Origin of the sequence: Yoonia sp. 67-2 (genome assembly GCF_035117555.1) — a bacterium.
In the GTDB taxonomy this organism is placed as follows: domain Bacteria; phylum Pseudomonadota; class Alphaproteobacteria; order Rhodobacterales; family Rhodobacteraceae; genus Yoonia.
Map to the genome: position 1 here is coordinate 1 of NZ_JAYKPK010000011.1, position 57,671 is coordinate 57,671.

At 59.6% G+C, this 57,671-nt stretch carries 53 protein-coding genes (1 of these 53 running past the window's edge); 15 read left to right on the forward strand and 38 right to left on the reverse strand.

Features of this window, described 5'->3' with window-relative positions; all coding sequences use genetic code 11:
- Nucleotides 1–150 precede the first annotated feature (150 nt).
- Complete coding sequence (locus VOY09_RS15760) at nt 151–1,005, reverse strand: hypothetical protein (RefSeq protein WP_322895240.1); 855 nt, start codon at nt 1,003–1,005, stop codon at nt 151–153.
- A gap of 445 nt (nt 1,006–1,450) precedes the next feature.
- On the opposite strand from VOY09_RS15760, the gene VOY09_RS15765 reads away from it, so the two are divergent.
- From VOY09_RS15765 to VOY09_RS15775, 3 genes are all read left to right on the forward strand, one after another.
- Nucleotides 1,451–2,011, forward strand: a complete 561-nt coding sequence (locus VOY09_RS15765; RefSeq protein WP_322895241.1) for a recombinase family protein — start codon at nt 1,451–1,453, stop codon at nt 2,009–2,011.
- A gap of 360 nt (nt 2,012–2,371) precedes the next feature.
- Nucleotides 2,372–3,142: a hypothetical protein gene (locus VOY09_RS15770; protein ID WP_322895242.1), complete on the forward strand. Its 771-nt coding sequence runs from the start codon at nt 2,372–2,374 to the stop codon at nt 3,140–3,142.
- A gap of 447 nt (nt 3,143–3,589) precedes the next feature.
- Entirely contained in the window at nt 3,590–5,254 is a 1,665-nt protein-coding gene (locus VOY09_RS15775; protein WP_322895243.1) for a BCCT family transporter, read from the forward strand.
- A gap of 7 nt (nt 5,255–5,261) precedes the next feature.
- Here the strand turns inward: VOY09_RS15775 and VOY09_RS15780 are convergent, their stop codons facing one another.
- Nucleotides 5,262–5,879, reverse strand: coding sequence for a hypothetical protein (locus VOY09_RS15780; protein ID WP_322895244.1), 618 nt, complete (start codon nt 5,877–5,879; stop codon nt 5,262–5,264).
- A 297-nt stretch (nt 5,880–6,176) separates the two neighbouring features.
- On the opposite strand from VOY09_RS15780, the gene VOY09_RS15785 reads away from it, so the two are divergent.
- Nucleotides 6,177–6,875 (forward strand): GntR family transcriptional regulator, encoded by a 699-nt coding sequence (locus tag VOY09_RS15785; RefSeq protein WP_322895245.1) that lies wholly within the window; start codon nt 6,177–6,179, stop codon nt 6,873–6,875.
- Nucleotides 6,876–6,887: 12 nt separating this feature from the next.
- On the opposite strand, the gene VOY09_RS15790 is transcribed toward VOY09_RS15785, so the two are convergent.
- Genes VOY09_RS15790 through VOY09_RS15815 form a run of 6 tightly spaced genes read right to left on the reverse strand, consistent with a single transcriptional unit; the run spans nt 6,888 to nt 13,673 of the window.
- On the reverse strand, nt 6,888–7,982 hold the full coding sequence (locus tag VOY09_RS15790; protein WP_322895246.1) for a glycoside hydrolase family 88/105 protein: 1,095 nt from the start codon (nt 7,980–7,982) through the stop codon (nt 6,888–6,890).
- Nucleotides 7,976–9,451: a glycoside hydrolase family 28 protein gene (locus VOY09_RS15795; protein WP_322895247.1), complete on the reverse strand. Its 1,476-nt coding sequence runs from the start codon at nt 9,449–9,451 to the stop codon at nt 7,976–7,978. The genes VOY09_RS15790 and VOY09_RS15795 overlap by 7 nt, the downstream gene beginning before the upstream one ends.
- Nucleotides 9,452–9,507: 56 nt before the next feature.
- Complete coding sequence (locus VOY09_RS15800; protein ID WP_322895248.1) at nt 9,508–10,764, reverse strand: ABC transporter substrate-binding protein; 1,257 nt, start codon at nt 10,762–10,764, stop codon at nt 9,508–9,510.
- Between the two features lie 15 nt (nt 10,765–10,779).
- Complete coding sequence (locus tag VOY09_RS15805; RefSeq protein ID WP_322895249.1) at nt 10,780–11,880, reverse strand: sn-glycerol-3-phosphate ABC transporter ATP-binding protein UgpC; 1,101 nt, start codon at nt 11,878–11,880, stop codon at nt 10,780–10,782.
- A 4-nt stretch (nt 11,881–11,884) separates the two neighbouring features.
- Nucleotides 11,885–12,739, reverse strand: coding sequence for a carbohydrate ABC transporter permease (locus tag VOY09_RS15810; protein ID WP_416236767.1), 855 nt, complete (start codon nt 12,737–12,739; stop codon nt 11,885–11,887).
- A 58-nt stretch (nt 12,740–12,797) separates the two neighbouring features.
- Nucleotides 12,798–13,673 carry a sugar ABC transporter permease gene (locus VOY09_RS15815; protein ID WP_322895251.1) on the reverse strand — a complete coding sequence of 292 codons (876 nt, stop codon included), beginning with the start codon at nt 13,671–13,673 and terminating at the stop codon, nt 12,798–12,800.
- A gap of 258 nt (nt 13,674–13,931) precedes the next feature.
- Between VOY09_RS15815 and VOY09_RS15820 the strand changes: the two genes are divergently transcribed.
- Both VOY09_RS15820 and VOY09_RS15825 read left to right on the forward strand, forming a co-directional pair.
- Nucleotides 13,932–14,903, forward strand: a complete 972-nt coding sequence (locus tag VOY09_RS15820; protein WP_322895252.1) for an AraC family transcriptional regulator — start codon at nt 13,932–13,934, stop codon at nt 14,901–14,903.
- A gap of 26 nt (nt 14,904–14,929) precedes the next feature.
- Complete coding sequence (locus tag VOY09_RS15825) at nt 14,930–15,865, forward strand: sugar kinase (protein ID WP_322895253.1); 936 nt, start codon at nt 14,930–14,932, stop codon at nt 15,863–15,865.
- Between the two features lie 25 nt (nt 15,866–15,890).
- Here VOY09_RS15825 and VOY09_RS15830 read toward each other — a convergent pair whose 3' ends face one another.
- Genes VOY09_RS15830 through uxaC form a run of 4 tightly spaced genes read right to left on the reverse strand, consistent with a single transcriptional unit; the run spans nt 15,891 to nt 20,264 of the window.
- Entirely contained in the window at nt 15,891–17,318 is a 1,428-nt protein-coding gene (locus tag VOY09_RS15830; protein WP_322895254.1) for a mannitol dehydrogenase family protein, read from the reverse strand.
- Nucleotides 17,296–18,021, reverse strand: a complete 726-nt coding sequence (gene kduD, locus VOY09_RS15835) for a 2-dehydro-3-deoxy-D-gluconate 5-dehydrogenase KduD (protein WP_322895255.1) — start codon at nt 18,019–18,021, stop codon at nt 17,296–17,298. Before kduD ends, VOY09_RS15830 begins: the two co-directional genes overlap by 23 nt.
- Entirely contained in the window at nt 18,018–18,842 is an 825-nt protein-coding gene (gene kduI / locus VOY09_RS15840) for a 5-dehydro-4-deoxy-D-glucuronate isomerase (RefSeq protein ID WP_322895256.1), read from the reverse strand. Before kduI ends, kduD begins: the two co-directional genes overlap by 4 nt.
- Nucleotides 18,843–18,857: 15 nt before the next feature.
- Entirely contained in the window at nt 18,858–20,264 is a 1,407-nt protein-coding gene (uxaC, locus tag VOY09_RS15845; protein ID WP_322895257.1) for a glucuronate isomerase, read from the reverse strand.
- 147 nt (nt 20,265–20,411) lie between these two features.
- Between uxaC and VOY09_RS15850 the strand changes: the two genes are divergently transcribed.
- The gene (locus VOY09_RS15850) at nt 20,412–20,648 is read left to right on the forward strand and encodes a hypothetical protein (protein ID WP_416236765.1); all 237 of its coding nucleotides are present in this window, start codon (nt 20,412–20,414) and stop codon (nt 20,646–20,648) included.
- Nucleotides 20,649–20,671: 23 nt separating this feature from the next.
- Here the strand turns inward: VOY09_RS15850 and VOY09_RS15855 are convergent, their stop codons facing one another.
- The 11 genes from VOY09_RS15855 to VOY09_RS15905 all read right to left on the reverse strand — a co-directional run bounded on the left by VOY09_RS15855 (nt 20,672) and on the right by VOY09_RS15905 (nt 32,278).
- Nucleotides 20,672–22,843: a polysaccharide biosynthesis tyrosine autokinase gene (locus VOY09_RS15855; protein ID WP_322895258.1), complete on the reverse strand. Its 2,172-nt coding sequence runs from the start codon at nt 22,841–22,843 to the stop codon at nt 20,672–20,674.
- A gap of 53 nt (nt 22,844–22,896) precedes the next feature.
- The gene (locus VOY09_RS15860; RefSeq protein ID WP_322895259.1) at nt 22,897–23,376 is read right to left on the reverse strand and encodes a low molecular weight protein-tyrosine-phosphatase; all 480 of its coding nucleotides are present in this window, start codon (nt 23,374–23,376) and stop codon (nt 22,897–22,899) included.
- A gap of 10 nt (nt 23,377–23,386) precedes the next feature.
- Nucleotides 23,387–24,454, reverse strand: coding sequence for a polysaccharide biosynthesis/export family protein (locus VOY09_RS15865; RefSeq protein WP_322895260.1), 1,068 nt, complete (start codon nt 24,452–24,454; stop codon nt 23,387–23,389).
- Between the two features lie 170 nt (nt 24,455–24,624).
- Complete coding sequence (locus VOY09_RS15870) at nt 24,625–25,716, reverse strand: glycosyltransferase (RefSeq protein ID WP_322895261.1); 1,092 nt, start codon at nt 25,714–25,716, stop codon at nt 24,625–24,627.
- A 343-nt stretch (nt 25,717–26,059) separates the two neighbouring features.
- Complete coding sequence (locus tag VOY09_RS15875) at nt 26,060–26,365, reverse strand: hypothetical protein (protein WP_322895262.1); 306 nt, start codon at nt 26,363–26,365, stop codon at nt 26,060–26,062.
- Nucleotides 26,366–26,454: 89 nt separating this feature from the next.
- Entirely contained in the window at nt 26,455–27,147 is a 693-nt protein-coding gene (locus VOY09_RS15880) for a YjbF family lipoprotein (protein ID WP_322895263.1), read from the reverse strand.
- Nucleotides 27,144–29,261 carry a YjbH domain-containing protein gene (locus tag VOY09_RS15885; protein ID WP_322895264.1) on the reverse strand — a complete coding sequence of 706 codons (2,118 nt, stop codon included), beginning with the start codon at nt 29,259–29,261 and terminating at the stop codon, nt 27,144–27,146. Before VOY09_RS15885 ends, VOY09_RS15880 begins: the two co-directional genes overlap by 4 nt.
- 170 nt (nt 29,262–29,431) lie before the next feature.
- Complete coding sequence (purU, locus tag VOY09_RS15890) at nt 29,432–30,316, reverse strand: formyltetrahydrofolate deformylase (protein ID WP_322895265.1); 885 nt, start codon at nt 30,314–30,316, stop codon at nt 29,432–29,434.
- Between the two features lie 206 nt (nt 30,317–30,522).
- A complete protein-coding gene (locus tag VOY09_RS15895) occupies nt 30,523–30,702 on the reverse strand; it encodes a Trm112 family protein (RefSeq protein WP_322895266.1) in 180 nt (59 codons plus the stop codon).
- Complete coding sequence (locus tag VOY09_RS15900) at nt 30,699–31,340, reverse strand: LON peptidase substrate-binding domain-containing protein (RefSeq protein WP_322895267.1); 642 nt, start codon at nt 31,338–31,340, stop codon at nt 30,699–30,701. Before VOY09_RS15900 ends, VOY09_RS15895 begins: the two co-directional genes overlap by 4 nt.
- Nucleotides 31,341–31,366: 26 nt before the next feature.
- Entirely contained in the window at nt 31,367–32,278 is a 912-nt protein-coding gene (locus VOY09_RS15905) for a co-chaperone YbbN (protein ID WP_322895268.1), read from the reverse strand.
- A gap of 107 nt (nt 32,279–32,385) precedes the next feature.
- Between VOY09_RS15905 and VOY09_RS15910 the strand changes: the two genes are divergently transcribed.
- On the forward strand, nt 32,386–32,820 hold the full coding sequence (locus VOY09_RS15910; RefSeq protein ID WP_322895269.1) for an NUDIX hydrolase: 435 nt from the start codon (nt 32,386–32,388) through the stop codon (nt 32,818–32,820).
- Here the strand turns inward: VOY09_RS15910 and VOY09_RS15915 are convergent.
- Together VOY09_RS15915 and rbfA are read right to left on the reverse strand one after the other, a co-directional pair.
- Nucleotides 32,787–33,503, reverse strand: coding sequence for a phosphodiester glycosidase family protein (locus VOY09_RS15915; RefSeq protein ID WP_322895270.1), 717 nt, complete (start codon nt 33,501–33,503; stop codon nt 32,787–32,789). The two genes, VOY09_RS15910 and VOY09_RS15915, sit on opposite strands and share 34 nt — an antisense overlap.
- Nucleotides 33,500–33,895 (reverse strand): 30S ribosome-binding factor RbfA, encoded by a 396-nt coding sequence (gene rbfA / locus VOY09_RS15920; protein WP_322895271.1) that lies wholly within the window; start codon nt 33,893–33,895, stop codon nt 33,500–33,502. The genes VOY09_RS15915 and rbfA overlap by 4 nt, the downstream gene beginning before the upstream one ends.
- Before the next feature lie 94 nt (nt 33,896–33,989).
- On the opposite strand from rbfA, the gene dapB reads away from it, so the two are divergent.
- Complete coding sequence (dapB, locus tag VOY09_RS15925) at nt 33,990–34,799, forward strand: 4-hydroxy-tetrahydrodipicolinate reductase (RefSeq protein WP_322895272.1); 810 nt, start codon at nt 33,990–33,992, stop codon at nt 34,797–34,799.
- A gap of 132 nt (nt 34,800–34,931) precedes the next feature.
- Entirely contained in the window at nt 34,932–35,288 is a 357-nt protein-coding gene (locus VOY09_RS15930) for a dihydrodipicolinate reductase (RefSeq protein WP_322895273.1), read from the forward strand.
- Here the strand turns inward: VOY09_RS15930 and VOY09_RS15935 are convergent, their stop codons facing one another.
- The 4 genes from VOY09_RS15935 to VOY09_RS15950 all read right to left on the reverse strand — a co-directional run bounded on the left by VOY09_RS15935 (nt 35,289) and on the right by VOY09_RS15950 (nt 42,918).
- Nucleotides 35,289–35,906 (reverse strand): hemerythrin domain-containing protein, encoded by a 618-nt coding sequence (locus tag VOY09_RS15935; protein ID WP_322895274.1) that lies wholly within the window; start codon nt 35,904–35,906, stop codon nt 35,289–35,291. It abuts the gene before it with no gap.
- A 74-nt stretch (nt 35,907–35,980) separates the two neighbouring features.
- Nucleotides 35,981–40,237 carry a translocation/assembly module TamB domain-containing protein gene (locus tag VOY09_RS15940; RefSeq protein ID WP_322895275.1) on the reverse strand — a complete coding sequence of 1,419 codons (4,257 nt, stop codon included), beginning with the start codon at nt 40,235–40,237 and terminating at the stop codon, nt 35,981–35,983.
- Nucleotides 40,234–41,991 (reverse strand): autotransporter assembly complex family protein, encoded by a 1,758-nt coding sequence (locus tag VOY09_RS15945; protein ID WP_322895276.1) that lies wholly within the window; start codon nt 41,989–41,991, stop codon nt 40,234–40,236. Before VOY09_RS15945 ends, VOY09_RS15940 begins: the two co-directional genes overlap by 4 nt.
- A gap of 207 nt (nt 41,992–42,198) precedes the next feature.
- Nucleotides 42,199–42,918 carry a YafY family protein gene (locus VOY09_RS15950; protein WP_322895277.1) on the reverse strand — a complete coding sequence of 240 codons (720 nt, stop codon included), beginning with the start codon at nt 42,916–42,918 and terminating at the stop codon, nt 42,199–42,201.
- Nucleotides 42,919–42,985: 67 nt separating this feature from the next.
- Here VOY09_RS15950 and VOY09_RS15955 point away from each other — a divergent pair, with 67 nt between their 5' ends.
- From VOY09_RS15955 to VOY09_RS15965, 3 genes are all read left to right on the forward strand, one after another.
- On the forward strand, nt 42,986–43,582 hold the full coding sequence (locus VOY09_RS15955) for a glutathione S-transferase family protein (protein ID WP_322895278.1): 597 nt from the start codon (nt 42,986–42,988) through the stop codon (nt 43,580–43,582).
- 73 nt (nt 43,583–43,655) lie between these two features.
- Nucleotides 43,656–44,729 (forward strand): trifunctional transcriptional activator/DNA repair protein Ada/methylated-DNA--[protein]-cysteine S-methyltransferase, encoded by a 1,074-nt coding sequence (locus VOY09_RS15960; RefSeq protein ID WP_322895279.1) that lies wholly within the window; start codon nt 43,656–43,658, stop codon nt 44,727–44,729.
- A complete protein-coding gene (locus tag VOY09_RS15965) occupies nt 44,726–45,487 on the forward strand; it encodes an isocitrate lyase/phosphoenolpyruvate mutase family protein (RefSeq protein WP_322895280.1) in 762 nt (253 codons plus the stop codon). The genes VOY09_RS15960 and VOY09_RS15965 overlap by 4 nt, the downstream gene beginning before the upstream one ends.
- A gap of 3 nt (nt 45,488–45,490) precedes the next feature.
- On the opposite strand, the gene truA is transcribed toward VOY09_RS15965, so the two are convergent.
- Complete coding sequence (gene truA, locus VOY09_RS15970) at nt 45,491–46,264, reverse strand: tRNA pseudouridine(38-40) synthase TruA (RefSeq protein WP_322895281.1); 774 nt, start codon at nt 46,262–46,264, stop codon at nt 45,491–45,493.
- Nucleotides 46,265–46,359: 95 nt separating this feature from the next.
- Between truA and VOY09_RS15975 the strand changes: the two genes are divergently transcribed.
- Together VOY09_RS15975 and VOY09_RS15980 are read left to right on the forward strand one after the other, a co-directional pair.
- The gene (locus tag VOY09_RS15975; RefSeq protein ID WP_322895282.1) at nt 46,360–47,769 is read left to right on the forward strand and encodes a YcjX family protein; all 1,410 of its coding nucleotides are present in this window, start codon (nt 46,360–46,362) and stop codon (nt 47,767–47,769) included.
- Nucleotides 47,766–48,743, forward strand: coding sequence for a TIGR01620 family protein (locus VOY09_RS15980; protein ID WP_322895283.1), 978 nt, complete (start codon nt 47,766–47,768; stop codon nt 48,741–48,743). The genes VOY09_RS15975 and VOY09_RS15980 overlap by 4 nt, the downstream gene beginning before the upstream one ends.
- On the opposite strand, the gene VOY09_RS15985 is transcribed toward VOY09_RS15980, so the two are convergent.
- From VOY09_RS15985 to VOY09_RS16020, 8 genes are all read right to left on the reverse strand, one after another.
- Entirely contained in the window at nt 48,740–49,717 is a 978-nt protein-coding gene (locus VOY09_RS15985; RefSeq protein WP_322895284.1) for a DUF2125 domain-containing protein, read from the reverse strand. The two genes, VOY09_RS15980 and VOY09_RS15985, sit on opposite strands and share 4 nt — an antisense overlap.
- A 275-nt stretch (nt 49,718–49,992) precedes the next feature.
- Nucleotides 49,993–51,501 carry a tripartite tricarboxylate transporter permease gene (locus VOY09_RS15990; RefSeq protein WP_322895285.1) on the reverse strand — a complete coding sequence of 503 codons (1,509 nt, stop codon included), beginning with the start codon at nt 51,499–51,501 and terminating at the stop codon, nt 49,993–49,995.
- A gap of 4 nt (nt 51,502–51,505) precedes the next feature.
- Nucleotides 51,506–52,057, reverse strand: a complete 552-nt coding sequence (locus VOY09_RS15995) for a tripartite tricarboxylate transporter TctB family protein (RefSeq protein ID WP_322895286.1) — start codon at nt 52,055–52,057, stop codon at nt 51,506–51,508.
- Nucleotides 52,057–53,010 carry a Bug family tripartite tricarboxylate transporter substrate binding protein gene (locus VOY09_RS16000; protein WP_322895287.1) on the reverse strand — a complete coding sequence of 318 codons (954 nt, stop codon included), beginning with the start codon at nt 53,008–53,010 and terminating at the stop codon, nt 52,057–52,059. The genes VOY09_RS15995 and VOY09_RS16000 overlap by 1 nt, the downstream gene beginning before the upstream one ends.
- Before the next feature lie 178 nt (nt 53,011–53,188).
- Nucleotides 53,189–55,654, reverse strand: coding sequence for an extracellular solute-binding protein (locus VOY09_RS16005; protein WP_322895288.1), 2,466 nt, complete (start codon nt 55,652–55,654; stop codon nt 53,189–53,191).
- On the reverse strand, nt 55,641–56,339 hold the full coding sequence (locus tag VOY09_RS16010) for a response regulator transcription factor (RefSeq protein ID WP_322895289.1): 699 nt from the start codon (nt 56,337–56,339) through the stop codon (nt 55,641–55,643). Before VOY09_RS16010 ends, VOY09_RS16005 begins: the two co-directional genes overlap by 14 nt.
- Nucleotides 56,340–56,472: 133 nt before the next feature.
- Nucleotides 56,473–57,156: a DUF1236 domain-containing protein gene (locus VOY09_RS16015; protein WP_322895290.1), complete on the reverse strand. Its 684-nt coding sequence runs from the start codon at nt 57,154–57,156 to the stop codon at nt 56,473–56,475.
- 153 nt (nt 57,157–57,309) lie between these two features.
- Nucleotides 57,310–57,671 carry the 3' portion of an iron ABC transporter permease gene (locus VOY09_RS16020; protein WP_322895291.1) on the reverse strand. The gene runs 688 nt beyond the window's last position, so only the last 362 of its 1,050 coding nucleotides appear in the window; its start codon lies off the right edge, out of view; its stop codon occupies nt 57,310–57,312.

Sequence of the window (57,671 nt, forward strand, 5' to 3'; positions counted from 1 at the left end):
AGCTGGTCTCCATTGCAGATACCAGTTTGAATCATGCCTGCGGCCCGATGTGAATCCCTTTTGTCAACACGGCCTAGAGCATTGCGGAAAAAGTACAAAAAACACGTATCTCGAACTTTAATCGTTTATAGATAATGTTGAAGCTTTCATTTAATTACCAGATCGAGCCCGTCGCTCATTTAGCTGGTCCCATGAACAGTTTTCTGTTGTTTCCAAGTGTCTCACATTGCTTCCGTCAGAAACAACCCAAGATTGAAGAGTAATAGTTTTTGAGAGGAAAGGTGCGCGAGTCTCTTCATCATCAACTTGTATTACTTGGAAATAGGGTTCAAGATCGTCGGAATCGTCAAGGTAGGCACCAACGGTTTCGGCACCCTCGGCATACAAAAGTAACTTAAATTCCAATAAGAACTCACCACCGATTCCGCGTATTGCCTCTGCCAATTGTGGAGTCTCAACAGTATCCTTGAAGAAAGTGATAGTATCAGTCTGCCCCGGTGCAACGGTTGAGACACGGTTCCGCAACCTTGCTTCAAGCGACTCAACATTAACCTCTCCATCTTCAACAACATCTACGAAAAGCCCCGTGATGCAAGAAGCCATTCTTGCCACATTTAACCCTGAGAGCACTAGAGGTAGTCTGCCATTATTCTCCAAATCAAATCTCACAATTAATGTGTCAGTATTGTATCCCTCGAAGCCATCTTGGCCGCCAACTGCGGTTTCATACGTTCCCGTTTCAAGTGTACCCAGATCAAATTCAGGTCGCATTGTTTCTAAAAGTTGAAGGAAGGTAATTGCAGAGTCATTTGATATTAACTCCTCGTTAATGCCAAGCTGTCTTCGAAGAAACTCAGACTGCTCTTCAATTTGAGCTAGTTGCTTCTCTGAATTGGCGCTTTGTTCCTTAATTTCCCACAGCGTTAATATCCCAACAACAGATGCGACGGCCGCCACAAGTGAAGCAAAAACGACCGCAACCACCTCGACCGACCTAAGTGTCATCTTCTATTATTCCCTTCCAAAGCGTCGCTACCACGCTGCATGGCTCACAAGCCCTTTAATTCGCGAATTATATGATCCATTTGCCTTACCGCGCAAGCGAACAAGCCGGACTTTCTACCATATTCAGCGGGGAGGTATACACAGTGGTTCAACAGCATCCGCCGGAAGCCCTTGTTTCATCCGTCCTGCCAAAGCGGTGAAGTGAACAAAAAAAACAACAACTATAACCCCCCTTTTTTGAAGTCACTTCCGCAGACCCCCCGGCCCTGTTTTTTGGCCTTCGAAAAGCCCAGCGCCTTAGGCCATCCTTAGCCTGCCAATAGACCTTGCCCGTGTGGCAGTGTCTGAGCATGGCGCATTAGCCTGCCTATGGAGTGGTGTTTGGCCTTTTGGCAGACCACTGCCGCAACGTCTTAAACATCATTGGCACACAGGAGGGCATGATATGCTGATAGGTTATGCGAGAACATCGACACTCGAACAAGTGGCAGGCTTTGAGGCTCAGAGAGAGTCACTGAAGGCCATCGGCTGCATCAAGCTGTACGAGGAGCAGACAAGCTCCGTTGGGCGCAGGGATGCCCTTACAGAGGCGCTGGAGTACTGCCGGGAGGGAGACATCTTGGTGGTCACAAAGCTGGACCGATTGGCTAGGTCCGTGAGGAACCTTGGGGAGATCGTGGAGGCGCTGGACGCCAAGTCGGTTGGCCTCAAGGTGCTGGACCTTGGGTTGGACACCACTACCGCCACAGGAAAGCTGATGCTGAACGTACTCGGGTCAGTTGCCCAGTTCGAACGGGAGATGATGCTGGAGCGACAACGGGAAGGTATCGCCAAGGCCAAGGGCGACGGGAAGTACAAGGGGAGAAAGCCTACAGCTAAGGCGAAGGCTGATCAGGTCATGCAGATGATCAGGGAGGGCAGAAAGAAGCGGCACATTGCGGCAGAGTTGAACATCTCCGAAAGGTCGGTGTTTCGTATTGTCACTCAGCGATTATCAACAGCATAAGCTGCGCAATAAAAGTAGTGCTAACGGCTCACTTCTGGTAATATTATTACGGAATCAGCAGGCCCTCACTCTGAGCATGCGACACGGTTCAGCGCGTTTAGCGACGTGGAAGCTACTGTTTTTGACTTCGCTAACGCCGCTTCGCACTGACCTAGATGAGCGTCACAGACCAAACGACAATATGGAAACCACTGTCGCGGCATCTGTACATGCCAAGCAGCAAGAGTGTCATAATTGTGTCACGCGACACAATTTAAAGACGCCCAGCGCCTTGGCACGCCCAACAATGAACAACAAACGGTAGCACCATATAGGTCTAGGTCAGTTTTGTGATCTCATTAACAGTAAATGGAAATTCAAGTGGCACTCAATATCATTCGCAAGATCAGTTTTAAGAACGTAGCCGTCATTTCATCATTAGCTTTCCTTCTTATGGCCTGCGAGCCAGCAACCTCAGTCAAAGTAATGGATACCCCTTCGGTTGACCAAACGTTGTTCGATGGGCGGACGATCAACGTTTCCAGAAGGTCCAACACTACGGCGACCTTGAGCTCGCTGACGACCTCCGAGCCAAACTCGACGGAGATCAACATTTTCTTCGCTGCAAACAATACAAGAAGTGCACCGTTCAATCTCGCCACCACTTCTTTCGCAGTCAGTGTCGACGGGGCTCCGGCAAAAGTATTTACATATGAAGAACTCAAGGCAGCCGAAGTCAGAAAGCGGAATATCGCTCTGGTAGCAACTGCCTTAGGCGGCGCGGCAGAAGCGTATAGCGCCTCTGCGCCTCAGACTACGACTGGCACCTACCGGTATGGCGGAACCATGGGAACGTATAGTGGTACCACCTACAACCCTGCAGCAGCATCGCTGGCGTCAGCGGCAGTGACTGCAAATACCAATGCTCAGATGAGCAACATTTCCTCCAACTCGCAGCAGGCACTGGGGCAGCTTCAGGAGACATATTTGAAGCCGACTACCATGAACCGTGGAATGGAATATGGTGGGGTTGTCCGCATTCAAGTCCCTCGGCTTGCGACCGAGACAAGCCAGAACATCGTTGTAACAGTTCAACTGGGATCAGATGTGCATAGATTTGATATGGTGAGAACCTGGGACCCTACCCAGTAGCCAACTTGCAGCCATCAACGACCGCCTCCTAGCTCATCGGCGGCTTCAACACCATGAAGAAGCCGGTGCGCAGCGGTTGATCTGCAAGAGGTTACACAAAAGCCGCATTCAAGTTACTCACCCAAAGTTACGCACTTGTAACTAACTGTTTTCAAGCTATAAAATGAAGAGACAGAAACAGCCTGAAGCATCCCCAGTCCGCCATTAGGCTTCTCAGCCCATTTTCCCCTTCCAATTCAGACGCTCGGGTCGCCATCGCTGGCGCTGGTGTCAAGCAGATGCCTTTCTGACACCTGTTTAAACAGCGTCGGTTGAACTCCGGCACGTCGATCCGCTATGCAGGGGATCGAAAAGGTCACCCTCAGGACCACAATCAGGGAACGGTTTGGTGATCGCTGCGTTAGCCGGTAAGGTTGCGTAGATGTAAACTGGTACGAGGACAACGATATGGAAAACCTGGCGAAACGGTTGGGCCTGCGGGTCGATCCGACAATTTTCTTTTTTTCGGCAGGCCTCAGTCTGGTTTTTGTTGTCCTTCTGGTGATCGCTCCGGGACCGATCGGCGGGGCTTTTGCGTCTGGCCGGGCTTGGATTGTCACCAACCTTGGCTGGTTCTTCATTTTGGGCGTGAACGTCTGGTTGGGGTTTCTGCTTTACGCCGCGATGTCGCGTCATGGGCACATCCGGCTCGGCCCAAGAGATTCGCGCCCCGAATATACCAACCTGTCATGGTTCGCGATGCTGTTTGCCGGTGGGATCGGGACGGTCCTGATGTTCTGGGGCGTGGCTGAACCGATCAGCCATTACCAATCGCCCCCCCTGCCTGGCGTCGCGCCGTTTTCATTCGAAGCGGCGCAGGATGCGATTTCGATCTCGCTCTATCATCTCGCGTTGCATACGTGGACGATCTTTGCATTGCCGGGCCTGGCCTTTGCCTATTTCATCAACCGCTATGATCTGCCGGTGCGTGTCAGTTCGGTATTCTATCCGCTGCTGCGTGACCGGATTTATGGCCCGATTGGCAAGGCAATCGACATCGCAGCAATTCTTGGCACTTTGTTCGGGGTTGCCGTGTCGCTTGGGTTGGGGTCGTCGCAGGTCGCGGCGGGCCTGTCAGAGCTGTTCGGCTGGAGCAATGACACCGGGCTGAGACTGGCCATCCTTGGAGCGCTGACAATCGTTGCTGTGCTGTCGATTGTTGCCGGTCTCGATAAAGGCGTGAAGGTCCTGTCAAATATTAATATCGGCATGGCCGTTGGCTTGATGGTCTTCGTTCTGGTCACAGGTTCGACGCTGTTCCTGCTGCGCGGCATCGTCGAGACATTTGGTCTTTATCTGTCGAACCTGCCCCGGCTGGCATTCTGGAATGACATGCTGCATGGCGGTGACATGGGCACCGGCAGCTGGGGCTGGCAGGGTGACTGGACCGTCTTTTACTGGGCATGGACTGTCACCTGGTCGCCCTTCATCGGCCTGTTTGTCGCCCGCATTTCCCGCGGTCGCACGGTACGTGAGTTTGTTTTTGGCGTCCTTCTGGCCCCATCCTTGTTCACGGTGATCTGGTTTGCCATCTTCGGGTGGCAGGCGATGGCCATGGACGGGCTGGGCGAAAGCGCCCGTACCGCGATGGGAACATCGGCCGGTGCGATCAGCGCAGCGGTGTCAGAATCTGTGCCGCTTGCCATGTTTGCGTTTTTCGCGGAACTGCCTTGGGCACCTGTCATGCAGGGTATCGCGGTTCTGGTCGTCGCGATCTTTTTTGCCACGTCATCGGATTCGGCATCGCTGGTGGTCGATATGTTGTGTTCCGGCACGGCAGAACCGGGGCCGGTGCGCCAGCGCGTGTTCTGGGGCATGGCCGAGGGTCTGATCGCCGCGACCTTGATCCTGCTGGCGGGCGAGGCTGGTCTTGTCGCGTTGCAACAGGTGATCACCGTGGTCGGTCTGCCGATTTTCCTGCTGGTGTTCATGATGATCCCCGCCCTGATCCGTGGCTTTGCGGCAGAGGATATTGACCATATCACCATCGGCAAGCGACCGGTTCTCAGCGATTTTGGTGACCAGACCGAGGATGCGCCGATTGCAGCACCCGCTACGCCGACTGATCGGTAAGGGGCGGTCAGGCCTGAATCTCATCCCGCAGAATCTCGCTGAACCTTTGTCGCGTCTGGCGAGGTTTCATCTGATGGGTGAGCAGCTTTTGCGGTGAAAATGTCATACAGTCAGCCCTGTTTTCGGCATTGAACGTCTTGGTCGCGCCGATGATCCGGTCGGCCTGACCGGAAATTGCGATCACTGTTACCGTGATGCTGTCAATCTGATCTGTCGACCATTCTTCGTCCAAGCTGATCACCGCGCGACTGACCAGATCAGACAAGGAGCCGATATCGACAGTCTCGCCGGGATGCAGCGTGCCGCGGTTCGTCCGGGCCAAAGGATCCTGAACGTCGTTTTCGGAAATTTCATTGCGGTCGGTCACAATCGTGCGGGATATCCGGCTGTCCTTTTGAAGGTCTGCCACTAGCCCCTGCACATAGATCGGGTTGGAGCTGAGATTTGTCACAAGGCAACGAGACCGCGACCCTTTTGCAGCACCGATATCGATATGAATGATGCTGCGCGACTGACGCCTGTGCGATACAAGAAAGACCTGCAGATAGGCCGTCCAGATCAGGACCATGACTGCATTCAGGATCGCGTTCACTATTTCAGTATGCTGTGTAAAAAGTTCTATCATCGTTTCGACGGACCCGTAGTTTTTGCCGCGCGCATCTTGCCGCTGGCTTTTCGGTAAACCACAACATTTCGGTGCTATCGTCTGTGAATGCTGGGCCTGTCCCTTAGAACACCTCCAGCGTGGGACCGTTCCGCAGTGATCGGTGCCGATCTCTGCCGCGGCACATCCATTCGTCGACGCAGATAATGTCACACCGAAAAACCCGGCGGCCAACCTTCCGTACCTTGACTTGACGGATGCGCCCCTGACACACTAGTATCCCAGATATAGATTTAGTGTGATAAAGGCCTTGGCACGATGAGCGATTTGCTGTCACTTCCGGCACTTCAAGCACAGGCACCGCGCAATGTGGCTGATCAGATTTTTGACCTGCTGCATGAACGCATTATCAACCTGTCGCTCGAACCCGGTGCCAAATTATCCGAAGCGGAAGTCGCAACGCAGCTGGGCGTGTCGCGCCAACCTGTGCGTGACGCATTCTATCGCTTGTCGCAACTGGGTTTCATCGTGATCCGTCCACAGCGGGCCACGCAGGTCACGCATATTTCCCGCGAAGCAACCTTACAGGCCTATTTCGTCCGCCGTGCCTTGGAAGAAGCGACGATGCGCCGCGCGGCGCTAGATCTGACGACAGGTCAGCTTGCTGCGCTGGCGGGGCTGATTGAGGCCCAGGCCGCAGCGATCAAGGCAGAGGACAAGGCCCTGCTGCATAAGCTTGATGATCAGTTTCACCACGATATCTGCGATTATGCCGGGCTTGGTTTTGTCTGGACGCTAATCCGCGACAACAAAGGGCATATGGACCGCGCCCGTTATCTGAGCTTGTCGTTCAACGCGCCGCGCGTGGTTGAGGATCACACCGAAATCCTAGCTGCCTTGCGCGCCCGCGATCCTGAAAAGGCCGCAAGCGCTGCCGGGCAGCATCTGGGCCGGATCACAACAATCATCGCAAAGATCGAGAGCGAGCGGCCAGAGGTATTTGGCCCCAGCCGATAAGGGCGGCACCATCTATGCCGGGGTCAGTTGCGCGCGCTGCCCCTGTAACATCCGCGCGCGCGCCATCATCAGCGGCCCGGTGCCTTTGGCATCATCGCTGACGCGGGCTTCGGTCAGATAGTAGGCCGGGCTGCCGTCGCGGTAGACGCCTTCGAACCCACCCAGACCCGCGACATGGCAGATATCGGTCAGGCGCGTCTGGCCTTTGTCAGACTTCAGCCGGGATTGCAGGAAATCAAAGGCCCGGAATTCGGCCCGCGTCATCGCGGCTGATCCCAGCCTCAACCGGGCAGCACTGGCAAAAGCATAGGCAAACATCGCCGTGGCGGATGTTTCGGTGTAATTGCCCGGCAAGTCGGGCATGTTGATCACCTGCCACCAGCCGCCGTCGCCTGCCTGCAATGCGACCAGATGCGCCAGCAAGCTCTGCGTCGGTTGCAGCAAGTCCGCCTGTGCAAAAGCGTCGAGACCGACCAGTTCCGCGCAATCGACCAAAGCCATCGCCTGCCAACCCATCGCGCGCGCCCAGACGCTGGGCGATTGGCCGGTGGCGCTGTCGGCCCAGTCCTGCACGTTTTCGGCATCGAACCCATGCGCATAAAGCCCGTCAGGGCGGTTCGTCACGTCAAGCGCCATCCGCATCTGCGCCAATGCGTCCTGCACAAGGGACGGATCGTTGACATGCTGGGCATATTCAATCTGAAACGGCAGCGCCATATAGAGCCCGTCGAGCCAGACCTGATGCGGATAGCGCAGCTTGTGCCAGTAATTGCCAGTTTTGGTGCGCGGATGCGTGTCCAACTGTCGCGCCAGAAATGCCGCCGCGCGCATCCAGCGGGGGTCACCTGTCCAGCGGTCCAGCGCAAACAAGGCGCGGCCCGATAGGATATTGTCGATATTGTATTCGTCGATCCGGTAGCCTTGCAACGCGCCATCCGGGGCCACCTGCGCGCCCGCCAGACGTTCCAGATGCGCGCGCCAGCGATCCTCGCCCGTTGCATCATGCAAAAGAGCAAGGCCACGGTAGATGCAGCCATCTTCATAGCACCATGCGCCGCCTTTATAGGGCTGATAGCGGGTCACGAAAGCGTCGAAATATTCTAGCATGGGGCAAGGTCCTTCTGCGGCAGCTGGGCTTGGGGCAGATCAGCGGGGGTGGCGATGTCGCAATGCGCGACCAGCACGCCAGCGCCCGCGACAGGCAGCAAACCATCCGCCATCAGCGGGATATCGGGGGTCGCATCAGCGGCAAAGCTGACCGTCGCATGACCAATCCGCAGGCCGGAAACCGGGCTTTCCGGCAGGCCGAGACAGGCGGCAAAGGCCACACGCACATCGCGCGCAACGATCCGGTCCAGCGTGATGTTGCGGATCAGCGGGGTTAGTTCCGTGACCGGCGCAGCGTTGCGCGATTGCACGGCGTCGGAATGGCCATCATGGTCGCAGAAATAATGCATGTTGATCGCGAGCACCGTATCGACGCCGTCGAAATCGGTGTCGCTCAGATGGATATCTTCGACGATGCCACCGCGCCCACGCCGCGTCTTGATCCGCAAGCCGCGATCAGTGCCTTTCATCTGGCATTGGCTGATGCGAACATTGCTGACGCCGCCGGACATTTCCGACCCGATCACCACGCCGCCATGGCCATATTCCATCAGGCAATGGCGGATGCGGATATCGCGGGTGGGCGACAGATGCGATCCGTCGCCATCGTCACTGCGCTTGCCCGCCTTGATCGCGATGCAATCATCGCCGGTGGAAAAGCGCACGCCTTCGATCACCACGCCTTCACAGCTTTCAGGATTCAGCGCGTCGGTATTGGGGCTGTCGGGCGGGTTTTCGATATTCAGCCCGATAAAGGCCAGATTGCGGGACTGGCAAGGATGCAGGGTCCAACTGGGTGAATTGGTCAGGGTCGGGCCCATCACGGTCACATCCGCGCAGCCGATAAGATGCAGCAGCCGCGCGCGGCGCGCCCCATTGCGGGTGCCTTTCGGCCATGTCCACCAATCACCGCGCGCGCCGCCGCCATCGACCAGTCCGGGGCCGGTGATGGTGATGTCGGTTGAGTCAATCGCGGTCAGGATCGCGCGGTAGCAATTGTCGGGCAGCCCTTCCCAACTGCCGCCTTGATCGGCAGGCAAGATTGGAAAGGCGTCGCGGTCGGCAGGGGCCAGCAGACGTGCACCTGCGGCCAGATAAATATGCCGGTGCGACGGGATCAGCAGCGGCGTGACGATCCATTCGCCCGCAGGCACGATCAGCGTGCCGCCATCGGGCAGCGCGTCGAGATCGTATTGCGCCCGCGCGGGGTCAGCCAGCACATGCGCGCCAGCACAAGGGGGCGTGGTAAAGGAAATCTCACCCAGCCCCGCGATCTCCAGCCGCAGCGCGGTATCGGGCGGCAGATCATCCAGCACCAGCACGGCGCGGTCGGTGGTGCCGTGGCGGGTCAGGTCCGGGCCGGTCAGGTGCCAGTCCAGCGCGCCGGGCAGGAAATAGCGTGCCTCAGGCACAAGCAGCCGCAGGGCAGCGGCACGGGGTGTGGCTGACAAAAGCTCTATCTGGGTCATGGAATCCGGGTTTCGGTCAGGGCCGGGGCGCATATTCACGCCCCGGCGGTTGAAGGTCAGGAACGGAACTGCCGCAAGGCGCGGTTGATGCTGCTGATGATATCAGCCGCTGCATCCTCGGCGCTGATCTGGCCGTAAGCGACACCTTCGAGGTTGTCGGCAAAGGCGTCACGCACGCGCGGATGTTCGTTGAACGGCGACACAACCGGGCCGCTGCCGTTCAGCACCAGCGCATTGGCCGCCGCGACGTTTTCGTTGATCAGATCACCGTCCTGCAACAGGTCAAAGGCGACTTTGCTGGCAGGCACACCGCGTGAATCGCCCAGAATCTCAATCGCCTCTGGATCATTCAGCAGGCAATTGATGATTTCTGCCGCCGCTTGCGGGTGTTCGGAATGCTGCGAGATCGAGAACAGCATCGACGGTTTGCGATAGGTGCCTTCGGTCACTGACCCTGCGATGGTTAGCATTGGCACCGGCACCAGTTCCTGATCAGCCCCCAGCGGATCGGCATATTTGGCATAGGCGGAATCCCATTCAAACGTGCCTGCGATCCGGCCATCGGACCATGGGCGCATTTCGAACAATTCGATGTTGCCCTCGCCTGCGACCTGACGCCAGCTGCGGATCGCCCCGCTTTCAACCAGATTTTCGTAGAAACGGATGCCTTCCAGCAATTCTTCTTCGGTCCAGGCGACGGTCATGGTTTCATTGTCGATCAGGTCCTTGCCGGTCGCCTGTGTCACTGCACCCGAGACGAGGAAGATCGCGTTCAGGCCAGCAGCTTCGAACGGATAATGATCTTCGCCCAATTGTTCGCGGAACACCGGGGCGGCGGCGATCACATCATCCCAGGTTTGCGGGATCGGCAGGCCGACTTTGTCAAAGGTGGTCTTGTTGAAGAAAAAGACGCGGCCTGTCGTGGATACGGGAATACCGTTCAGCACGCCGTTCATTTCGCCACCGGCAAGCTGTGCCTCGGAAAACTGGCTGAGGTCGATGATATCCGAATATTCACGCAGATCGGCAAAGCCTTCACCTTCGCGCGAAAACAGCGGCAGCCACGGCCAGTTGATCTGCATGATATCGGCCTCGGTCCGGCCCGCGATCTGGGTGGTGATGCGTTCCTGATGGCCCGACCAGCCGGTGAATTCGGCCGCGACCTCATGACCCAGTTTCGGGCCGCAGTAATTCAGCGCCTCTTGCGTCTGGGCGTGGCGGGCATCGCCGCCCCACCATGACATGCGCAGGGTTTCCGCCTGCGCGCCTGTGGCCAGAACCCCGGCCAGAATGGTTGTGGATAGCAGTTTCATTGGGTCTCCCCTCCCTTAGTGAAGTTGCGACAGCGAGATATTCCCGCCGCTTTGGTCGAAAACATGCGCCTTGCCGGGTTCCAGATTCAGCGTCACCGCCGTCCCCCTTTCCAGATCGACGTAATCGGCGGCAGGCAGCACCGCGACCAGCCGCGCATCGGCGACGGACAGGTGCAGAACCACCTCATGCCCCATGAATTCGGCACCCGTGACATGGGCTTTCAGCCCATGATCGGTGCCCACGCGCAGATGCTGGGGGCGGATGCCCAGCGTGACATGCCCTGCGGGGTCTTGCAGACGGGCCATCAGTTCATCGGGCAGGGCAAGCGCCTGATCCCCGATGTGGAACTGATTGCCGGACAAACGCCCGTCGATCAGGTTCATTTCCGGGCTACCGATAAAGCCCGCGACAAAGGCATTGGCAGGCCGGTCATAAAGCGTCTTGGGGTCGGCGACCTGCATGATATGGCCGTCCTTCATCACGCAAATCCGGTCGCCCATCGTCATCGCTTCGGTCTGGTCGTGGGTGACGTAGATGACGGTCGATGACATGCCTTCCTTCTTCAGCCGTTTATGCAGATCGGTGATCCGCACCCGCATGGATGCCCGCAATTTGGCATCCAGATTGGACAAGGGTTCGTCGAACAGGAACACTTCGGGTTCCTTGATCAACGCGCGGCCCAAGGCGACACGCTGCGCCTGACCACCCGACAATTGCTTGGGCAAGCGGTCCAGGAGTTCCTCGATCTCCAAGATGCGGGCGACATCGTTGGTCTTGCGCTCGATCTCGGCCTTGGAGGCGCCTTGCAGGCGCAGGCCGAATGACAGGTTTTTGCGCACCTTCATATGCGGATAAAGCGCATAATTCTGGAACACCATCGCGATGCCGCGTGCGCCGGGTTGCAGGCGGTTCACCACCCGGTCGCCGATCACGACATCCCCGCCAGAGATGCTTTCCAGCCCGGCAATCATCCGCAGGGTCGTGGATTTCGCGCAACCAGACGGGCCGACAAGGACCATGAATTCGCCGTCGTTGACGTCAAGGTTGATGCCATGCACGGCCTTGAACGTATTGGCATAGGTCTTTTCAAGGTTTCTGATTTGAAGGCGGGCCATAGGATTATCCTTTCACTCCCCCCACCGAGATACCCTCGATGAAGTAGCGTTGTGCGATGAAGAAAACGACCAAAGCGGGCAGCAGGGCGAGCACCGACATGGCAAGAATGCGGTTCCAGTCAAAGGCTTCTGTTGTGTCGATGGAGAGTTTCAGCGCCAGACTGACGGGGAAGCTTTCCACCGATGACAGATAGATCAGCGGCCCCAGAAAATCGTTCATCGTCCACATGAACTGGAACAGAGCAACCGAAATCAGCGCCGGGATCAGCATCGGCACGACGATATAGATCAGCGTCTGAAAGCTGTTGGCACCGTCTACGCGCGCGGCCTCCTCCATGTCGCGCGGGATGGCGCGCAGGAACTGGATCAGCATGAACACAAAGAACGCATCGCCCGCAAAGGCCGATGGCACCCAAAGCGGCAGATAGGTGTCAAGCCAGCCCAGATCACGGAACAGGATATATTGCGGCACGCGGGTCACCACATTGGGCAACAAAAGCGTGGCAATCAGGCTGGCGAACAGCAGCTTTTTGAACCTAAATTCAAACCGGGCGAAGCCGTAAGCGACCAGCGCACAGGAAATCACGGTGAACACGGTCTTTGGCAGGATGATCAGGAAGGTGTTCCAGAAAAACCGCCCGAATGTGTAAGGGGTCGAGGTTTCCCAGCCCTTGCGATAGCCGTCCAGCGTCGGTTCCTGCGGAATAAACCCAATGGAATTGAAGATTTCCGCATTGGATTTGAACGATGCCCCGATCAGCCAGAGCAGCGGATAAAGCATGATAAAGCCGACGACGATCAGCAAAGTGTAGCGGACGAAGGCGGACAGCCGCTCCGCGCGCCGGTCTTCGGGATTCAAGATGATCACCCGTGTCGGGCTTGCGGGGGTGAGTGTGGTGTCAGGCGTGCTCATGCGCTCAGCTCCTTTTGTCGCCAGCGTAATAGACCCATTTTTTCGACGACCAGAAGGCGACGAGGGTCAGGATCATGATGATGACGAACAGAACCCAGGCGATGGCAGAGGCATAGCCCATGTTGAAATTCTTGAACGCTTCATCATAGATGTAGAGAGGCAGCAGATAGGTGGACCGCAGCGGCCCGCCGCCCGTGATCACGTAGGGGCCGTTGAATTCCTGAAACGCCTGCACCATCTGCATGATCAGGTTAAAGAAAATCACCGGCGTGATCAGCGGCATCGTGATATGCCAGAAGCTGTGCCATTTATTGGCGCCATCAATCGCCGCAGCCTCGTAGAGCGATTTGTCGACAGCCTGCAAAGCGGCAAGGAAAATCACCATCGCAGACCCGAATTGCCATGTGCGCAGCAAGGCCAGCGTGAACAAGGCATTGACCGGGTCGCCAAACCAGTTGATCGGGTCGAGTCCGATGCTGGTCAGCACCAGATTGACCAACCCTGCGTCGGCAAAGATATAGCGCCACAGCACCGCGATCGCGATGGACCCGCCAAGGATGGAGGGCACATAATAGGCGGTGCGGAAAAAGCCGATGCCGCGCAATTTGTAATTCAGGATCACCGCGATGAACAAGGCAAAGGCCAGTTTCAGCGGCACTGTCAGAAAGACATAAAGCAGCGTGACATTCAGCGACCGTTTGAACGTGCGGTCATCGAGCAGGTCGCGAAAGTTTTCCAGACCGATCCAGACCGGGCTGTTGATCAGCGTATATTCTGTAAAGCTCAGATAGAGCGAGGCCAGAAACGGGATCATGGTGAATACCAGGAGCCCGATGATATAGGGTGTCAGATAGGCCAGCCCCAGAAATCGGCTTTCCATAGCGCCTCCAGCTTAGGTGATGTGGCACGGCGCGGACAGCACCGCACCGGCAACGTGGATATGATCATGGGGGCATTGCTGGCCGTGCTTATGGGCACGTTCCGATGCGGGACGCTCCATACAAACGTGGTCTTCAAACCGGCCATCAAATCGCTCCTCCCTCGATCTGATTGGTGTCACAAGCTTTCGCTTGCGTTGTGTTCGGCTAATATGCCAGATTAATAACAGCTTGGAGAATTGACAAACAGGCACAAAAAGATGGACGAAATTGAACATCCTGACCAGACCCTTGCACTGCGGCCGACGCAAGGCAATGGCGTTTTGTCAGGAATTCCGCTGCGCGCACTTGACCTCACGCTGACCCGCTCTGCCATCCGCATGCGGCATTCACATAGCTGGTCCATTGAAAAGACGAATGCGGTCCATGATTTGGTGATCTGTCTGTCCGGCACCGGCCAATATGAAATGGACGGTCAATCCATCACCCTGACCCCCGGCATGGCGATGATGATCCGCGCGGGCACGCCGTTTCGCGGCTATAACCCGGACCCGGACACTATCTACACCGGGCTGGCGCAGCATTTCCGGCTGGACCTGTTTGGCCGCCATGACCTGTTGGACCGGATGAAAACCCGCGCCGTTGTGCGGCTTGGCAACTGGCCGATGCTCGCCCCGCTGGTGCAGCATTATCGCGCCACGGCCCCGGCCAGTTCAACCACCTCAGTGATGCATTACGCCTTCATGGTGATCCTGAACCAGTTTATCGAGGATGCTTTTCTGGGATGGCAAAACGTCCAAGACAGCGCCCTTGACCAGTCCGAAGGCCTGCCAATGGCCGTGATGATCGCCGCGACCCAGATCGCGGCTGATCCGCTGAAACCCGGGCTGGCCGATAGTGTCGTCGCTGACGCGCCTTATAACGACACCTATTTCCGGCGCGAATTCAGCAAAAGGCTGGGCCTGACCCCGGCGAAATATCAGGAATTCAAACGGATGGAGATCGCGATGCAATTGCTGGAGGCAGGCTATAGCGTCTCTGAAACCGGCCAGCGCCTTGGGTTTGCCGACAGCTATTACTTTTCGCGCCTGTTCAAACGCCATATCGGCACCAGCCCGCGCGGCTGGCAGGATCAGGTCCGCCGCCGTCGCGACGGGGCCTGGCCGCGTGGCGAGGAAGATGGCGAGATTATCTATCCCCTGCGCCCAGATGCTGTGGCGCAGATGTCCTAACTATTATGCAACAGGAATTAGCCATCATGAAAACCGGCCCCATTCTTGCCATCGGTGAAGCGATGGTCGAACTCTCCCCCGCAGGATCGTCAGACGCGTGGCGTCTGGGGATCGCAGGCGATACGCTGAACACCGCGTGGTATCTGCGCGGCTTGCTGCCTGCGGATTGGCCTGTGGGCTATCTGTCGCGCGTCGGCACCGGTGCTTTTTCGCAGCGGATGCTGGATTTTCTGGATCAATCGGGGATTGAGACGCAGCATGTCAGCCGTGACCCTATCCGCGAGATCGGGCTCTACGCGATTACGCTCAAAGACGGCGAACGCAGCTTTTCCTATTGGCGCGATACATCTGCCGCGCGCGGGCTGGCCGATGATGCCCAGCGCCTGCATGATGCTTTTGCCGATGCGTCATTGCTGTATCTGTCCGGCATCACGCTGGCGATCCTGCCGCAAACGGCGCGCGATCATCTTCTGACGGCGCTCGACGTGGCGCGCGCGAAGGGCGCGCAGGTGGTGTTTGACCCCAATCTGCGGCCCAGACTTTGGCCCGATACCGCCACCATGTGCGCCAGCATCGGACAGATGGCCGCCCATGCCGACCTGCTGCTGCCCAGCTTTGATGATGAGGCCACGCATTTCGGCGATACCAACCCGCAGGCGACGCTGGCGCGCTATCTGGCACTGGGTGCCGGGCACGTCGTGGTCAAAAATGGCGGTGGCCCGATGTATTTCGCCGGGGCGCAGGGCGTAGGCGAAGTCACCGATCTGGTGCCTGAAAAACCAGTCGATACCACAGCAGCGGGGGACAGTTTCAACGCGGGCTATCTGGCCGCCGCGCTGCAAGGCGCCGGTTGTGAAGCGGCGATCCGGGCGGGGCATGCATTAAGCCGACAGGTGATCCGCCATCCCGGCGCTTTGGTGCCAGAGGCGATCAGCGCCAGTCAGACGACAGCGGCAAAATAGTTTCTGACCTTGTGGGCGCAGAGGATCAGCTCTGCGCCACCATCGCATAAGCTCCGCGCGCCAGAAGCTGCGTCAGGCTTTGGGTCAGCTCATCCACGAAACCCGCATCTTCGCACAGGTTGTCAGGGAATATCTCGGTCAGGGCCAGATAGGATTTCACCGATCTTGCGGGATCATCGGACCAAAGTGACGCCAGACGTGCGGCCATCGGGTCTTTGACCGCGATCACCTCACCCTTCTCATCCTGCCCCGAAACATACCGCATCCACGCCGCCAGGGCGAGCGTCAGGCCCGGCGTGCTGCGCCCTGCGGCGCGGTTTTCCGCAATCGTGCCAAGCAGGCGCTGCGGCAGTTTCTGGCTGCCATCCATCGCGATCTGCCACGTCCGGTGCCGGATCGCAGGGTTCGCGTAACGGTCCGCCAAAGCGCTTGCATAGGCAGTGAGGTCTTCACCGGGCGGTGGGGTCAGAACCGGAATAATCTCATCCCTCCACAACATGTCGGCAAAACGGGTGAAGGCGGGATCAGCCATCAGATCGGCGATGGTTTCATGCCCGGCCAGATAGCCCAGATAGGCCAGCGCGCTATGTGTGCCGTTGAGCATGCGCAGTTTCATCAGCTCATAAGGGGTGACATCGGCGACCAATTGGGCGCTTGTCGCTTCGAACGCAGGGCGCGGGCCGCAGAAATGATCCTCGATCACCCATTGCCGGAACGGTTCGTGCAGCACCGGGGCGGCATCGTGATGGCCGGTCAGTTGGGCAGCCCGGTCCAGATCATCGGCGGTGGTGGCTGGCACGATCCGGTCAACCATGGTGGCGGGGAAAGCACCGTTGTCAGCGATCCAACCCGCCAGATCGGGATCGATCAGGTGGGCAAGGTCCAGCACCACACCGCGCACGACCTTGCCGTTTTCAGGCAGGTTATCGCAGCACAGCACTGTGAAAGGCGCAAGGCCGCGCGCCCGGCGCAACGCCAGCGCCCGCACCAGATAGCCGGGCGCGGATTTTGGCAAAGGCTGCGCCAGATCGTGGATGATATCAGGATGGCTGGCGTTCAGCCGACCGGTGGCAGGCGCGTGGCAATAGCCTTTTTCCGTGACCGTCAGGCTGACAATGGCAACGGCAGGATCAGCCATCGCGTCTAACACCGCCTGCGGGTCTTCGGGGGCGACCAGCACATCACGCAGCAGCGTCATGACCTGCGGCGTTTCACCGTCGGGGCCAAGGCTGACGGCAGTATAGGCCCAGCCTTGCGGGCGCAGCTTGTCGCGCGTGCCCGGCGATTGCAGCGATACACCGATCACGCCCCAGTCGCCGCCCTGTTGCACCATCGCCTCGGTGATGTAGGTCGCAACATGGGCGCGGAAAAACGCGCCAAGCCCCAGATGCACGATACCTGCGGGGGAATCTGATGGCGGGCGCGATAACCTAGCGGGCAAGCCAACCTCCATCCACGTTCAGCACAGCGCCATGGATGTAATCCGACGCCGGTGCGGCCAGAAACACGGCTGTCTGTGCGATGTCTTCGGCACGGCCCCAGCGCCCGGCAGGAATCCGGTCAAGGATCGCGGCATTGCGGTCAGGATCGGCGCGCAGGGCTTCGGTATTGTTGGTTTCGATATAGCCCGGTGCAATGGCATTCACATTCACACCGCGCGCGGCCCATTCATTGGCCAAAAGCTTGGTCAGTCCCGCCACGCCATGTTTGCTGGCAGTATAAGACGGCACCCGGATACCGCCCTGAAATGATAAAAGCGAGGCGATGTTGACGATCTTGCCCTGCCCGCGGGGCAAGGCGGCCCGTGCAAAAGCCTGACAAGTAAAGAACAAGGCCTTGAGGTTCACATCCATCACATCGTCCCAGTCTTTTTCACTGAAATCAACGGCATCGGCGCGGCGGATGATGCCAGCATTATTGACCAGAATATCGATCTGTTCGTTTTCAAACACATCCCGCGCCGCCATCGGATCCGCGAAATCCAGCCGCAGGGCGCGGCCTGATCCCATCATCGCCAGTGTTTCATCACAATCGCGCCTTCCTGCGGCGATTACCTCGGCACCTGCCTGAGCCAGCGCCACGGCAATCGCCTGCCCGATGCCGGTATTCGCCCCCGTCACCAGCGCGCGGCGACCGTGCAGCGAAAACGCGTTCACAGCAGATCCGCCGGTTGGATAAAGTCCATGTCGGTATAATCGATGTTATCGCCCGCCATCGCCCAGATGAACGTATATTCCCCGATACCCGCACCCGAATGGATCGACCATGGCGGCGACAGCACCGCCTGTTCGTTGCCGACGAACAGATGCCGGGTTTCCTGCGGCTGGCCCATCAGATGCAGCACCCGCGCTTCGGGGGCCATGCCGTGATAAAGATAGGCCTCCATCCGGCGGTCGTGGATATGCGACGGGATCGTGTTCCAGACCGACCCATCCTCCAGCGACGTATAGCCAAGGACCAACTGGCAGCTTTCCATGATCAAAGGATGGATGAATTGCCGGATCGTGCGTTTGTTCGATGTCTCGGTCGCACCCATCTTGACCTCTTTCGCCTCTGACACTGTGACCAGACGGTGCGGGAAGGCGCGATGCGCGGGGGCAGAGGTGATGTAGAACCGCCCGTCGCCGGAAAAGGTCACGGCACCAGCCCCCATGCCAAGATACAGCACATCGCCATAAGCCATATCCCAGACCTCGCCTGCTGCAGCAACACGGCCCGCGCCGCCGATATTGACGATGCCCATTTCGCGACGGTCCAGAAAGCTGGGGGTCTTGGTCTCGGCGACCTGATCCAGCACCAGATCAGCGCCCGCAGGCACCGCACCGCCAAGGGTAAAGCGGTCATAATGGGTATAGACCAGCCGGATTTCACCATCGGCAAACAGGCCATCCGACAGGAAATTGTCGCGCAGCGCCGTGGTATCCATGGATTTCGCGTGATCAGGGTGGATCGCGTGGCGGGTTTGAACGTGCAGCATAGGTTATTCCTTTCGTCAGAGCTTGTAGGCGCGCTTGGCAAGGCCGTAAGCCAGATCATGCGCCAGTTCAGGGGCTTCATCCTCAGCCAGACACCCGGAGGTCACCAGCGTCGCGAGATAGGCGCAATCGACCCGGCGGGCGACGTCATGGCGCGCGGGAATCGACAGATAGGCGCGGGTGTCATCGTTAAAGCCGACAGTGTTGTAGAAACCCGCTGTCTCGGTCGTTGTTTCGCGAAACCGGCGCATGCCTTCGGGGCTGTCGAAAAACCACCACGGCGGCCCAAGCTTCAGACAAGGGTAAGCCCCTGCCAAAGGTGCAAGCTCGCGCGAGTATGACGTTTCATCCAGCGTGAAAAGGATCACGGTCAGGTCAGTTCGCATCCCGACCGCGTTGAGAAGCGGGCGCAAGGCAGCGACATAATCGGTGCGACCGGGGATATCGAACCCTTTGTCACGCCCATGCATTGTCATGACGCAATCTGCATGGTTACGTCGGGCACCGGGATGGATCTGCATGACCAGCCCGTCTTCAAGGCTCATCCGAGCCATTTCAGTCAGCATATGACCACGAAAGGCATCCGCCTCTTCCGCTGTGCAAAGGCCACGCAGGGCTTTCGCAAACAAGGCGGCGGCATCCGCCTGCGGCAGGTCTTCGGTGCGCGCTGAAGGATGACCGTGATCGGTCGATGTGGCACCGAATGTCTTGAAATAGGCCCGCCGCGCGCGGTGCGCGTTCAGATAGCCAGCCCAGTGCGATGTATCCTCGCCGGTTTGTTCACCCATCAGCGCGACATTGGCGGCAAAACCTTCGATCTCGGGATCAATCACACCATCGGGGCGATAAGCAGTCACAACCCGCCCTGTCCAGCCGCTATCCCGGATCATGCGATGCCAGCGCAGATCGTCAGTGGCGGCTTCTGTTGTGGCAATCGCTTCGATATTGAACCGCTCGAACAAGGCGCGAGGGCGGAATTCCGGGCGCGTCAGGCAGTCCGAAATGTGGTCATAGTACCAGTCGGCCGTTGCAGCACTCAGCACTTTGTCGATTGCGAAAAGGTCCTGAAACACATGGTCCAGCCACAGGCGTGACGGCGTGCCGCGAAAGACGTGGTAATGCGCGGCAAACAGCGACCAGATCTTGCGGCCATCGGTTTGCGTCGGCCCGCCGTCAACCCGCGGGACACCCAGATCCGTCAGAGCAACACCCTGCGAACACAGCATGCGGAAGATATAATGGTCCGGCGTGACAAACAGCTGGGCCGGGTCAGGAAAAGGCTGATCTTCGGCAAACCACCGTGGATCGGTGTGACCATGCGGACTGATGATCGGTAGCCCCCGCACCTCGTGATACAAGGCTTGCGCAAGATCGCGCGCGCGTCCTTCGGTTGGCAAAAGCCTGTCTTCTGGCAGCAAGGGCATGGTATTCTCGCATATACTAGATGTGTAATCATCTAATATGCTAGTTTATCCATGACGTCAAGACGATGCACCCCATTGTCCGACATCTGAGGTCGTTTGCGGCGACGGCCACCCTCCTGCGGGCGGCCCCTCTTGTCAGGGGAACCTATGTCTGCGACGGTAAAGACCACCGAAAAAGAAAGCCCCGGTATGCGCCTGATTGACCCCGCCCATCCGTTTTTCCGACCGGCCTGGCGCCGTTATCTGGTGGTGGCGGCACCGCTGATCTGGGCAGGCGTTGAATGGAGCCTGGGTCAGACGATCTGGGGCTTCATCTTTGCAGCGGCTGGTTTGTACCTCGCCTGGCATCTGATCTGGACCTGGCGCGCGGATCACGAAGACTAAGGTCAGCATCCGCGCGCCAGTGACTATGAGGATCGCTGCTTGTAATCATAGCGATAGCTGTAGCCATAGCCGTAGCGACCGCTTGCCTTGCGCGGATCAAATCCGTTCAGGACGGCACCGGAAAACTTCAGGCCCGCAGCGGCAAAAGCCTTTTGCGCCGCATCCACTTCGCCGAGCGGCGTCTCGTCATGGCGGGCGACAAAGATTGCGGCACCCGTGCTGCGCGCCAGAATGACAGGGTCGGTCACCGCCAGTACCGGCGGCGCGTCAAAGATCGTCAGGTCGAAATTTTCGGCACAATAGGCGATCAATTGCGACAATTCTGCCCGCATCAACATCTCGGACGGGTTCGGCGGATAGCGGCCCGTGGGCAGGACGAACAGATTGTCTTGCGGGCTTTGCAGGATGGCGTCCTGAAACGATATATCGCCTGCCAAGGCCTCTGCCAGACCCGGGCCATTGCGCGGCAGATCGAAGTAGCGCCGTATCTGTCCGCGCCGCAAATCGGCATCAATCACGCAGATCCTCTGACCAGCTTGCGCCATGACGGCGGCAAGGTTCACCGAGAGAAAGCTTTTCCCGGCATAAGGATGCGACGATGTCACCGTCAGGGTAGGTGTCGCCGCATCAAGCATGCCAAAATGCAAACTGGTCCGCAGGGATCGCAACGCCTCGACCGTCAGATCGGCAGCATTTTCATAAGCCAGAATAGGCAGCGTACCTTTGCGGCGGCCTGCGGTATCGGCCACTTTATTGTAATTGATCGTGGCAAAGACCGGCAGCCCCAGCTTTTCCAGTTCTGACGGGTCCTGCACACCTTTGCGCATCCAGTTGGACACCAAGACCAACCCGGTGCCAGCCAAGCCGCCCAGCACCATCCCCAGCGCCAGCAACAAGGATTTACGTGGTGCAACAGGGGTCGGGTTTCCGCTGGCGTCATCGATCACGCGGACATTGCCGATGCTGCTGGCGCGCAACACTTCGACTTCCTGCGCACGGGTCAAGAGTTCGGTGTAAATGCCCTGCGCCAGTTCAACCTCGCGGGAAAGGTTCAGGATTTGCCGCTGGGTTTCGGGCAATTCCCCGATCTGGCCGCGCAGTTCTTCCAACCGTGCTTCAAGCCGCGCGCGTTCATCCAGCAGCTGGCGATAAGTCGGATGCGCTGGTGTAAAGCGCTGCGCGATCTCATCCTCGCGGCGTTGCAGATCAACCAGTTCGGTTTCCACCCGTGTGACCTGGCCAAGGATCGTCTGAGTCTCAAGCGTCAGATCAACAGTGACCTGTTCTTGCCGAAAGGCGTTAACAGCGGCTTCGGCTTCACGCATCGTCGCCTCGGCCTGCGGCAACTGATCGCGAATGAACGACAGGCTGCTTTCCGCTTCGGCCGCCGAGCGAGAGACGTTCTGCGCCTGATACGCGCTGACAATCGCATTAAGCGCGCGAACATTTTCTGTGCGATCCATGCCTGTCAGGCGCACTTCCAGAATGCCGGAGGCGCGCCCGACCTCGGACACGGTCATCCGGCTGCGCAGCGCGTTGATGGCGCGGCGTTCATCGATCTGCTGGATGGCGAACCGCCGCCCCGCTGGCGCGTCAAGTTCGGCAACAGTCATTGCAAAACCAGTCTCGGGCAGATTGATCGGCTCACCGACACGGCCATCCAACTGCGTCTCGTCAGGGAAGGTCAGCTGAAAACTGCCGGGGGCGGTGACGACGAGGTCAATGTTCTGATTAAGCATCTCTGGAGCAACCACCAGATTGGCTAAGGCGAGATGGTCACCCGGACGCGTGTAACGGGCGGGAACGAACCCCTCGATCACCGGAAAATGGTAGCGGGCAAACATCGTGCCGATGACAGGCAGTTCTTCCGGGGTCACCCGCCAGTCAAGGTTCTGATCCGCAATGGCGCGGCCCAGAACCATCCGCGAGCGCAGAATTTCGATTTCGGTCACGCTGCGGGGATCGTTGTCGACCATATCGGACAGGCTGCTGGGCAGGGCCAAAGCGCCGGATCGTTCCTCTAACTGCATCAAAGCATCGGCCTGATAGGTCGGATAGGTATTGGCGACGGTAAATGCGCCGATAGCCAGACCAATGATCGTGACGATGCCAATCTGCCAACGACCGCGCCACAGCGTCCCGATCAACTGACCAAGATCGATTTCGTCGTCTGAGGTATCGGGCGCCATGTTCATGATGGGGAATTTTCCTGCGATAAACTAAAAATGCGCAACAAGCGGTCGGACATCTATCCGGCGGTCTTTGTTTTTGCCTGCGGCGATTTTTGTAATTTGTCTACCCATGCATTTGCCGCATGGTCGATCAAGGTGAACACCTCTTCGTGAAATGGTATCGAGCGTCGATAAGGATCGGCAATACCTTTGGCGCCGGTCCATTGATCAAACAGCATGATCCGCCCCGAAAGATCGGGTGCAGATTTGATGATACTGCGTTTATGCCCCGCCTCCATGACCAGGATCAGCGCATGATCGGACCCGATCTGATGGGAAAACTGCCGCGCCAGATGGCCATCAAGGGATACGCCATGCCCTGCGGCGACTGAAGTGGCGTCTGTGTCAGCAGCATGACCGGATAAGGCCGCGATACCTGCCGATGATACCGCAATATCAAGGCCAGCTGCGGCCAGCTTGTCAGCCAGCAAACGTTCGCCCAATGGTGACCGGCAGATATTGCCGACACAGACGACGAGAATGGAGTCAAATACCATTCCGCTGGCCCTAATTTGCCAAATCGTCAACGTTGCGCACAGCCTGCACGGATGGCAGCAGACGTACGATTGTGTCGTTCCACCGCTGAAGCGAGGACCGCATGACATAAACGATATCGCGGGGTTCCAGCACGAACCGGGTGCCAAGCAGCAACCCTTCCGGCGTCGAGGTATCAAGCTGGAAGACACGCGTGATATCGCCATCGGCACGGAACACCAGCACACCGCGGGCATTGGCCCGTGGCTGTTGCAGGCCACCACTGCGGGTGATGGCTTGGGTCAATGTGATCGGCTCAAGCGACAGGTCGACGACATCCGGGCGCGCGACCTCACCCAGAAGGTAGGCTTCTTCGGCACGACGACGCGGCACATTGACGATATCACCATTGCGCAGCACCGGATTATTCTGGGCCAAGCCACCTTCCAGAAAGCCCCGCATATCGACGGTAAAAACCCGACCGCCGCGCTGGATGCTGACGATACGTTGATCGGCGGTATCGCTGAACCCGCCCGCGGCATTGACCGCTTCGATCAAGCTTAAACTGACCGAGGTGAGCGGCTGCCGGTTCGGCATCTCGACGGCACCGGACACCACGACTGATTGCGAATTATAGGCGGCAATGCGCACCTCGACCTGTGGGTTGGGGATGAAATCAGCCAGTCGGGTCGACAAATCTTCGCGGATCTGGCCTGCGGTCCGGCCAGAGGCACGAATGCTGCCGACATAGGGATAGGTGATCGTGCCATCGCTGGCGACCTGAAACCCGCTTTCCGCAGCACTGCGCTGGGGGCCTGCCGGCAAGGTCAGTTCTGGATGATCAAACACGATGACCGACAGGATATCACCCGGGCCGACCGCATAGGACCAGCCACCGCCGCCAGGCAGATTGGTGGCGCTAAAGCCACGCGCAGGGCTGGCAAAATTCGCGATATTCTGGGCGGTCAGCACGATGACTTCGACATTCTCACCCAAGGATTGCTGCGCACTCTCGTCGGTCGGAAATTCAACATAGCCATCGGAACAAGCCGCAAAGGCGGAAAACAGAACCATCCCACAGATCAGACGCAACTTTGACAAGACATCCTGGTTGCCCGATATGTTGACGGCGCTGCTTGTCATGTGTGACTCTCCCAGATTGTCGTTTATCATGCCGTTGCCCGACGGTTTTGACCGCATACACCGGCCGATATTACTTCGTGACTAACCCAACACACGCGTGTGTTTACCTTGTGAACCCTGGTTGTGCATCACTTTAAATGAGCAAAATGACGATTATCCTTGCGATATCGCCGCGCCAGTTTGGATGCCATCCTGTGTGCAAGGGCAAAGGCGCACAAGCAGACCGCAAGCGCACCCCAGGCAAAATGCGGCTGGCTCGACAGAACAACGCCTGCAATCACGGGGACAGCCATGAAAGGCGCAAGCACGACAATCGTCCGGGGATTGGATTTTGATCGCGCATTATATCCGAAGAATGCCAGATCAAGCCCGCGACGCACCTTGTGATGCAAATGCATGCGGTCTGGCTGAAACGCTGGCTGACGTCCGATAAGGCGCCGGACGATGGTGTGAAACACATCCGCCAGCGGCCAGAACAGGATCAACAGCAGCGCGGGCACAGCCAGATCGTCGACCCGCGCGACAAGAACGATGGCCACCCAAATGACCACATGGCCGATGCCATAGGCCCCGCCATCGCCAAGAAACAAAGACGCGACCGGCCAGTTGAGCACCAAAAACCCCGCCAGACAGGCCACAATCAGCCATGCGAATGTGGCAATTGCTGTCTCACCAGAGAATTTGGCAATCAATGCAAGCCCCGTGGCTGACATGATCATATTGACCGCTGCAAAGCCGTTGGTCCCGTCAATCAGATTGACTGCATGGCAGAATCCGCCGGACAGCAAGATCGTCAGCGCAATCGCGATGATCGGCGATGACATGATCCAGTCGATCACCGGCAGATCAGCACGCGGCACCCAGAGGTTCAGCAAGACCACAGCGACCAAAGCCGAAACCACCGCCGCGATCAGACGCCGCGTGGGCGAGATCCGATAGCCCATATCCTCGGCAAAACCTGCCAGCAGGACTGGCATGACCGACAAAAGGATCAGAAGGATCAGGCCGCGATCACCGCCCAAAGGCGCAAACATCACCCCAATGCCAAGCCCGATAAAGACTGCGATCCCGCCAAGCCGCAGCGGCTCGCCAATATGAGAGGCTTGTCGGGCGCGGAGGTCATTTCGGGCGACAGCATTTGGGAGAAACAGCAAAGGACGCAACCGGACGATAAACATTCCCGCTACGGTCGTCACGATCAAGGCTGTGATGAAGATCATGAACGCTCTGAAGTTGCCGCATTAGGGGAGGACCAGAAAAATCACCCGTGATACCCATAATTTCATCGGTAAGACAGCAACACCGCTGGCACAACTGAAAACGAAACCAGCACACTTAAAAAGTGCTCAATCGTAGGCCTGCGACATACAACCATGAGATATGCATGGCGGCGCCTCTTTCACGATTACCGTTACCAATACTGACAGCATGTAACAAAAATATAAGGGCCGCATGATTGAATGCAGCCCTTTATCAAATAGCATTTATACTGACCGCATGACCAGATTATGAAAAGCACGCCGTGTCACATAACACAGGCGCCCTTTGCAAATCTTGCCGGTATCAGTTGGTTCCGGAGGTCGCGTTGCTCTCATTCGTGGCGACAGCAGCGACCAATGCAACGCTGATACCAGCGGCGATTGCAGCAGCGGCAAGGCCGCCAACAGCAGCGGCACCCGCTACACCTGCGCCAGCAGCTGCGGCACCTGCGCCAGCAGCACCCGCACCAGCACCCGCGCCAAATCCGCCTACACCAGCACCGGCGCCACTACCCGCGCCACCCGCTGCTGCACCCGCTGCTTGCGCGGACACGGAAACTGGTGCTGCGACCAAGGCAGCACAAAACACTGCGGTCATCAATTTGTTCATCATTTCATTTCTCCAAAAAAGAATTCGTCAGATTTACAATGTCTGATTCCGGCCCGCAATGTCAAGGAAAACACAAGTATAGTGCAATTTCAGCGCTTGAGGTGTTGCACTAACACGTAGCCGATATTTTCGCTGATCCATTGATTTGACTGCCACAACAGACCATCGTTCACGCCGATCCAGTAATCGTTTGTAAAGGCGAGCATATCTGCGGGCGCGGCGTAGCATGTCTCGGAAATTCGCTCGGCGGCGACGCTCCGTGAAATCAGGTCGACGGTTTCGACCCCAGCGACCGAAATCATGCAATCATATTGCACGGTGACTTCACGGTTTTCACCGTCCAGCCAGCTATGCCGGCGGGTCACCGTTCCGGATCTGTCCGCCACTGCGGCGCGCACCTCAGCGGCATCAGCCAGAAAAAGATCAGCGCCAAGGCCACGTGTTGCGATCACGATGTCATTCAGCATGACAATGCTGACGCCGTCATCGCCGCGCCAGTCGACCCTGTTCCCAGTCACTGCGAAAACAGTCATTGTCGCGCCAGCGTTCAGTTTTGGCACATTGAACAGCGTATAGGCCTCTGGCAAGGCCGCCACCATCTCCGGTGTCAATTGTGATCTGACGGCATCCATATCGGCTGGCGGTTCGGCCGTCAGTTGCGAGAAAAGCGCGCGCACCACTTGGTCAACCGGCTTGGTATCGCGGTTCCCACAGGCAGTCAGCGCGAGGCTCAGGCCGCAGAACGTCAACAGGAGATGCGGGCGAAACGGGTATCGGGTCATCGCCAGAAACGCCCCCATTGATCGCTCAGCTCCGGCGCATGCGCATCGCGGACCGCCGGATAGAGCCGGTTATTCACATTCAGCCGCGCGCCGCCGTCGCGCTGCAACGGTTGCAGGTTGATGTTGGCCGCGTCGCGGGTCGGTGTACCCAGCCCCCATGACAAGGGCACCGTCAGCCGGATCCCCTTGTCGAACGATCCTTCGCCGAAATCCTCGAACGAGACATCGGTGAATGTCGCATAGCCACCGACCACCCAACCGTTCCCGAAACGCCGGTCAAGGCTGATTGTGGTGCCCCAATCCCCCGCAAGATAACGACCGACATCGACCTGAAAATCAAATCCGTTTTCCAAGGCATAATAAGCGGACAGATGGCCAGTGGTGACGCCATAATCGTAATCGTCAAAACCGAACAATTTATCTGTGTCGCGCTGCATCACGGCATTCAGCTCTGCCCCGAGCGCAAGGCGGCTCTCGACCGGTTTCCACAGGATTTCACCGGACAGCCCGGCAAACATCGTTTCCAGATAGCCAAATGATGTCCGTGTATAGAGATCGGGACCAATCTTGCCGAAATGATCCACGGTCAGCCGTTCCACACCATAGGTGCCGTCACGGTCATAAAGCGGCTGTTCGGACCGGACCCGCGGCAACACAGAATCCGATTCCCGCGTCGATTGATCACGGTTGCCGATGATCTTGCCGCGCAACGCACCGGACACCGACAGGCTGGGTGTCAAGAAATAGCTTGCCGTCGCCTCCAGCCCCAGATCGGCGCGTAGAGGGTCATCGGGATCAAAGAACGACAAGGCGACATAAGGCCCGATCCCCCAGACCAGCCGGGGCTGGGCCAGTGAAACAAGTGCGTCCGGTGGCTCTGCCGGGCCGATCACGCTTGCCGCAAGGCTGTCGCTGATCACATTGGGCTGATACTCCAACCGCTCCAGATCGGCGCGTTGCAAGGTCACGCGGGACAGCGGCACACTGTTTTCGGTCAGTTCAATGTCGAATTGCGCAATACTGGCGGGCATGGTCAGGCTCAGCAACCGCGCGGTGCGCCCGATTGCCTGCGCCTGTATATTGAACTTGTCGTTTCTGATCTGCACCAGCACAGAATCCGACGACATGGCGATCGCTTGCAAAACGATACCTTCGGCTGCAAGACCTGCCGCCAGCGCCGCAGTCCGGGCAGATTCGGGGATCGCATCCTGTATCATCGGCCCGGCCCAGCGTTGGGCGCTTCCATCGCGCGGGGCAAAGGGGATCGCCGCAGAGGACAGATCACCCCCCGCTGCCGGACGACGTGGATTCAAAGCAAAATGGGCAGAGGCTGCAACCGTGTCACCTTGCAGATATTGCAGACCCAGGGTAATATCGGGCTGCACGGCATAGCTGATTCCGAAATTCAATCCGGACGTGTCATCCCCCAGATTGTCGCGCGCCGAGAGATCGCGCGCGTCAGATGAATATTCCGCCGCCAGCGCCAGCCTGTCATCCACCTGCCAGGTCGCCCCCGCGAACAGCGCGGCCTCACCACGGAACCATTGCGTCGTCGTCAACTCGCCGCCCAGACTTTGCGCGCGGGACCGCTGATTGAAACGATCATCGATCTGGCCCAAGGGATTGTCGAAACCATTGCGGGTCCCGAGCGCGCCCCAACCGATCCCGGCAGTGGCCACGATATCCGGTGTGATCTGCTTTGATGCGACGACATATTCACCGCTATACAACCCAGTGCCGATGAAATCGCGCAGGCCAATGGCGACGGCAGGGCGCATGCCTGTCTCGTCCAGCAATTGGTACTGAACGTCAAAGCTGCGGTCCGCGGTGCCGCGGCCACGGTCCCTGAACTCATCGATCAGGCTATAGCGAAAAGCCGCTGTCAGACGCGGCGTGACCTGAAAAGTCAGGGTGTATTTGCGTTCATTGTCATCAATCGCGATGGAGGTGACAAATTCGGCATCCGGCAAAGGAGCGGCTGATGGCATGGTGGCGATGCCGGGCATCCCATAGGTGTTCAGCACATAGGCGTCACCCGTCTGCGCCATCGCCAAGGGCGCCGCAAAGGCCCCAAAGGTGACACAGGCGCAAAGGTGCTGAATTCGTTTTGACATGCGCATTGGTCCGGCTCGGTGGCTTCCCGATAATGACAAGCAAACACGCGGCCAAGGTGTCTGGCTTTACCTCGTTAATCAACCCTTAAGCGACACAAAGCGCGATTAACTGGCAGGACTGTTGCAGAAAGCCGGGAGATGAATGATCAGGTCGGGCAGACCCTTCCGGCTTATCCCATCCGCTCAGAGGCGTAAGAGCCGGGCGAGGCTGGAAAGACAATCGTCTTATTCCCGTTCAGCATCACCCGGCGGTGGATATGTGCATGGATCGCGCGCGCCAGCACCTGACTTTCCACATCACGGCCTAGGCTGACGTAATCAGCAGGCGATTGCGCATGGGTCACGCGGGCGATGTCCTGTTCGATGATCGGGCCTTCATCCAGATCAGCCGTCACATAATGCGACGTTGCGCCAATCAGTTTCACGCCGCGTTCATAGGCTTGCTTATAGGGATTCGCGCCCTTGAAGCTGGGCAGGAAAGAATGGTGGATATTGATGATCTTCCCCGACATCTGCGTACACATCCGGTCTGACAACACCTGCATATAACGCGCCAGCACGATCAGTTCCGCGCCAGTTGCGTCGACGACATCCATGATGCGCGCCTCGGCGTCCGGTTTGTTTTCCTTGGTCACCGGGATGCAGTGGAACGGGATATCGTGGTTCACCACGACTTTCTGATAATCCATATGGTTGGAGATCACGGCGACGATATCAATCGGCAACGCCCCGATCCGCCAGCGATAAAGCAGGTCGTTCAGACAATGCCCGAAACGGGACACCATGATGATGACCTTCATCCGCTCTGCTTCGTCGTGGAAGGCGAAGTCCATCCCAAATTTCGCCCCGATTGCGGCAAAATCCGCTGACATCTGATCCAGCGTCGCACCTGTCTCGCTCGTAAAGCTGACCCGCATAAAGAATTTGCCAGTCTGCGTGTCGTCGAATTGCGAAGAGTCCGTGATGTTACAGCCGTGGTCAGCCAGAAAACCGGCGATGGCTGCGACAATACCGCGGGCGCTGTCACAGCTGACGGTCAGGGCGAATTGGGTCATGAGATACTTTCCGGAATGAAACGAGGTGGGCGCAACGCGGCCAAACTGATCGTTCACGCGCCCTTGCGCAAGCTGCATCTGATCGCCGACAGAGGCGCCACGGATACCGGACAGCGGTCGACCCTAAAAGTTGCCAATTGGCAATTTGCTTATTTTATGTTTATTATCAAGGAACTAGGTCAAATTTACTTCAACCCGAACGGGCGCTATTCGATCTTGCGCGCCTCATCCATCAGCATCACCGGAATGCCATTCCTGATCGGAAATGCAAGATGCGCGTTCTCGCTGACAAGCTCCTGCTTTTCGGCATCATAGCGCAGGGTGGCATGGGTCATCGGGCAGACCAAAGCCTCCAGCATCTTGGGGTCGAATTCTGCGCTGCTCATTGCATCATACCTTCACCATCGCCGCCACGCAGGGAATATTCCATCAGCGTCAGCAGGGTTTCGCGCCTTGTGGACAGCGACGGTGCCTCCAGCAGGGCCTGTTTGTCTTCGGGGGTGAAAGGGCAGAGCATGGACAGGGAATTGATCAACAATTCGTCTTCTGCCTCTTTCAGACTGTCCCAATCGGTGGCCAGGCCACGGTCTGACAAAAACCGGTTCAGCGCTTTCATGAAACTGTCGCGGTCAAAGCTTTCGTCCTTTTCCACCGGCCCCAGATCGCGGGAAAACCCCTGCCAGTTGACTTTGCAGCGGCGGTAAGGGGTAAACCCTTCCACTTCCTCGACAATCCGGAACCGGGACGCACCTGACAGGGTGATCATATAGCGTCCGTCCTCGGTTTCCGAAAAGGCGGTCAGCTTACCCGCGCAGCCGATACTGTGCAGCTTGCCTGCCGCACCGGGGGCATCATAAGGCTGCACCATCCCGATGAGCCGCGATGAGGTTTTCAGCACATCATCCAGCATCGCCAGATAGCGCGGCTCGAACAGATGCAGCGGCAAGCGCGAACGCGGCAAAAGCAGCGCGCCGGGCAGGGGAAACACCGGGATGGTGTCTGGCAGATCAGTTGTTGAAATCATAAGCTGAAACTAGCCCGCTGTTGTGATCAGGCAAATATGATCGACGACAGTTTGCGCCGCCCGGTCAGGACAATCGGGTCCTTGGCATCGCGGGCATCGAATATCTTGAACAATTGGGTCTTGGCGGCCCCGTCGTTCCATTCCCGGTCACGGCGGAAAAGTTCCAGCAATTCATTCACCGCCTGCTCTACCTCGCCATTGGCATGCAAAGCCACGGCCAGATCGAACCGCGCCTGATGGTTCGCTGGATCGGCATCGACCTGCGCCTGCAATTCGCCGACAGGCCCGGCATTGGCCGCCTCACGCAGCAGGGTGATCTGGGCATGCAACGCTTCCAGCGCCGGATCGGTCGAGATTTCGGCAGGTGCGCCGTTCAGGATCGCCTCGGCCTGATCGATATCATTCAAGGCCAGATAGGACCGGACCAGACCGGCATAGGCACGGACATTGGCAGGGTCTTCTTGCAGGATCGCGGCGAAGGTTTCGGCAGCGTCAGCAGCGGCCCCTTCGGTCAGCATCTGGTCAGCAGCATCCAGCGCCTCGGTCAGCCCGTCATCTTCGGGCGCGCCGGCAAGATTGGCGATCTTTTCGACAAAGGCATTGATTTCGGACGGTGGCAGTGCGCCCTGGAACCCATCCACCGGGCGGCCTTGATAAAACGCATAGACGGTCGGGATCGACTGCACCCGCAATTGCCCGGCATAGCCGGGGTTGGCGTCCACATCGATCTTGACCAGCTTGACCCGGCCACCGGCCTTGGTCACCGCAGCCTCGATTGCGGGGCCGAGCGTCTTGCAAGGGCCGCACCAAGGCGCCCAGAAATCAACGATGACGGGGACTTCCTGCGAGGCTTGGATCACATCAGCCGGGAAACTGGCATCGGTGCCGTCCTTGATGATATCGACAGGCGGTTGCGGTTTCGCGTTCAGTTCCAGCATGGCAGTGCTCCTTGATCGGGATTTCGTCTCTATATGTGTGCAATCACGCCCAGCGCCAAGAGGCAATGCCGCTTTCCCTTGTCCGATGCAGGCTCTAATCTGCCGCCATGACCCGGACTTTCCCCAGATTGGCGGCCATCGCCGTCTTGCGCCACGCAGGTCAAGTGCTGCTGGTGCGGCGCAGGAATCCGCCAGACGCGGGGCGCTGGGGCTTTCCGGGCGGGCATGTGGAGGCGGGTGAGACGGCGCTGGCCGCCGCCCTGCGCGAATTGGCCGAGGAAACCGGCGTGCAAGGGCTCGCGCAGGGCTATCTGACCAATCTCGATATCATCCAGCATGATGCGGCGGGGATGCTGGAATTCCATTTCCTGCTGGCGGTGGTGCTCTGCGATTATGTCAGCGGCACGCCTGTCGCAGCGGATGATGTGTCTGATGTCGGTTGGTTCAGCCCTGACGCAATCAAAGCGCTGGATTGCAGCGCCGATGTGGAACGGATCGCCTTGCTGGCCTATTCGACGACACCGACCATCGGACCAAGCTGAAACCCGAAATCCGACCGGCCAAGCGCGGGGGCATGCAGCCGCGATACCTTGCCATCGAAATAAAGCGCATTTGGCAATTGCAGGTAGTCACGAAAGAAGCTGGCGAATTCGTAAAAACTGACCGCCTCATTCGAGATGGCAAAAACCGCGCGGTCACCTGCCGCCGTGGTTCCCACGCCGTTCCGCAAAAACCGCGATGTGCTGTCAGGCAGGAAACGCGGATGCAGCGCACCGTCTATCACCAGCATCGGGCCAGATTGCGTCGCATCGCGGCAGACCGGCGCTTCATCCACATAGCGCAGGGTTTCATACACCTGTGCGCTGTCGTCATTGATACAGAAGACACCATTGGGCAGCAGGCCGAAATTGCCGGGGCCTGCATTGGGGATAACGCGCATCGCCTCCACCCCGTTTTCGACATAATGCCCAACAGGGGCGCGGTTCGGGTGATACATGCCCGCATTCATTGCGAATGGCAGGGCGGTGACACCGGGCAAACCTGCGATGGCACCGAAACTGCCCAGCACCTGACCCTGATCCATGTAGAACAGGCGCAGATCCTCTGCCGCGGGTTCAACGCTGCAGGTGGTATAGCTTTTATCCTGAAAAGAGACGTTGTCGCACTCGACCGCCTGCGCAGGCGCGGCCCATAAGATCAACAGCAACCAGAACGCCCGTGTCACTCGTCCAGATCCTGTTTGACGTGATCCTCCGCCAACAAAGCGCGGGTCGCATCCATCTGATCAAAGGTGCCATCCAGCTGGAACCGCAATTCGGGCGCGAATTTCATCGTGCCGCCCTTGACCACCAGATGCCGGACCTCGTGGCGATTGCGGCGCAAGGCATTTAACGCCTCTTCCTTGCCCTCACCGCCCAAGGGCAGGATAAAGGCCGTCGCGATCCGCAGATCGGGTGACATCCGCACCTCACCCACGGTGATCGACATGCGCGCAAGATCAGGGTCGTGGACCTCGCCCCTTTGCAGGATTTCGGACAGGGTCCGCCGGATCATCTCGCCCACCCGCAGCATCCGCTGCGTCGGGGCTTTTCCGTCTCTTTGTGTATTCTTTGCCATGGGGCTCATTTAATCACTCTCGCCCACAAAGCCAAGCAAGGCTTTGCGTCCCGCGCCCGGCAAAGCTAAGACAGGGCAAAGAGAAGGGGCAGATATGACAGATACACCGGGAATCGTGATCACAGGCGGCTCTGGCCGCATGGGGCAAATGCTGATCCGCGCCGTGCTGGCATCGGACAAATGCCACCTGACCGGCGTGCTGGAACGGCAAGGTCACGCATGGGTCGGGCAGGATATCGGCAGCGCCATGGGCGGCCAGCCTGTCGGCGTGGCGGTCACCGATGATGCGCTGGTCGCTTTCGCGCGCGCGCAGGCCGTGATCGATTTCACCGCCCCCGCCGCGACGGTGGAATTCGCCGCCCTCGCCGCCCAAGCCCGCGCCGTGCATGTGATCGGCACCACCGGCCTGTCTGACGATGATATCAAGGCCATCGACCGCGCCGCCCATCACGCCGTGATTGTGCGGGCGGGGAATATGTCGCTGGGGGTCAATCTGCTGGTCAAACTGACGCAGAAAGTCGCCGAGGCGCTTGATGCCGATTACGATATCGAAATCGTCGAGGCGCATCACAACCAGAAAGTCGACGCGCCATCAGGCACCGCGCTGATGCTGGGCGAGGCCGCTGCCGCCGGGCGCGGCGTGAGCCTGTCCGATGTCCGCGATTCGGGCCGCGACGGCATGACCGGCGCGCGCAAACCGGGCGATATCGGCTTCAGCGCGATCCGGGGCGGCGATATCGTCGGCGAACATGATGTGATCTTTGCCGCCGCCGGTGAACGGATCGTGCTACGCCATCTGGCCACCGACCGCGCCATTTTCGCGCGCGGCGCGCTGAAAGCCGCCCTTTGGGGGCAGGACAAAGCGCCGGGGGCTTACGACATGATGGATGTGCTGGGTCTTTAGAACACTTACATCATCTTCAGAGAATTAAATATCCCCGCCGGAGGCTCCTGCCCCCGACCACCCACTGCCGCCCGCAGAATGAACCAAACCGCCCCTCGCGCGTATAAATACCAACGCGCAAGGAAGGTTACGATGAAAACACTGGTTCTCTCTCTCGGCCTGTCACTGACGACCGGGGCCGCTTACGCTGATTTCGCCCCGGTCTCGGATCAGGCGGAATTCATGCAATTGGTCGACAGCCGCGAATTGCGCCACCGCTTCTACCCGATCACATTGCAGGTGCTGGGTGACGGGGAGGTTACAGGCAGCGCCTTGGGCTGGGGTGTGACCGGCACATGGGCCTGGCAAGACGGGTATTTCTGCCGTGAACTCAATTGGGGCGGTGACCCGATCCCCTATAATTGCCAATTGGTCGAGATTGATAATGACCTGATCCGCTTCACCGTCGATCAGGGTTCCGGTCAAAACGCAGTATTCCGGCTGCGCTGATCAGCCAAGCTCCTTGCTGCCATAACGCAGAATCACCGGCACGATCAGTTCTTCCTCATCCACCAGATGACGGTTGAGAAGTTTTTCCAACCGCGTCAGCTCGGTCTGAAACGCTCCGCCTGCATCCTGCAGTTTCGTCCGGTCGCCCGATACTTGCAGCACGCCATTGGCGCTGGTCACGAAAGCGGCCAGAAATTCATCCAAAGCATGGTGATCGGCATCCAGAATGTCGAAGCCTTTGCTGATGCGCTTATCCTTGTGCATCAGCTTGGGGAAATAATAGCTATCCTCGATCGTGTGATGTTCGTGCAAACCATTCACAAACATCCCGCCATAGCGCGAAAGGGTGCCTGCAAACTGATCCGGCGCCATCTTGCGGTCCAACAGCAGATCGGTGGCACCAGACATTTCCTTCATCAAGCGCCGGAACATCAGATGCCGGTCCAGCCAGAACCGAATCAGCCCGTCAAAGCCGGGGTCCTGTTCCCAGCCGGCACGCGGATATTCCGCCAGCAGGACCTGCAAAGCATCCGGCAGCTTGTCGCGGTTAATCAGGGCGAGTTCGTCATTCATCGGCTGTCCAATCATGTATCCACCGATATCTAATCGCTCGGACATGGCCTGACCAGTGCAAGCACCGGACAGGGGCTGTTCATCACCGCACTGTCACCCCGGCATTGGCGCAGACTGGCTTAATAATCACGCTCGAAAAACACGCCGACGCTGGTGCCGCCATCCTGATCGACCCCGCCTCTGGCGACGATTTCATCAGTGACATCCAGATTGAGGTTGATCTCGGTGTTGCCAGAACTGCTGACCGTCACATCAGTATAGACATTCTCGGACAGATATCTGCCAGCGCGCACGGCGGCATTGCCATCTTCATCGGTCGTGACGTCAAAGTCATCCAGACCAAGGTTTTCGCGCAGTTGATCCATCACCCCGCCACCGCCGCGACCGGCCAAGGTGCTGATGGCGGACGCAAGCTGCACCGCCTGCAAAGGCGAGATGCTTTGCAGATCGCGGCCAAAGATCAGCTGCGACAGCACCTCATCCTGCGGCAGGTCCGGCACCGATTGGAACGTCACCTCGGGTTCGCTGGCGGGACCTTCGACGATGATATTGATCTGCGTGCCACCGGCGCTTTCGGTGCTGGCGACAAGTCTGATGTAGGGTTCAAAATCGCCTTGCAGCGATGCGCTACCTTCGGTCAGATCAAAGCGCTGGCTGAGAATATCGATACGCCCGCGCAACAACTCGAACCGCCCGACCGGGATCACATTGTCGCTGGTGCCGCCAATGGTCAGTTGCCCGCCCAGTTCGGCATCCAGCCCACGCCCGCGGATAAAGATCCGCGACGGCGCATCAATCACGATGTTGAGCGGAAAAGCCGCCCCACCGCCGCCGCCGCCGTCAACCTCTGCCCCGCTGGGCAAAAGACCGGCACGCAGCAAGGTCTGCCGCACATCAGGCTCCGGTTGCAGATGCACGACATCAGGCAATGATCCCAACGGGCTGATGCTGGAGGATGGCACCTGCACATCGGTCTGGCCAAGCGCCAGTTGCCCATTGATCCGCGCGCCGCCTTGCAGCGGGCCTTGCAGGCTGACGGTGCCGCCAATGGTCGTGCGATAAAGCTCCGGATCTTGTAGCACCACATCGGTCAGCTGCACCGTCACATCGGCGGTATTGACCCCGCTGAGACCGATGGGGCCATTGATCGATATCGCCCCGCCTGCTTCGACACTGGATTGCAGATTGATCTGGGCGGTGCCGTTGGACAGCCCGACCGACCCTGTGATCCCGCTCAGCGCCTGCGCCAGACCGGGATCGGCCAGCCGTCCATTGGCAAAGGTCACCTGTCCGCTGAGTCCATCGAGCCCAGGGTCACCTTGCGCCAGCAGGTCAAAATTGGCGGTCCCGCTCAACCGGCGCGGTTCAAGGACCGCATTGGCCAGCCCCAACGGCGCTGATCCGTTGATCGCCAGATCCAGCTGCCCGGATTGCGCGACATCGCCGCGCACTTGCGCTGTCAGCCCGCCAGGCCCGGTGCCGGTGGCATCAATCCCCCAATTGCCCCCATCATCAAGGGATGCCGAACCTGTCGCGCGCACCGGACCGCTGATCTGATCGGTCAACAGACCGATATCGCGCAGACTGGCATTGAACCGCCCCTGCCCTATCCCGGCATTCCCGTTCAACGCCCCCACGACCGAAAGTTGCGGGGTAGAGATTTCCAGCGTCCGCACGGCCAGCACGCCATCGGTCTGACCGATATCCGCATTGATCCGTCCTGTCCCGGCCAGCAAAGCATCAGCGGTCGGATTGCCGATCCCCAGATCTTCACTGCGCAGGTTGACCCTTGCATCAAAGGCGCTGAGGTCCGGCAGCAGATTGCCGGAAGCGGTCAGGTCAATACTGCCGCGCAGAGGTTGGCCGATCACGCCCGCATAGGCCGACAGATTGGCGACCTGCGCGGCAAGATCGCCGGTGACGGCGTAATCGGCATCAGCGCCAGCGACCGTGGCGTCCAGCCGCAGATCGGTCCCCGGCCCGGTGATCTGCAAAACGGTGCCGGTCTCGCCTGTTGGTGTCGGGCTGGCATTCAGCGTCAGCGCCAAGGGGCCGCTCAACGATCCGTCGATCACGCTGGCATCGGGGATGCGCAGCGCAAGATCCGCCGTATTCGGCCCCTCCAGTTGCAGATCGGCACTGCCACGCAGATCAAGCGTTGGCGTCTGCATCGACAAATCGGACAAGCGCAGGCTCGTCTCGCCCGTGCGTTCCATCGCAACCGCGAGTTCGCCCGCGCCAGCCAGCAACGGATCAAGCGGGTCAAGACCTGTCACAAGATCCTGCGTCTCGGCTGAGACGTCCAGTGTGAATCGCGCGCCATCGCTTGATGCAACGCCATCAATGTTCAGCGCCGCAGCCCCGGCAAGGGGGCGTCCCGCGACACCTGCATAGCGCGACAGGTCTGTGACATCCGCGGCCAGATCGACGTTGATCACCTGCCCACCTTCTGGCGCTGGCACGATTGTACCATTGGTCTGATAACTGGCGGCGGGGGCTGTGCCGGACAGATCAAAGCTGATCTGCCCGGTATCCGACATTGTTACGCGGCCCGTGGTCGCGACGGGCCCTTCGATGTCCGGCAGAACCAACCCGAGATCGCGCAGGGATGCGGTAATATCGGCCTCGGACCCGGTACTGGTCAGGCTGACGCCTGCAGTGACGTCAGCGGCATCGGTCGTGACGGCAAATCTTTCCAGCCGCGTGCCTGCGGTGTCGCGCACCAGATTCGCGGCCAAGGTGCCTTCGCCCGCCAGAACGGCGTCGGCTTCTGCGATCCCAACACGCAGGTCTGTCGTGACACCATCCAGCATGACATTGAACAACCCATCCAGCGGCGTCAGATCGGCCGTGATATCAAAAGAGGCATCACCGCCAAGGTCTTGCCCGACAAGCGTGGAAAACCGCTGCAAACCCGCGACCTGCACAGCGACATTGGCATCGGTCTGAAAGCCAGCCGAAGGGCCTGCGATCAACGCATCGCCTTGCAGATCGACGCCTGCACCTGTCAGGGTAAGGTTGGAAATTTCGGTCGGATTGCCCTCGATCCGTTCCAACGACAATGTGCCGGTGACGCCATCGCCGAAAGCCTCTGCCGCGCCGGTGTCATCCAGTTGCAGGCCTTCGGCACCATAATCCAGATCGGCGGTGAACCGGCCCGCAGCAGCGCCTTCGCCCGATCGCAAAAGACCGCCACCGCGCAGCCCAAGACGATCAATGACAAGGCCGGGCCGGGTCAGTCCGTTCACGGTGATATCCATATCCCAATCGTCGGATATGCTCGCATCGTAATTCACAGCCAGCGTCACATCGTCAACAAAAGTGCGAGGGCCTGACAAAGGCAGCAAAACCGGTTCATCGCCTTGGGCTGCAATGCCCCCTGTAATCCGAATGACTTCCGGCCAGCCTTGCGGCGCGATCTGCACCCGGCCGTCCAGACTGACGCGACCCGCCAGCAGCGCGAGGCGTGGGATATCGATCCTGCCGTCATCCGAGCGGTTCAAAGCCATCTCCAATTGTGCGTCAGTGCCAAAAAATTCCTGATATTCTTCGGCGAAAAGCGCCGAGATATCGCCCCCTACATCCAGCCGCACCTGTTGTTGACCATCAGCATTTGCCACACCAAAGCGACCGCTCAGCCGGTCCTGCCCATCGGTGGCCAAGGCAAGTGTCGCCGAAAAATCATCCAGCGGCGCATCGCCTTCCACGGTCAGTTGCACCGAAGGGCGATCCGGCAAATCCAGCAGACGTGCGGCGATGCCATCAGGCCCTTCTTCAAGGTTCAGCAAGATGGCCAACACATTGGACACATTGGAATAGCTGCCGTCGATCTGGAAAATACCCTCTTTGCCATCCAGACGGGTCGCCAATACATCGGCCTGCCCTTCACCGCCTGCCAAGGCCGCCGATCCGGACAGGCTGACGACGACAGGTTCCCCAAGGAAAGATTCGGCAAGCTCGATCTGGTCGATCTGCAGCACGCCCAGCGTCACGCTGACCGGCAATTCCGGCAATGCAAAAGGCTGTGCTTCGGGCGATGGTCCACTTTCATCTGCGATTGGCGCGCGATCCACGATGATCCGGCCTGCGCGCAATTGCTGAACATTGATTGCGCCGCGCAGCAAGGCCGTGCGGTTCCATTGCAGCACGACATCTTCCAGCGTCAGCCAGACACCTTCGGCATCGGCGATGGTCATCTGGGCAATCCGCGCCTCGGAACTCAATGCGCCCTCAAAACCCGTGATGGTGACGGTGCGGTCATCGCCGGACAGATTGCTTTCGATCAGATTTGTCAGATAGCCGCGATCTGCATCCTCGGATTGCGCCATCGCGACAGCAGGCAGGAAAATCAGGGTGATCAGCCAAATGAATCTCAAAACGCTTGTCCTATTCCGATGTAAACCTGCACGCTTTCGCCGACCTCATCACCGCTGACGGGTGTGCCGATATCCAGACGGATCGGCCCGATCCCGGTATCATAGCGCGCCCCGATCCCGGCACCTGCATGCCATTCACCCTCTTCACCAGGCACGGCGGTTTCGCCGATATAGCCCACGTCATAAAACCCGACGAGCGACAGGTTATCGCGGATCGCATAGCGCGCTTCCATCTGCGCACCGATGAAGGACGTGCCACCTGTGGTGATCACATCCATGCCCTGCATCGTCTCCACGCCGAGCGATTGATATGGTTGCCCGCGCACGGTGCCGCCGCCACCGGAAAAATACAGGAAATCGGCTGGTGCATCGATGATATCCGCCCCGACAAGGCTGCCGACCATCCCACGCGCGGCCAATGTCAGCCCTTCCTCTTCGCCAAAGCTGCGATAGGCGCGGGCATCACCGAAAAACCGCGCGCCGTTCAGATCGCCATCAATGCTGGCGAATGGGGTCAACCGCCCGTCAAGATAATACCCCGCTGTGGCGTCAGTCGCATTGTTGCGGCGGTCAAACGTGGCGCGCAGCGGAAGTATGACCAAGGTGTAGTCGCGTTCGCCCAGTTCTGTCTCTTCGCGTGCGGTCAGCAGGCCGATCCCGCCCTGCACCGTCAGATCATCGGTCAGATAGCGGATCAGACCGGTTTCAATCTCGAATTTATCGATCAGGAACGTTGGTTCATCTTCGCGCGACACCTCTGTCTCGATGTAGAAATCAGTATCCGCGCCAAATGTGGCAGGCCGGGTGAAATTGCCGCGCAGCGAATAATCCGTGCCGCCGGTTTCGCCGTTGATACCCGAAACGCTGGCATCGACGCGCAGCCGTTCCGCGCCACCCAACAGGTTGCGGTGCAGCCAGAAAGTAGAGACAGCCAAACCCTCAACCGACGACAGCTCGATGCCAAAGCCGATCCGGCGCAGTGCAGCTTCGTCGACTTGGGCGCTGACCGGGATCGTGTCGTCCGGCCCCGGCTCTTCCGCGATGCGCAAGGCGGCACTGTTGAAGGTGCCGGTGCGGCGCAGGCGGCTTTCGGCGTCATTCACGGCATCGGGGGAATAAATGTCGCCCACCGGCAGACCGGCGATTTCACGCACGCGTTCGGGGCGGACCCTTTCGTTGCCTGATACGTCCAGTTCACCAAACCGCAACTGCGGTCCGGGTGCGATCCCGATGGTCACATCAAGCTGCCGGTCGCCATGGCGCGCGACGATCTGCTGATCGCCCACATTGGCAAGCGGATAACCGAGATCACGCCAGGCATTCACGCCGGAGCTGGCGGCGGATCTGATCTGCCCCGATAGGGCCGGTTCGGTGGGGGCCAGATTGGCCGGCAATTCCGTCTGATCCGGCAAAGGCGCGATGCTGACCGAACCAAAGGTAAACTGCGGGCCCGCATCGACGGTAATCACAATTTCATTGATCGCCCGTGGCGCACCAAGCGGCGCGATATTCGCAGCCTCGACCCCATCCACGGTGATCGAAATCGCCCCGCTGTAATATCCTTCCGCATAAAGCGCGGTCAGCAATCGGCGATAATCCGCGCGTGCGGCAGCGATGTAATCCTGCGGGGCGGCGGTATCATCCAAAGCGCGCAAGAGTGACGCGTTATCGAGGGATTCATTCGCGGTTTCGGAAACCAACCGTACCTCTTGCGCTGAAACCACACCTGCCCCGAAAATAAGGGCTGTCGTCATCCACAGGTATGTTTTCACGTCTCGCCCCCGCGACATTTTTACTTATTTGCTGACAGACCTATCCGAAATTACAAGGATTGACCAATCACAACAGGCAACGCCGCCCGCTTGATTTTGTTCCAACATGGCAAAAGCTGCTGATTTCATTGTCCGACAGTGATGTCGTTTGACGATCAAGCCAGCAACGCCTGCCATTAGCCCGAAGGCTCAGCCACAGGCAGGCGGTGGATTGGCGGAACTCATCTCGCGCGCGGCGGTCCGGCGATAAACATTCAGCAGCGCGACCCGCCTTGGCCGGAAACTGCCGCCGTTTTCACTGGCTGCGATGATGCGATGCACATGAAACATCCTGAAATCCTGCCGCAGCAAACAATAGGCCAGCAACATCAACGTGTTGTCACTATAGGACAGCCCGAGGGGCCAGATCTCACGCGCGGTCACCTGCTCGCTCAGGTCACGGTAACGGATCGCAAGACTGCGTTCTTCCCAACAGGCGTGGCGCAAACGGTCCAGATCCACCTTGACCGGCGGCCTTGCGGCCGGTTTGCGCCAGCTGCGCATCACGCAATGCGACGCTTGCCGCGCCTGCGGATCGGGCAAGGTCGCGATGATCCGGGCCAGCGCATCCTGCCCCGCGCGGATCAGATCCTGATCGCCGAATTCGGCCAATCCCCCCATGGCGAGCATCAGCGCCTCGATCTCCAGCCGGGAAAAGCTTTGCGGTGGCAAGGCGGGGTCTTCGGTCAGCACATAACCCACCCCCGCCGCACCGTCGATGAGCGCGCCACCCGCACGCAAGGTGGCAATATCGCGGTATAGCTGGCGCAGTGAAATCCCCGTCTCATCCGCCAGCCTTTGCGCGGTGACAGGCGCAGGCAAGCGGCGCAGCGTATCCATCAATCGCATCAAACGGTCGGTCCGGGCCATAAGTTACTGCCGCTTTCTGTCAGGAGGGTCAGGTTACACCAAAGCTCTAACATAACCCGAGGTCCCTATGCCCATTCTTTATCATTCTCCCCAGTCCCGTTCATCCTCCATCGTCACTTTGATCGACGAACTCGGCGCAGATGTCGACATCGTCGAAGTGACGATCCCCCGGCAGGACGGATCAGGCGGCCCTGACCCGCGCAACCCGCATCCCGAAAAGAAAGTGCCCTATCTGGTCGATGGCGATCAACATATCCGCGAACGCGGCGCGATCATTCTGCACCTGACCGACAGCTATCCTGCCGCGGGCCTTGGCCCCGTCCACGGCGCGCCGGGACGGGGTGAATATCTGTCATGGCTGTTCTATTACCAAGGCGTGATGGAGCCGGTGATGATCCTGCATTGGGCGCAGATCGACCATCCGGCAATCAGCGCCAGCCTGCGCGACTACGCCACAATGACCGCGCGCCTGTCAGAGGCTCTGCGCGATCAGCCTTATCTTCTGGGCAATGATTACTCCGCCGCCGATCTGCTCTGCAGCAGCCCATTTCTATGGTTCCCGGATTTCACCCCCGACGATCCGGCGATCAGATCATGGCTGCAACGCTGCAGCGAACGCCCAGCAGCGATCCGACTGGCCGAGCGGGAAGGGTCATCGACCTGAGCAGGAAGCAATAAAAACAATAGACGCCTGAAAAACGGCGACCTGCGGCTTTGTTCCACGCTATAAACGGCGCATGTTATTTGATCTTCCTGACCATGAAACACTTTACGCTGCCCTGCTTGCCCGCGACACACGCTTTGACGGGCAAGCCTTTGTCGGCGTGTCTTCGACCGGCGTTTTCTGTCGGTTGACCTGCCCGGCGCGCAAGCCGAAACCGGAAAACTGCAGCTTCTTTGCCAGTATCGCGGAATGTATCACAGCGGGCTACCGCCCCTGCAAGCGCTGCCACCCGCTTCGGGCCGCCGCGCTGGCCGATCCAACCATTGCGGCACTTTTGCAAGCACTGGACGAACGCCCTGACCAGCGTTGGTCCGAATGCCATGTGGAAAAATTGGGTTTTGACCTGTCCACGGTGCGGCGCAGCTTCAAACGGCAATTCGGCATGACCTTTCTGGAAATGGCCCGCCAGCGCCGCCTGCGTGACGGTTTCACGACGCTGGCAACCGGCGCAAAAGTCATCACAGCGCAGCATCAGGCACATTTCGACTCTGCCAGCGCCTTTCGCGCCGCTTTTGCCCGGTTGCTGGGCTGCGCGCCTGCCGATCTGCGCGCAAACGGGCTGCTCCGCGCCACATGGATACCGACCCCGCTGGGCGATATGATCGCTGTCAGCAGCCGCAGCCATCTGCATCTGCTGGAATTCGTGGATCGCAAGGGGCTGCCTGCCGAACTGGCACGGCTACAAACCGCTGCGAAAGACGGGATCGGGATCGGCACCCTGCCCCCGTCCGAACAGGCAACGGCAGAGCTGGCCGATTACTTCGCCGCGCGCTCCAGCCGGTTCCTGACGCCTTTGGCGCTGGCAGGAAGCGCCTTCACCCAGCAGGTCTGGGATGCGCTGCGCGCCATCCCCACAGGCGAAACCCGCAGCTATTCCGACATCGCGCGCCAGATCGGCCGACCATCCGCCACACGCGCCGTGGCGCGGGCCAATGGCGCCAACCAGATCGCCTTGATGATCCCCTGTCACCGGGTCATCGGCGCAGACGGGTCATTGACCGGCTACGGCGGCGGGCTTTGGCGCAAGCAACGGCTGATCGAGATTGAACGCGACCTCAGAACGGTAAACACGGAGACCACCCCATGACATCACAAACCGACAAGGCCTTGCTGCTGCGCAGCCTGCATGTGCCGCATGACCCGCTGATCCTTTACAACATCTGGGACGCAGGCAGCGCCAAGACGGTCGCACAGGCCGGGGCAAAAGCCATTGCCACCGGCAGTTGGTCGGTCGCCGCCGCACAAGGTTACGGCGATGGCGAGGAATTGCCGCTGGATGAGGCGCTGGCAATTGTTCAGCGCATCGTGCAATCCGTCGATCTGCCCGTCACCGTGGATTTTGAGGGCGGCTATGCTGCTGACCCCGACAGGCTCGGCCAGAATATCCGCAAGCTGCTGGCGCTGGGTGTGGTCGGGCTAAATCTCGAAGATCAGGTGGTCAACGGCACGGGCCTTTACAGCATCGCAGATCAGGTTGCACGGCTGCGCGCGGTCCGGGCTGCGGCGGATGCTTTGGGCATTGCGGCTGTGATCAACGCCCGCACCGATCTCTTTCTGCAGGCACCGGCAAGGGATCACGCCAGCCTGCTCGACAGCGCCCTTGAGCGCGAGGCAGCTTTTGCCACAGCCGGTGCCGATGGCTTCTTTGTGCCGGGGCTGACCGACAAGGCACTGATCGGCAGGCTCTGCGAAAAGGCGACGCTGCCCGTCAACGTCATGATGCCTGTTGATCCTGCGGCCTCTGCCGATATCGCAGCCCTCGGCGTGGCCCGGATCAGCCTTGGCCCCAATCCCTATCGCGAAATGATATCCACGCTGGACCGCCAAGCGCGCGGGTTTTTCTAAGGCTCACCCCACCCCAAACGGATCAACCGGATACCTGACCCCTGCCAGATACAGCCCCTGCGGCGGGCAGACCGGCCCGCAGGCGGCGCGGTCGCGGGCTTCCAAGGCGCGCCTGACATCGTCGGGGTGCCATGAACCCGCGCCGACACGTTCCAGCGTGCCGACAAAACTACGGACCTGGTTATGTAGAAATGACCGCGCGCGGACGTGAAAACGGTATTCGGTGCCGATCTCGCGCGGCACCACTTCGATGCGCAATTGATCCAGCGTCTTGACCGGGCTTTTCGCCTGACAGATCGAGGACCGGAAGGTCGTGAAATCGTGGCACCCCAGCAGATGATCCGCGCCTGCCTGCATCGCTGCCGCATCGAGCGTGTGATTGACCCGCCACATCTGCCCGGCCTCGGATGTCAGCGGCGCGCGCCGCGATATCAGCCGGAAGAGATAGCGCCGTTCCAACGCGTCGAACCTTGCGTGCCAATCCTCGGCGACCTGGGCGCAGGCCAGCACCGCCACCGGTGCGGGCTTCAGATGAAAATTCAGCGCCTCGGACAGACGGAACGGGTCCCAATCGCGGGTCAGATCGCAATGCGCCACTTGTCCGGTCGCATGCACACCCGCATCGGTGCGCCCGGCGGCGGCGATTGTGTGGGGGCCGGGTTCGAGTTTTGCCAAAGCTGCCTCGATCGCAGCCTGCACCGACGGGTGATCATTCTGCCGCTGCCAGCCAGCGAAAGGGGCTCCATGATATTCAACAAGAAGGGCATAACGCGGCATTCACCCCGATTAGGCGCGGTGCGCTGCGAAATCAATCCCTACACATCGGGGTCCTGCATGCTTATCTGTTCGCGAACACATGGAAAGGTCCCGCCTTGGTTATCGCCGCAATCGCCGATCAGATCACCCGCCGCGTCGAAGGCGTGACCAGCGCGCTGACCGCCCCTTTCTCTGATCAGGTGATCCGGCTGGGCGTCACCGGCCTGTCACGCGCGGGCAAGACGGTGTTCATCACCTCGCTTGTCGCCAATCTGATGGATCGTGGCCGGATGCCACAACTGGCCGCCGCCAATGGCGCGATCCAGGCGGCATTCCTGCAACCGCAGCCTGACGATACCGTGCCGCGCTTTGCCTATGAGGCGCATCTGGCACGCCTGACCGCGCCCGCCCCAAGCTGGCCGCAAGGCACCAAGCAGATCAGCGAATTGCGCCTGTCCTTGCGGGTGCAGCCCAGCGGGCTGTTGTCCGGCCTGTCGGGGCCGCGCAATGTGCATATCGATATCGTGGATTATCCGGGCGAATGGCTGCTCGATCTGGGTCTTCTCGATCTGACCTATACGCAATGGGCCAAGGCCGCCTTGGCCCGCGCCAAGGACCGACCGGGTGGCGATGCCTATCTGGCTCTGGTCGGGCAGACCGATCCCCAAACCGCTTTCGACGAACCGCAGGCGCAGGCGCTTGCCGCCAGTTTCACCGCCCATCTGAATGCAGCACGAGAGGCGGGGTTTTCCGATTGCACCCCCGGCCGGTTCCTTCTGCCCGGCGATCTCGCCGGATCGCCGGTGCTGACCTTTGCACCTTTGCCCGGCGACAGTTTCGCGCGCAAATCACTGGGGCGCGAGATGGAGCGCCGCTTTGACAGCTACAAGGCGCATGTCATCCGCCCCTTCTTTCGCGACCATTTCGCCAAGATCGACCGCCAGATCGTGCTGGTCGATGTGCTGGGCGCGATCCACGCCGGCCCCGCCGCGTTAGAGGATTTGCGCCGCACCATGGCCGCCGTGCTGGGGGCGTTCAAACCGGGACGCAATGCCTTTCTGGCGCGGATTTTCCAAGGGCGGCGGATCGACAAGATCCTGTTTGCCGCGACGAAAGCTGACCACCTGCACCACAGCCAGCACAAACAACTGACCGCAATCACCGAAGCATTGCTGCGCGACGCCCGCGACCGGGCCGATTTCGCGGGCGCACAAACCGCCGCCATGGCGATTGCCGCCCTGCGCACCACGGTTGAGGACACGCTGGACCATCGCGACGGCCCGCTGGATGTGGTGCGCGGACGGTTGCTCGATGGTGGCAAACAAGCGGCCTTCTATCCCGGCAAACTGCCCGATGATCCCGCGCATCTGCTGGCACCGGCGCGCGAAGGGGCGGAGAAATGGCTCGACGCTGATTACAGCGTGATGAATTTCGCCCCCGCGCGGCTGACCCTGCGCCCCGGCGATGGCCCCCCGCATATCCGGCTGGATAAAGCCGCGCAATTTCTGCTGGGGGACAGGTTATGAGCCGTGGACCCATCCTGATCGACCTTGACGATACCGACGAAGCGCGCCCAGACGCAGCGCCCGCCGTGCCCGATATCGACAATGCCGCGATGCAAAGGATCGCTGTCGTGGCAGGCCGCAAACCATCGCGCCTGTCGCGCTGGTTCTGGTCGCTGGCCGTGGCACTGACCGGGTTCATCGTCTCGCTGGCGGCCTGGGATTACGTCACCGGCCTGCTGGACCGCGCGCCAATCCTGGGCTGGATCGCCACCCTGCTGGTCGGGCTGTTGATGCTGGTCGTGCTGATCATCGGCTTTCGCGAATTGGCGGCCTTTGGCCGGTTGCGCAAGCTTGACGTGGTGCAGACCCGTGCGCGCGAGGCGCTGATCAGCAATGATCTGAAAGCCGCGCATGGCGTGCTGAGCGCCCTCGACAACCTTTACGCCGGGCGCGCCGATGTCGCCTGGGGCAAGGCCGAACTGGCACAGCGCAAGGATGACATGCTTGACGCCGATGCGCTGCTGGCTTTGGCCGAACGCAGCCTGCTCGCGCCGCTCGACGCCCGCGCCACGCGCGAGGTAGAGGCAGCAGCGCGGCAAGTCGCGATGGTCACCGCCTTTGTCCCGCTGGCCTTGGCCGATCTGATCACGGCACTGACCGCCAATCTGCGGATGATCCGCCGGATCGCGGAAATCTATGGCGGGCGCGCAGGCACGCTTGGGTCCTGGCGGCTGACGCGCGCAGTGCTGTCGCATCTGGTGGCGACTGGTGCTTTGGCCGTCGGCGATGATCTGATCGGCACGATTGCGGGGGGCGGCATCCTTGCCAAAGTCTCGCGCCGCTTTGGTGAAGGCATCGTGAACGGCGCCCTGACCGCCCGCGTCGGCGTCGCCGCGATGGAGGTGTGCCGCCCGCTGCCGTTTCACGCCTTGCCGCGCCCGTCAGTCACGGCGCTGGTGCGGCGCGCGCTGACCGGGTTGTTCGGGACCAGCTAACGCAAAACTGGCGCTGGCCCGACCGGGACCGGGCCGACCAACATGACACCGTCGCGAAACGCGACTGGCACGCTGAGCACACCATCAGCATCAGCCATGAAACGCGCGACCCGCGTCATGGTCGTTGCAACACGTTCATCAATCACACCCGCACGTGTCAGCACAGCCAGTAAAATCTGCCATTGCCCGCTGCGCAGGATGATCTGACCTGATGGCACACCCGCCGCATTGATCGCGATCTCACCTGACATCTCGGCCATGACCGGGCCCCAGGCGACTTGCAGATCACGCAAGTCAAGATGATCAATATCAGGAAAGCTGCCTTGGACATTCCGGTCCAGCGGGGCGGCCAAAGTCATGTGCGCCGCTCCTGCGATGCTTTGCAATTCCGCACCCAATGATCCGTCCGGGTCAATCTGATCAAGCAGACCACTCGGCAAAGTCACCTGCGCGACCCCAAAATCGACGTCATATACCGCATCAGGCCCGCCCATATGCACCAGGCGGGCGGTGACCTGCCCAAGACCAAGCTGCCAGCCTGCGTCAGACATGACCTGCATCTGCGTGATCGCCAGACTGGCCCGGTCAAGGCCGAGCATGCCCGTCGGGCGTAGCGTGACAGCCGCGGTCCCGTCATCACTGCTGACGCGCAGCTCTTGCTCCGCGACCGATATAATCTGCTCTTGCGGAAAGGTCACATCTACCGTCAGCGGACGATAGCTGTCCGCCTGCAACCTGACCTGCGGCGCCTGCCATGTCCAATCGGGATGCACCAGACGCAGATCACGCAAGTCGGTGTGAAAACGCGCGGGATAGCCTGTCGTCGTGACTGATCCAACCGTCAGATCAACGCCATCTTCGGCCAGCACGGCAGATGCCCTTTGGACCCCGGTCTGCAAAAGCTGCGACACGCCAAACCAATAGAGGCTGTAAATCAAGGCGACCCAGATCAGGGTCCAAAACAATCGCCGCATCCGCAGCCTCTTTCGTTACCGACAGGCGCATGCAAGGCGATTGCCCGACGTTGTCAAGCCCGCAGACCAGCGGATGGCTTTCACTGTGCGACAAAGGGCAAGCACTGGGCCCTCGCTGGCCCCGGTGACGCGGGTTCAGAACAGATGATCGGGGTGAACGCGCGCGGACGGTATCACCGATGGCGGCGTGACGGCTGTGTTGCAGGCGCCGCAGATATCAAAACACCCGCAGGCAGATGAACTGCTTGCGGGTGTCTTGTGTCGACCGTGCCTGATCAGGCTTTCTGCCGCCATCTGCGCGAGACCGACCAGAGCCGGGGCCCAAAGATCGACAGCAGCGCAATTGCATAGATCGACAGCGCGATATTTGAGTTCACGAGGAACCACCAATCACCCTGATTGATCATCAACCCACGGCGCAACTGTTCCTCGGCCAGCGGGCCAAGAATGGCCCCGACCAGCGCGGGGGCCAGCGGATAGCCAAAGCGGCGCATCACAAAGCCGATCAGACCAAAGCCCAACAGCAGCACCAGTGCAAAAGGTGACCCCTGTGCGCCGACAATGCCCAAGGTGGCGAAGGTCAGGATACCTGCGTAAAGCCAAGGACGCGGGATCGCGAGCAGTTTGACCCAGATACCGATGAACGGCACGTTCAGCACGACCAGCATCAGGTTGGCGATGAACAGGCTCGCCACCAGACCCCAGACCAGATCAGCGCTGTTGGTAAACAGCAGCGGGCCGGGTTGCAGGCCATATTGCTGAAAACCTGCCAGCATCATCGCCGCCGTCGCCGAGGTCGGCAGACCCAGCGTCAGCAGCGGAATCAACGTGCCCGCAGCAGAGGCGTTATTGGCCGCTTCCGGCCCTGCCACGCCTTCGATTGCGCCCAGACCCTCGTCAAACTCGCGCCGGGCCTCGCCTGTCGCCAGACGTTTTTCTGTGGTGTAGGACAGGAACGTCGGAATTTCTGCGCCGCCGGTGGGCAATGGCCCGAACAGAAAGCCAAGGCCGGTGCCGCGGATATAGGGACGGATACAGCGTTTGAAGTCCGCCCAGTTCAGCCAGACCGACCCGGACACTGTCTGCGCTTTGGTTTTGTGATTGATGTGTTGGGACGCCAGAAACATCGTTTCACCAATGGCAAAAAGACCCACAGCGACGATGGCGATAGAGATATTGTCGCTCATTTCCGGGATACCGAAGGCAAGCCGCACCTGTCCGGTCAGCTTATCCGTTCCGACAATGCCGATGGTCAGACCGATGAACAATGCCGTTAATCCGCGCGACATCGACCCGCCAAAAGCGGCAGAGACCGTCATGAAAGACAGCACCATCAGCGCGAAATATTCCGCTGTCCCGAACGACAGAGCGACCATCACCATGAACGGTGCGACCAGCGCCAGACCCAGCGTCGCGAACATGCCGCCGAAGAACGACCCGAAGGCCGCAGCACCCAAGGCCTTGCCGCCCAAGCCCCGTTTGGCCATGCGGTTACCTTCGAGCGCGGTCATGATTGAGGCCGTCTCACCCGGGGTATTCAGCAGGATCGATGAAATCGCCCCGCCATACATCCCGCCATAATAGATCCCGGCGAACATGATCATCGATCCCGTCGCACCGAATGACAGGCTGACTGGCAGCAGCAGCGCCACGGTCAGGGCAGGTCCGATCCCCGGCATAACGCCGACTGCCGTGCCAAGCATCACGCCCAACAAAGCGAACATCAGGTTCATCGGTTGCATCGCGGTCCCCAGACCGTCGAACAGCAGAATAAAGGTATCCATGTGCTTACCTCACCAACAGGTCAATTGCCCGCTCCAGCGGACCGCTGGGCAGCGACAGGCCAAGCCCATAGCGGAACAGCAAAAACAGCAATGTCGACAGCACCGCGCCGATGGCCGCATTCAACAGCCATGTCGCCTGTCCAAAAGCACGTGCCGCAAAGGCGAACAGCACCGTAGAACCGGCAATGAACCCCGTGCCGCCATACAGCATGAAGATTTCGACAATGATGCCGCTGACCAACCAGAACAAGCCGCCAACGTTCAGGCGGTCGCGGGCTTCAAACTGGCCGCGCCAGGCCATGACCACCGTCACAATGGCAAGGACGGTGATGCCGGAGGCGATGACATAAGGCACAATTTCCGGGCCAAAACGGGCATAGGACTGGCGGACAGCATAGCCGGACGCATCATTGACGATCACGGCCGCAAGCGCGAACAAAGCAACCGCGATAGCCAGACCGGCGGCATCGCGTTTGCCAGTGCCGGTCCCGGCCTCATCATCGAATGGCAGCCGAAGGTCCTCTTCGGCTGCTTTGTTTTGTAGATCGCCCGACATTACTCGGTGATCCCGAGATCAGCGAGGATGGCAGTGGTGGCCGTGATCTCTTCTTCCAGATAGACGGCAAAGTCATCGCCTGAAAGGTAGGTGTTCACCCAGCCCTTGGTTTCCAGCTCGGCATTCCATGTCTCGGAAAAGGCCATGGCTTCGATGACTTCCAGCAGGGCGTCGCGCTCTTCATCGCTGATCCCCGGTGCGCCTGCAATCATGCGCCAGTTCTGCACGTCGACGTCAAAGCCCTGTTCGATAAAGGTCGCGGCGTCCAGATAATCCTGACGTTCAGGGGCTGTGATGCCGATCACCTTGACCGCACCGGCTTCGATCTGGCTGGAAAATTCGCTGAAGCCCGATACGCCGACAGTGACCTGTCCGCCAAGGATCGCGGCCAATGCCTCGCCACCGCCGGAATAGGGGATATAATTGATCTGTTCCGGAGCGACACCAGCGGCCTGCGCGAATTGACCTGCTGCGATGTGATCGACACCACCGGCAGAGCCACCGGCCCAGGTCACGCCACCGATATTGTCGCGCATCGCTGCGGCCAGATCTTCTGCATTGTTGATCGGGCTGTCGGCAGCCGCCACAACCACAACATATTCGCCGGTCAGACGGGCCAGCGGTGTGATATCGTTCAAGGTGACGTTGGAATCATTGGCAATGATCGCGCCGACCATAACATAGCCGCCGACAATCGTCGCTGCGGGATCACCGGATGACCGGTTGACGAATTGCTGCAAGCCGATGGTGCCACCGGCGCCAGCAACGTTTTCCACCTGAATATTCGGCACCAGCCCTTCGCTTTGCAGCGTGGATTGGATCGTGCGGGCGGTCTGGTCCCAACCGCCACCGGGGCCAGCCGGGGCCATAATACGCAATTCAGACACTTGCGCTGTTGCCGCGGATGCCAAAAGCGACGCTGCCACAAAGGCTGCGATACGAATTTTATTCATGAAGTCCTCCCATAGAATCTAAACACCGCGTTGCCACGGATCAGAACAGGAGGTGTGGAGAGAAGGCGCAACACTCACAGCCCTGCGGCTGAACGGCGGTGCAGATGTCCTGACACCTCCCATGCCCGACAGTGCAGAGGTTAGCAGCGGTTCCTGTCACCGTCCTGTCATCTGGCGATCAAGGTTGGCTGGGGGCCACGATTTCCAGCCATGTCGTCAAGAACCGCGCCCGTCGCTGCGGGTCCAGGGCGACCATCAGCACCGGGGCCAGTGCAATCGGCTGGATCACGCCCTGCCCCAGTTGTGATATCCGTTCGGGCGTCCAGCTACCAACACTGCCCGGCATGACAGCGCCCAGCGCCGCGCGGCCTGCCGCGACACGTTGTCCGCTCGGGGACAGTGCAAAATCGACAAAGGCGCGCGCCAGATCGGGGTTGCCGGCCTTGCGCGGGATCACCATGCTGCGGGTCAGCACCAGCACATAATCATCCGGCACGATAATCCCGATCGGCGCGCCCTCGGCCTGCCGCGCAAAAGCGTAAGACCCCAGAACATTATAGCCAAGGGCCAGATCGCCCGCTGCGACGCCGTCCAGAATCTCCGGGCTGGAATCGCTCAACCTTGCGCCCACACGGCCAAAGGCCGCAGCGAGCCGCCAGAATTGCGACGATATCTGCTGATCCTGCGCGGCCAGCAGATAGCCCACGCCGCTGCGGCCAATGTCATAGGTCGCCACCCGGTTCATGAAACGGGCGGATTCATCTTCCAGCAGCAGGGCAAGATCCAGATGCGTGCGTGGCTGGGTGCCCGGTGGTACCAGCTGCGGATTATAGATGATGACGGCGGGTTCATAGCTGAAGCCGATCACCTCGGCCCGCCATTGCGCCCAGCCCGGCAATTGATCAAGCCATGGCGAAAGATAGGCCAAAGCATGACCGTCATTGGCCAGTTTCAACTGCAGATCAGAGGCCGAACTGATCAACAGATCCGGCGCCGGATCAATCGTCCCGGCAAGAAACCCATCATAAAGGGCAAGGCTGTCGGTCTCGACATAGGTCACCGCAACGCCGGGATTTTCTGCCTGAAACGCCGTGATGAATGGCGAGAACAGCTTTGTATCCGTCGTGCCTGCAATCGCGATGCGCCGGGTTTCGGGGTGATCTGCGGCGAAAAGCAAAGGCTCTGCCACGCCGGGTGTTGGAACGCTCAGCCATGACAGACCCACGACCAGAACCGTGACCAAGGCATGGCTCGACCGATGCGGCGGCGGGGCTTTTGCCATGGGCAAAGCGGCAGCCACTTCCAACCCGCCACCCGGACGGTCGCACAGCATCAGGTAACCGCCATGTCCGGTCACCACGCGCTGCGCAATCGCCAGCCCCAGACCGGACCCGACAGTATGGCTGACGCCCGCACCACGCACGAAGCGTTGCAGGACGCGGTCCTTGTCAGCATCTGCAATTCCCGGCCCGCGATCCAGGACCGCCAGCCTGACCATATTGTCCGCACTGACCGAGACCGCAACGTCGATCACCCCCGCAGAATAGGCCAAAGCGTTGCCGATCAGATTGCGCAGCATTTCGCGCAGACCCACGCGGTCGCCCAGCACCACAGCGATATCCGCACCGGGGCCAAAGACAGTCTGCACCCGGGGACGCAGATCGGGGTCCAGCCGCCCGACGACTTCGTCAACCAGCGCCGTGACCGACAGCGCCTGCGCCTCACCTTTATCCATCCGATGGGAGATCGTGGCATCCATCAAAAGCTGGGTCACAAGATGGCTCGCCTCGACAGCTGAGTCGTGGATGCGCGCAAGACGGGCGCTCAGTTTGGCCGGATCGGGTTCATCCAGCGCCATTTCGGTCTGCGCCCGCAACGAGGCGAGCGGATTGCGGACCTGATGCGCAGCCTCTGCCACCAGCCCGCCCATCCGCGCCATGGATTTTTCCAGCCGCGCCATAAAAGTGTTCAACCCACCGACCAGTCGCTGCACTTCGACAGGCACCGGCACATCCAATGGCGACAGATCATCAGGGCGGCGCTGGCGCAGCGCGTGGTCAATGACGGCCAGCGGCGCAAAGGCGCGTCCGACCACGATCCAGACCAACGCCAGAGACAGCATCGTCAGAACCGCCACCGGCACGAGCGCCGCACCGACGATTTCGCCGGCCAGCGTCGCACGCGCGCCACGTGTTTCGGCCACCCGGATCGTCACCCAGCCTGTCCCATCAGCGGTCGAGATCAGCCGACCAAGGCGCGCCAGACGCACGGGTTCGCCGTTATGGGTGGTGTCGGTGAAAACCGGCGTAATGGACGTGGCCAGCGGCGCATCCGGCGCAAGATCGGGATATCCGGTGACATGCTCGCCCTGCGGGCCGACCACGGCATAAAAAACCCGGTCATCGCCCGATACCATCGCAAAAGCGGCAAAGGGCATTTCGACCACAACCGCGCCATCCTCGACCAGCACGGCACCAGCGATGGACAAGGCTGCCGCTGACAATAGCCGGTCCAGCGCCTGATCCGCGGCGCGATTGGCATAGCCTTTGATAAAGGTCAAAAGCAGCAGCGCCGCGACCAGCAACATGCTGGCGGCCAAAATCAGGATGCGCCGCCGCAAGGACGGCGGATTAATCCTGTGCATCCTGCGCCATCCGCACCAGATAGCCGACACCACGCACTGTCACCAGTTCCACCGCGCCGCCCGCAATCTTGCGCCGTACACGTGACACCAGCAATTCCAGCGCATTTTCAGAACCACCATCCTCCAGATCGGACAGCCGCGACATCAGCCGTTCGCGGGTCACGACCCGGCCTGCCTGCGCCATCAATGCCTCCAACAGACCAAATTCGCGCCGCCCCAGATCGACGATGCGGCCAGCCTGCGTCACCGTCCGGCCCGCCGGGTCCAGCGTCAGCTGGCCGATTTGCAGAACCGAGGTGAAATGCCCGGTCGGGCGGCGCACCAGCGCCCGCAGCCGTGCCTCCATCTCGCGCATGTCGAAAGGTTTGACCAGATAATCGTCAGCGCCAAGATCCAGCAGGCTGACCTTGTCGTCAATCTCGGCCTTGGCGGTGATCACAAGGACCGGCAGGTCGCGCCGCTGCCGCCGGATCTGGCGCAGGATCGTGATGCCATCAGCCGCAGGCAAAGTCAGATCAAGGATCACCGCATCGATACCGGCATCATCAATGATCTGATCGACCTCGCGACCGTCTTTGTTCCAGGTCACAATATGACCCGCCATGCGCAGCCGGTGTTCCACAGCTTCGCCCACGTCAGAATTGTCTTCGACCAATAACACCCGCATCACAAAGGTTGAGACCATGAAACGCGTCAAGTAAAGGCGCAATTCACATGCATCGCAGGATGCGCCAGTGATGTTTTGCCACGACCGGGGATGCAGCAGACAGCAAAAAGCCCGGCGCAAAGCACCGGGCTTTTCTGTAGATTGGGACGATTTAGCGGATAACGCGGACGATCGCGCCGGTTTCTGCATCAACCAGAACGGTCTGATTGTTCACGTTCAGATAGCGGAGTTCCGGCTGTGTCGGCACGTCATACATGACCACTTCGGCTGGCACACCGGCACCGACAGCGACTTCACCGTTCAGGTAGACGGTTTCGACCGGGTTGCTGGTCACATAGGTGATCGTTTCTTCCGTAGGTTCGACGGTTGACACGGCAACTGCCGTACCAAGCACACCCCCCGCAATGATCCCACCGACCGGGCCACCGGCAACAAAGGCGATCATCGAACCGACAGTGGCACCAACGGCAGCGGCCGAATTCTGCTCTGTCTGGGTCGCGTCTTCATCGGGGACGGTGATTGTCGTCAGGGACAGCGAACCGGGACGGTTGATCAGTGCGACAGGTGTCGCATCTTCTTCGACATAAAGATATTCGCCGGAGGCCCAGGCGGTTTGTCCGTCAAAGCTGATCTGGCACCAGGTGATATCTTCCAGGCAACCTTCGATCACGACGGTCTGGTTCAGTTCCAGAATACCGACGGCAGGGGCGAATTCGCTCGGTGTCACGCGGGCAGCGATTTCGGCGCCAGCGCGGGCTTCAGTGGATTGAGCGAATGATGGCAGGGCAGCAGTCAACGCGATCGCCGAAGCGATGCCAAGGGGCAGAATTTTCATAATAGTCCTTTCGGTCCGCCCGATGCTTGCCTGATGTTCAGGGGCCACCAGAGCGGTATGTGACGACTATATTGACCGGCCCACATCCGCGTAAGCTGCGTTGGCCGCCCGTTTTGCCCAATAGGCCGTATTCCGCCGGAGATCCGGCAAGCCTTAGATCCGCCGCCCCAGCAGCCAGACAAAAAACACCCCGCCGATAAGGCCGGTGACGATGCCGATCGGCAATTCCTCGGGCGCGCGGATCGTGCGGGCAAGGATGTCGCACCAGACCAGAAACACCGCCCCGAACAAAGCCGAGACCGGCAACACCCGTGCATAGCTGCCACCCACCGCCATCCGTACGATATGCGGGATCATCAGCCCGACAAAGCCGATCACGCCGGAGAACGCGACCATCACGCCAGTGACCAGCGCGCCGGCCACGAACACCTCCAACCGGAACCGCGCGACGGCGATGCCCAGGGTCGCAGCGGTCTCATCGCCCACAGTCATCGCGTCCAGATCATGGGCGCGCC

Excerpts from the sequence above, each read along its gene's own strand:
- VOY09_RS15795 (WP_322895247.1), bottom strand. The coding sequence starts at position 9,451 with ATGACCCAGATAGAGCTTTTGTCAGCCACACCCCGTGCCGCTGCCCTG.
- VOY09_RS15765 (WP_322895241.1), top strand. The coding sequence starts at position 1,451 with ATGCTGATAGGTTATGCGAGAACATCGACACTCGAACAAGTGGCAGGC.
- VOY09_RS16015 (WP_322895290.1), bottom strand. The coding sequence starts at position 57,156 with ATGAAAATTCTGCCCCTTGGCATCGCTTCGGCGATCGCGTTGACTGCT.
- VOY09_RS15965 (WP_322895280.1), top strand. The coding sequence starts at position 44,726 with ATGACATCACAAACCGACAAGGCCTTGCTGCTGCGCAGCCTGCATGTG.
- VOY09_RS15910 (WP_322895269.1), top strand. The coding sequence starts at position 32,386 with ATGACCCGGACTTTCCCCAGATTGGCGGCCATCGCCGTCTTGCGCCAC.
- VOY09_RS15780 (WP_322895244.1), bottom strand. The coding sequence starts at position 5,879 with ATGATAGAACTTTTTACACAGCATACTGAAATAGTGAACGCGATCCTG.
- VOY09_RS15985 (WP_322895284.1), bottom strand. The coding sequence starts at position 49,717 with ATGCGGCGATTGTTTTGGACCCTGATCTGGGTCGCCTTGATTTACAGC.
- VOY09_RS15945 (WP_322895276.1), bottom strand. The coding sequence starts at position 41,991 with ATGACGACAGCCCTTATTTTCGGGGCAGGTGTGGTTTCAGCGCAAGAG.
- VOY09_RS15830 (WP_322895254.1), bottom strand. The coding sequence starts at position 17,318 with ATGGAGGTTGGCTTGCCCGCTAGGTTATCGCGCCCGCCATCAGATTCC.
- VOY09_RS15875 (WP_322895262.1), bottom strand. The coding sequence starts at position 26,365 with ATGAACAAATTGATGACCGCAGTGTTTTGTGCTGCCTTGGTCGCAGCA.
- VOY09_RS15960 (WP_322895279.1), top strand. The coding sequence starts at position 43,656 with ATGTTATTTGATCTTCCTGACCATGAAACACTTTACGCTGCCCTGCTT.
- VOY09_RS15950 (WP_322895277.1), bottom strand. The coding sequence starts at position 42,918 with ATGGCCCGGACCGACCGTTTGATGCGATTGATGGATACGCTGCGCCGC.
- VOY09_RS15850 (WP_416236765.1), top strand. The coding sequence starts at position 20,412 with ATGTCTGCGACGGTAAAGACCACCGAAAAAGAAAGCCCCGGTATGCGC.
- VOY09_RS15815 (WP_322895251.1), bottom strand. The coding sequence starts at position 13,673 with ATGGAAAGCCGATTTCTGGGGCTGGCCTATCTGACACCCTATATCATC.
- truA (WP_322895281.1), bottom strand. The coding sequence starts at position 46,264 with ATGCCGCGTTATGCCCTTCTTGTTGAATATCATGGAGCCCCTTTCGCT.
- VOY09_RS15980 (WP_322895283.1), top strand. The coding sequence starts at position 47,766 with ATGAGCCGTGGACCCATCCTGATCGACCTTGACGATACCGACGAAGCG.
- rbfA (WP_322895271.1), bottom strand. The coding sequence starts at position 33,895 with ATGGCAAAGAATACACAAAGAGACGGAAAAGCCCCGACGCAGCGGATG.
- dapB (WP_322895272.1), top strand. The coding sequence starts at position 33,990 with ATGACAGATACACCGGGAATCGTGATCACAGGCGGCTCTGGCCGCATG.
- purU (WP_322895265.1), bottom strand. The coding sequence starts at position 30,316 with ATGACCCAATTCGCCCTGACCGTCAGCTGTGACAGCGCCCGCGGTATT.
- VOY09_RS16010 (WP_322895289.1), bottom strand. The coding sequence starts at position 56,339 with ATGGTCTCAACCTTTGTGATGCGGGTGTTATTGGTCGAAGACAATTCT.
- VOY09_RS15880 (WP_322895263.1), bottom strand. The coding sequence starts at position 27,147 with ATGACCCGATACCCGTTTCGCCCGCATCTCCTGTTGACGTTCTGCGGC.
- VOY09_RS15995 (WP_322895286.1), bottom strand. The coding sequence starts at position 52,057 with ATGTCGGGCGATCTACAAAACAAAGCAGCCGAAGAGGACCTTCGGCTG.
- VOY09_RS15905 (WP_322895268.1), bottom strand. The coding sequence starts at position 32,278 with ATGCTGGAACTGAACGCGAAACCGCAACCGCCTGTCGATATCATCAAG.
- VOY09_RS15825 (WP_322895253.1), top strand. The coding sequence starts at position 14,930 with ATGAAAACCGGCCCCATTCTTGCCATCGGTGAAGCGATGGTCGAACTC.
- VOY09_RS15800 (WP_322895248.1), bottom strand. The coding sequence starts at position 10,764 with ATGAAACTGCTATCCACAACCATTCTGGCCGGGGTTCTGGCCACAGGC.
- VOY09_RS15930 (WP_322895273.1), top strand. The coding sequence starts at position 34,932 with ATGAAAACACTGGTTCTCTCTCTCGGCCTGTCACTGACGACCGGGGCC.
- VOY09_RS15790 (WP_322895246.1), bottom strand. The coding sequence starts at position 7,982 with ATGCTAGAATATTTCGACGCTTTCGTGACCCGCTATCAGCCCTATAAA.
- VOY09_RS15900 (WP_322895267.1), bottom strand. The coding sequence starts at position 31,340 with ATGATTTCAACAACTGATCTGCCAGACACCATCCCGGTGTTTCCCCTG.
- VOY09_RS15935 (WP_322895274.1), bottom strand. The coding sequence starts at position 35,906 with ATGTCCGAGCGATTAGATATCGGTGGATACATGATTGGACAGCCGATG.
- VOY09_RS15860 (WP_322895259.1), bottom strand. The coding sequence starts at position 23,376 with ATGGTATTTGACTCCATTCTCGTCGTCTGTGTCGGCAATATCTGCCGG.
- VOY09_RS15760 (WP_322895240.1), bottom strand. The coding sequence starts at position 1,005 with ATGACACTTAGGTCGGTCGAGGTGGTTGCGGTCGTTTTTGCTTCACTT.
- kduI (WP_322895256.1), bottom strand. The coding sequence starts at position 18,842 with ATGCTGCACGTTCAAACCCGCCACGCGATCCACCCTGATCACGCGAAA.
- uxaC (WP_322895257.1), bottom strand. The coding sequence starts at position 20,264 with ATGCCCTTGCTGCCAGAAGACAGGCTTTTGCCAACCGAAGGACGCGCG.
- VOY09_RS15785 (WP_322895245.1), top strand. The coding sequence starts at position 6,177 with ATGAGCGATTTGCTGTCACTTCCGGCACTTCAAGCACAGGCACCGCGC.
- VOY09_RS15895 (WP_322895266.1), bottom strand. The coding sequence starts at position 30,702 with ATGAGCAGCGCAGAATTCGACCCCAAGATGCTGGAGGCTTTGGTCTGC.
- VOY09_RS15870 (WP_322895261.1), bottom strand. The coding sequence starts at position 25,716 with ATGATCTTCATCACAGCCTTGATCGTGACGACCGTAGCGGGAATGTTT.
- VOY09_RS15805 (WP_322895249.1), bottom strand. The coding sequence starts at position 11,880 with ATGGCCCGCCTTCAAATCAGAAACCTTGAAAAGACCTATGCCAATACG.
- VOY09_RS16000 (WP_322895287.1), bottom strand. The coding sequence starts at position 53,010 with ATGAATAAAATTCGTATCGCAGCCTTTGTGGCAGCGTCGCTTTTGGCA.
- VOY09_RS15990 (WP_322895285.1), bottom strand. The coding sequence starts at position 51,501 with ATGGATACCTTTATTCTGCTGTTCGACGGTCTGGGGACCGCGATGCAA.
- VOY09_RS15885 (WP_322895264.1), bottom strand. The coding sequence starts at position 29,261 with ATGTCAAAACGAATTCAGCACCTTTGCGCCTGTGTCACCTTTGGGGCC.
- VOY09_RS15955 (WP_322895278.1), top strand. The coding sequence starts at position 42,986 with ATGCCCATTCTTTATCATTCTCCCCAGTCCCGTTCATCCTCCATCGTC.
- VOY09_RS15820 (WP_322895252.1), top strand. The coding sequence starts at position 13,932 with ATGGACGAAATTGAACATCCTGACCAGACCCTTGCACTGCGGCCGACG.
- VOY09_RS16005 (WP_322895288.1), bottom strand. The coding sequence starts at position 55,654 with ATGCACAGGATTAATCCGCCGTCCTTGCGGCGGCGCATCCTGATTTTG.
- VOY09_RS15775 (WP_322895243.1), top strand. The coding sequence starts at position 3,590 with ATGGAAAACCTGGCGAAACGGTTGGGCCTGCGGGTCGATCCGACAATT.
- VOY09_RS15855 (WP_322895258.1), bottom strand. The coding sequence starts at position 22,843 with ATGAACATGGCGCCCGATACCTCAGACGACGAAATCGATCTTGGTCAG.